This is a genomic window from Paenibacillus sp. sgz302115 (assembly GCF_056120445.1).
Genome location: NZ_JBVYOK010000023.1, coordinates 1 through 57,671, shown reverse-complemented (window position 1 = coordinate 57,671; position 57,671 = coordinate 1). Strand labels below are relative to the sequence as shown.

General features: G+C 48.0%; 64 protein-coding genes and 1 other annotated feature (1 of these 65 running past the window's edge). Of the genes, 61 read left to right on the top strand and 3 right to left on the bottom strand.

Annotated elements, in window-relative coordinates; genetic code table 11:
• The 57 genes from rplA to AC0LWN_RS27470 form a co-directional block, all read left to right on the top strand.
• Window positions 1–300: the final stretch of a 50S ribosomal protein L1 gene (gene rplA, locus AC0LWN_RS27750; protein WP_458967408.1), read on the top strand. It extends 393 nt beyond the left edge of the window; the window shows 300 of its 693 coding nt (coding positions 394–693); its start codon lies off the left edge, out of view; the stop codon is at window positions 298–300.
• A gap of 68 nt (window positions 301–368) precedes the next feature.
• Window positions 369–523: a sequence feature (ribosomal protein L10 leader region), on the top strand.
• A gap of 65 nt (window positions 524–588) precedes the next feature.
• Complete coding sequence (gene rplJ, locus AC0LWN_RS27745) at window positions 589–1,092, top strand: 50S ribosomal protein L10 (RefSeq protein WP_458967407.1); 504 nt, start codon at window positions 589–591, stop codon at window positions 1,090–1,092.
• Window positions 1,093–1,155: 63 nt separating this feature from the next.
• On the top strand, window positions 1,156–1,518 hold the full coding sequence (rplL, locus tag AC0LWN_RS27740) for a 50S ribosomal protein L7/L12 (protein ID WP_458967406.1): 363 nt from the start codon (window positions 1,156–1,158) through the stop codon (window positions 1,516–1,518).
• Window positions 1,519–1,907: 389 nt separating this feature from the next.
• Window positions 1,908–2,504 (top strand): class I SAM-dependent methyltransferase, encoded by a 597-nt coding sequence (locus tag AC0LWN_RS27735; RefSeq protein WP_474671096.1) that lies wholly within the window; start codon window positions 1,908–1,910, stop codon window positions 2,502–2,504.
• A 423-nt stretch (window positions 2,505–2,927) separates the two neighbouring features.
• Window positions 2,928–6,473, top strand: coding sequence for a DNA-directed RNA polymerase subunit beta (rpoB, locus tag AC0LWN_RS27730; RefSeq protein WP_474671094.1), 3,546 nt, complete (start codon window positions 2,928–2,930; stop codon window positions 6,471–6,473).
• Between the two features lie 115 nt (window positions 6,474–6,588).
• Window positions 6,589–10,200: a DNA-directed RNA polymerase subunit beta' gene (rpoC, locus tag AC0LWN_RS27725; RefSeq protein ID WP_458967403.1), complete on the top strand. Its 3,612-nt coding sequence runs from the start codon at window positions 6,589–6,591 to the stop codon at window positions 10,198–10,200.
• Between the two features lie 182 nt (window positions 10,201–10,382).
• Window positions 10,383–10,634 carry a ribosomal L7Ae/L30e/S12e/Gadd45 family protein gene (locus tag AC0LWN_RS27720; protein WP_019908216.1) on the top strand — a complete coding sequence of 84 codons (252 nt, stop codon included), beginning with the start codon at window positions 10,383–10,385 and terminating at the stop codon, window positions 10,632–10,634.
• A 134-nt stretch (window positions 10,635–10,768) separates the two neighbouring features.
• The gene (gene rpsL, locus AC0LWN_RS27715; RefSeq protein WP_474671092.1) at window positions 10,769–11,188 is read left to right on the top strand and encodes a 30S ribosomal protein S12; all 420 of its coding nucleotides are present in this window, start codon (window positions 10,769–10,771) and stop codon (window positions 11,186–11,188) included.
• Window positions 11,189–11,231: 43 nt separating this feature from the next.
• On the top strand, window positions 11,232–11,702 hold the full coding sequence (gene rpsG, locus AC0LWN_RS27710; protein ID WP_019908219.1) for a 30S ribosomal protein S7: 471 nt from the start codon (window positions 11,232–11,234) through the stop codon (window positions 11,700–11,702).
• Window positions 11,703–11,749: 47 nt separating this feature from the next.
• Window positions 11,750–13,828: an elongation factor G gene (gene fusA / locus AC0LWN_RS27705; RefSeq protein WP_458967402.1), complete on the top strand. Its 2,079-nt coding sequence runs from the start codon at window positions 11,750–11,752 to the stop codon at window positions 13,826–13,828.
• Window positions 13,829–13,939: 111 nt separating this feature from the next.
• Complete coding sequence (gene tuf / locus AC0LWN_RS27700) at window positions 13,940–15,130, top strand: elongation factor Tu (RefSeq protein ID WP_458967401.1); 1,191 nt, start codon at window positions 13,940–13,942, stop codon at window positions 15,128–15,130.
• Window positions 15,131–15,480: 350 nt separating this feature from the next.
• Entirely contained in the window at window positions 15,481–16,830 is a 1,350-nt protein-coding gene (locus AC0LWN_RS27695) for a protoglobin domain-containing protein (protein WP_474671090.1), read from the top strand.
• Between the two features lie 214 nt (window positions 16,831–17,044).
• On the top strand, window positions 17,045–17,353 hold the full coding sequence (rpsJ, locus tag AC0LWN_RS27690; protein ID WP_091072734.1) for a 30S ribosomal protein S10: 309 nt from the start codon (window positions 17,045–17,047) through the stop codon (window positions 17,351–17,353).
• Between the two features lie 41 nt (window positions 17,354–17,394).
• Window positions 17,395–18,018 (top strand): 50S ribosomal protein L3, encoded by a 624-nt coding sequence (gene rplC, locus AC0LWN_RS27685; protein WP_074648785.1) that lies wholly within the window; start codon window positions 17,395–17,397, stop codon window positions 18,016–18,018.
• Window positions 18,019–18,043: 25 nt separating this feature from the next.
• Window positions 18,044–18,667, top strand: a complete 624-nt coding sequence (rplD, locus tag AC0LWN_RS27680) for a 50S ribosomal protein L4 (protein WP_474671088.1) — start codon at window positions 18,044–18,046, stop codon at window positions 18,665–18,667.
• Complete coding sequence (rplW, locus tag AC0LWN_RS27675) at window positions 18,667–18,960, top strand: 50S ribosomal protein L23 (protein WP_020427066.1); 294 nt, start codon at window positions 18,667–18,669, stop codon at window positions 18,958–18,960. Before rplD ends, rplW begins: the two co-directional genes overlap by 1 nt.
• A gap of 29 nt (window positions 18,961–18,989) precedes the next feature.
• The gene (gene rplB / locus AC0LWN_RS27670) at window positions 18,990–19,820 is read left to right on the top strand and encodes a 50S ribosomal protein L2 (protein ID WP_458967396.1); all 831 of its coding nucleotides are present in this window, start codon (window positions 18,990–18,992) and stop codon (window positions 19,818–19,820) included.
• Window positions 19,821–19,896: 76 nt separating this feature from the next.
• Window positions 19,897–20,175 (top strand): 30S ribosomal protein S19, encoded by a 279-nt coding sequence (gene rpsS / locus AC0LWN_RS27665; RefSeq protein ID WP_019908227.1) that lies wholly within the window; start codon window positions 19,897–19,899, stop codon window positions 20,173–20,175.
• A 31-nt stretch (window positions 20,176–20,206) separates the two neighbouring features.
• Window positions 20,207–20,539 carry a 50S ribosomal protein L22 gene (rplV, locus tag AC0LWN_RS27660; RefSeq protein WP_019908228.1) on the top strand — a complete coding sequence of 111 codons (333 nt, stop codon included), beginning with the start codon at window positions 20,207–20,209 and terminating at the stop codon, window positions 20,537–20,539.
• Between the two features lie 13 nt (window positions 20,540–20,552).
• On the top strand, window positions 20,553–21,218 hold the full coding sequence (gene rpsC / locus AC0LWN_RS27655; RefSeq protein ID WP_019908229.1) for a 30S ribosomal protein S3: 666 nt from the start codon (window positions 20,553–20,555) through the stop codon (window positions 21,216–21,218).
• A 2-nt stretch (window positions 21,219–21,220) separates the two neighbouring features.
• Complete coding sequence (rplP, locus tag AC0LWN_RS27650) at window positions 21,221–21,655, top strand: 50S ribosomal protein L16 (RefSeq protein ID WP_019908231.1); 435 nt, start codon at window positions 21,221–21,223, stop codon at window positions 21,653–21,655.
• Window positions 21,645–21,842, top strand: coding sequence for a 50S ribosomal protein L29 (rpmC, locus tag AC0LWN_RS27645; protein ID WP_019908232.1), 198 nt, complete (start codon window positions 21,645–21,647; stop codon window positions 21,840–21,842). Before rplP ends, rpmC begins: the two co-directional genes overlap by 11 nt.
• A 43-nt stretch (window positions 21,843–21,885) precedes the next feature.
• Window positions 21,886–22,152, top strand: a complete 267-nt coding sequence (gene rpsQ, locus AC0LWN_RS27640) for a 30S ribosomal protein S17 (RefSeq protein ID WP_020427063.1) — start codon at window positions 21,886–21,888, stop codon at window positions 22,150–22,152.
• 39 nt (window positions 22,153–22,191) lie between these two features.
• The gene (gene rplN, locus AC0LWN_RS27635) at window positions 22,192–22,560 is read left to right on the top strand and encodes a 50S ribosomal protein L14 (protein WP_019908234.1); all 369 of its coding nucleotides are present in this window, start codon (window positions 22,192–22,194) and stop codon (window positions 22,558–22,560) included.
• 47 nt (window positions 22,561–22,607) lie between these two features.
• Window positions 22,608–22,961, top strand: coding sequence for a 50S ribosomal protein L24 (rplX, locus tag AC0LWN_RS27630; RefSeq protein ID WP_019908235.1), 354 nt, complete (start codon window positions 22,608–22,610; stop codon window positions 22,959–22,961).
• 30 nt (window positions 22,962–22,991) lie between these two features.
• On the top strand, window positions 22,992–23,534 hold the full coding sequence (gene rplE / locus AC0LWN_RS27625; protein ID WP_019908238.1) for a 50S ribosomal protein L5: 543 nt from the start codon (window positions 22,992–22,994) through the stop codon (window positions 23,532–23,534).
• A 48-nt stretch (window positions 23,535–23,582) separates the two neighbouring features.
• Window positions 23,583–23,768 (top strand): type Z 30S ribosomal protein S14, encoded by a 186-nt coding sequence (locus AC0LWN_RS27620; protein ID WP_036589425.1) that lies wholly within the window; start codon window positions 23,583–23,585, stop codon window positions 23,766–23,768.
• A 32-nt stretch (window positions 23,769–23,800) separates the two neighbouring features.
• Complete coding sequence (gene rpsH / locus AC0LWN_RS27615; RefSeq protein ID WP_019908239.1) at window positions 23,801–24,199, top strand: 30S ribosomal protein S8; 399 nt, start codon at window positions 23,801–23,803, stop codon at window positions 24,197–24,199.
• Window positions 24,200–24,229: 30 nt separating this feature from the next.
• Window positions 24,230–24,772 (top strand): 50S ribosomal protein L6, encoded by a 543-nt coding sequence (rplF, locus tag AC0LWN_RS27610; RefSeq protein ID WP_458967395.1) that lies wholly within the window; start codon window positions 24,230–24,232, stop codon window positions 24,770–24,772.
• An 84-nt stretch (window positions 24,773–24,856) separates the two neighbouring features.
• Window positions 24,857–25,225, top strand: a complete 369-nt coding sequence (gene rplR, locus AC0LWN_RS27605) for a 50S ribosomal protein L18 (RefSeq protein WP_458967394.1) — start codon at window positions 24,857–24,859, stop codon at window positions 25,223–25,225.
• Between the two features lie 26 nt (window positions 25,226–25,251).
• Complete coding sequence (gene rpsE / locus AC0LWN_RS27600) at window positions 25,252–25,749, top strand: 30S ribosomal protein S5 (RefSeq protein ID WP_019908242.1); 498 nt, start codon at window positions 25,252–25,254, stop codon at window positions 25,747–25,749.
• Between the two features lie 14 nt (window positions 25,750–25,763).
• Window positions 25,764–25,949, top strand: a complete 186-nt coding sequence (rpmD, locus tag AC0LWN_RS27595; protein ID WP_019908243.1) for a 50S ribosomal protein L30 — start codon at window positions 25,764–25,766, stop codon at window positions 25,947–25,949.
• Between the two features lie 40 nt (window positions 25,950–25,989).
• Window positions 25,990–26,430, top strand: a complete 441-nt coding sequence (gene rplO, locus AC0LWN_RS27590) for a 50S ribosomal protein L15 (protein WP_019908244.1) — start codon at window positions 25,990–25,992, stop codon at window positions 26,428–26,430.
• Window positions 26,430–27,728 (top strand): preprotein translocase subunit SecY, encoded by a 1,299-nt coding sequence (secY, locus tag AC0LWN_RS27585; protein WP_458967393.1) that lies wholly within the window; start codon window positions 26,430–26,432, stop codon window positions 27,726–27,728. Before rplO ends, secY begins: the two co-directional genes overlap by 1 nt.
• A 98-nt stretch (window positions 27,729–27,826) precedes the next feature.
• A complete protein-coding gene (locus AC0LWN_RS27580) occupies window positions 27,827–28,471 on the top strand; it encodes an adenylate kinase (protein ID WP_458967392.1) in 645 nt (214 codons plus the stop codon).
• Between the two features lie 4 nt (window positions 28,472–28,475).
• Window positions 28,476–29,228: a type I methionyl aminopeptidase gene (gene map, locus AC0LWN_RS27575; protein WP_458967391.1), complete on the top strand. Its 753-nt coding sequence runs from the start codon at window positions 28,476–28,478 to the stop codon at window positions 29,226–29,228.
• A gap of 11 nt (window positions 29,229–29,239) precedes the next feature.
• A complete protein-coding gene (locus AC0LWN_RS27570) occupies window positions 29,240–29,548 on the top strand; it encodes a hypothetical protein (RefSeq protein WP_458967390.1) in 309 nt (102 codons plus the stop codon).
• A gap of 2 nt (window positions 29,549–29,550) precedes the next feature.
• A complete protein-coding gene (infA, locus tag AC0LWN_RS27565) occupies window positions 29,551–29,766 on the top strand; it encodes a translation initiation factor IF-1 (RefSeq protein ID WP_018753971.1) in 216 nt (71 codons plus the stop codon).
• 53 nt (window positions 29,767–29,819) lie between these two features.
• On the top strand, window positions 29,820–29,933 hold the full coding sequence (rpmJ, locus tag AC0LWN_RS27560; RefSeq protein WP_003322638.1) for a 50S ribosomal protein L36: 114 nt from the start codon (window positions 29,820–29,822) through the stop codon (window positions 29,931–29,933).
• Between the two features lie 19 nt (window positions 29,934–29,952).
• Window positions 29,953–30,321 (top strand): 30S ribosomal protein S13, encoded by a 369-nt coding sequence (gene rpsM / locus AC0LWN_RS27555; protein ID WP_019908250.1) that lies wholly within the window; start codon window positions 29,953–29,955, stop codon window positions 30,319–30,321.
• Window positions 30,322–30,340: 19 nt separating this feature from the next.
• A complete protein-coding gene (gene rpsK, locus AC0LWN_RS27550; RefSeq protein ID WP_020427052.1) occupies window positions 30,341–30,736 on the top strand; it encodes a 30S ribosomal protein S11 in 396 nt (131 codons plus the stop codon).
• A gap of 131 nt (window positions 30,737–30,867) precedes the next feature.
• Window positions 30,868–31,812 (top strand): DNA-directed RNA polymerase subunit alpha, encoded by a 945-nt coding sequence (locus AC0LWN_RS27545; protein WP_019908253.1) that lies wholly within the window; start codon window positions 30,868–30,870, stop codon window positions 31,810–31,812.
• 34 nt (window positions 31,813–31,846) lie between these two features.
• Complete coding sequence (gene rplQ, locus AC0LWN_RS27540; protein WP_019908254.1) at window positions 31,847–32,212, top strand: 50S ribosomal protein L17; 366 nt, start codon at window positions 31,847–31,849, stop codon at window positions 32,210–32,212.
• 223 nt (window positions 32,213–32,435) lie between these two features.
• Window positions 32,436–33,215, top strand: coding sequence for a tRNA pseudouridine(38-40) synthase TruA (truA, locus tag AC0LWN_RS27535; RefSeq protein WP_474671080.1), 780 nt, complete (start codon window positions 32,436–32,438; stop codon window positions 33,213–33,215).
• Between the two features lie 231 nt (window positions 33,216–33,446).
• Entirely contained in the window at window positions 33,447–33,884 is a 438-nt protein-coding gene (gene rplM / locus AC0LWN_RS27530) for a 50S ribosomal protein L13 (protein ID WP_019908257.1), read from the top strand.
• A gap of 20 nt (window positions 33,885–33,904) precedes the next feature.
• Window positions 33,905–34,297: a 30S ribosomal protein S9 gene (gene rpsI, locus AC0LWN_RS27525; RefSeq protein WP_458967388.1), complete on the top strand. Its 393-nt coding sequence runs from the start codon at window positions 33,905–33,907 to the stop codon at window positions 34,295–34,297.
• Between the two features lie 578 nt (window positions 34,298–34,875).
• A complete protein-coding gene (locus AC0LWN_RS27520; protein ID WP_474671077.1) occupies window positions 34,876–36,102 on the top strand; it encodes a response regulator in 1,227 nt (408 codons plus the stop codon).
• Window positions 36,099–39,158, top strand: a complete 3,060-nt coding sequence (locus AC0LWN_RS27515) for an ATP-binding protein (protein ID WP_474671075.1) — start codon at window positions 36,099–36,101, stop codon at window positions 39,156–39,158. Before AC0LWN_RS27520 ends, AC0LWN_RS27515 begins: the two co-directional genes overlap by 4 nt.
• 451 nt (window positions 39,159–39,609) lie before the next feature.
• The gene (locus tag AC0LWN_RS27510) at window positions 39,610–41,430 is read left to right on the top strand and encodes an InlB B-repeat-containing protein (protein ID WP_474671073.1); all 1,821 of its coding nucleotides are present in this window, start codon (window positions 39,610–39,612) and stop codon (window positions 41,428–41,430) included.
• A 52-nt stretch (window positions 41,431–41,482) separates the two neighbouring features.
• The gene (locus AC0LWN_RS27505) at window positions 41,483–44,782 is read left to right on the top strand and encodes an S-layer homology domain-containing protein (protein WP_474671071.1); all 3,300 of its coding nucleotides are present in this window, start codon (window positions 41,483–41,485) and stop codon (window positions 44,780–44,782) included.
• Window positions 44,783–44,851: 69 nt separating this feature from the next.
• Window positions 44,852–46,603, top strand: a complete 1,752-nt coding sequence (locus AC0LWN_RS27500) for a dockerin type I domain-containing protein (RefSeq protein ID WP_474671069.1) — start codon at window positions 44,852–44,854, stop codon at window positions 46,601–46,603.
• A gap of 253 nt (window positions 46,604–46,856) precedes the next feature.
• Window positions 46,857–47,450 (top strand): RNA polymerase sigma factor, encoded by a 594-nt coding sequence (locus AC0LWN_RS27495; protein WP_474671066.1) that lies wholly within the window; start codon window positions 46,857–46,859, stop codon window positions 47,448–47,450.
• Window positions 47,416–48,594, top strand: coding sequence for a DUF4179 domain-containing protein (locus AC0LWN_RS27490; RefSeq protein ID WP_474671064.1), 1,179 nt, complete (start codon window positions 47,416–47,418; stop codon window positions 48,592–48,594). Before AC0LWN_RS27495 ends, AC0LWN_RS27490 begins: the two co-directional genes overlap by 35 nt.
• 355 nt (window positions 48,595–48,949) lie before the next feature.
• Window positions 48,950–49,642 carry a phosphoadenylyl-sulfate reductase gene (locus tag AC0LWN_RS27485; RefSeq protein WP_474671061.1) on the top strand — a complete coding sequence of 231 codons (693 nt, stop codon included), beginning with the start codon at window positions 48,950–48,952 and terminating at the stop codon, window positions 49,640–49,642.
• 36 nt (window positions 49,643–49,678) lie between these two features.
• Window positions 49,679–50,851 carry a sulfate adenylyltransferase gene (sat, locus tag AC0LWN_RS27480; RefSeq protein ID WP_474671059.1) on the top strand — a complete coding sequence of 391 codons (1,173 nt, stop codon included), beginning with the start codon at window positions 49,679–49,681 and terminating at the stop codon, window positions 50,849–50,851.
• 72 nt (window positions 50,852–50,923) lie between these two features.
• Entirely contained in the window at window positions 50,924–51,670 is a 747-nt protein-coding gene (gene cwlD, locus AC0LWN_RS27475) for an N-acetylmuramoyl-L-alanine amidase CwlD (RefSeq protein ID WP_458967380.1), read from the top strand.
• 99 nt (window positions 51,671–51,769) lie between these two features.
• Window positions 51,770–52,876: an Mrp/NBP35 family ATP-binding protein gene (locus AC0LWN_RS27470; RefSeq protein ID WP_474671056.1), complete on the top strand. Its 1,107-nt coding sequence runs from the start codon at window positions 51,770–51,772 to the stop codon at window positions 52,874–52,876.
• 60 nt (window positions 52,877–52,936) lie between these two features.
• Here AC0LWN_RS27470 and gerD read toward each other — a convergent pair whose 3' ends face one another.
• Entirely contained in the window at window positions 52,937–53,635 is a 699-nt protein-coding gene (gene gerD, locus AC0LWN_RS27465; RefSeq protein WP_474671054.1) for a spore germination lipoprotein GerD, read from the bottom strand.
• A gap of 127 nt (window positions 53,636–53,762) precedes the next feature.
• Between gerD and AC0LWN_RS27460 the strand changes: the two genes are divergently transcribed.
• Window positions 53,763–54,353: a KinB-signaling pathway activation protein gene (locus AC0LWN_RS27460; protein ID WP_474671121.1), complete on the top strand. Its 591-nt coding sequence runs from the start codon at window positions 53,763–53,765 to the stop codon at window positions 54,351–54,353.
• 137 nt (window positions 54,354–54,490) lie between these two features.
• Window positions 54,491–55,312 (top strand): PPK2 family polyphosphate kinase, encoded by an 822-nt coding sequence (locus tag AC0LWN_RS27455; protein WP_474671052.1) that lies wholly within the window; start codon window positions 54,491–54,493, stop codon window positions 55,310–55,312.
• Between the two features lie 29 nt (window positions 55,313–55,341).
• On the opposite strand, the gene pdaB is transcribed toward AC0LWN_RS27455, so the two are convergent.
• Entirely contained in the window at window positions 55,342–56,145 is an 804-nt protein-coding gene (gene pdaB / locus AC0LWN_RS27450) for a polysaccharide deacetylase family sporulation protein PdaB (RefSeq protein ID WP_474671049.1), read from the bottom strand.
• Window positions 56,146–56,256: 111 nt separating this feature from the next.
• On the opposite strand from pdaB, the gene AC0LWN_RS27445 reads away from it, so the two are divergent.
• On the top strand, window positions 56,257–56,865 hold the full coding sequence (locus AC0LWN_RS27445; RefSeq protein ID WP_474671047.1) for a stage II sporulation protein M: 609 nt from the start codon (window positions 56,257–56,259) through the stop codon (window positions 56,863–56,865).
• A gap of 242 nt (window positions 56,866–57,107) precedes the next feature.
• Window positions 57,108–57,338, top strand: coding sequence for a hypothetical protein (locus AC0LWN_RS27440; RefSeq protein ID WP_019908273.1), 231 nt, complete (start codon window positions 57,108–57,110; stop codon window positions 57,336–57,338).
• Window positions 57,339–57,390: 52 nt separating this feature from the next.
• On the opposite strand, the gene AC0LWN_RS27435 is transcribed toward AC0LWN_RS27440, so the two are convergent.
• Window positions 57,391–57,671 (bottom strand): hypothetical protein (locus tag AC0LWN_RS27435; protein WP_474671045.1); only part of this gene is annotated, 281 nt, incomplete at its 5' end.

Genomic DNA, 57,671 nt, shown 5'->3' with positions numbered 1-57,671 from the left:
GGTGGTAAAGGTCTCATGCCTAACCCTAAAGCCGGCACAGTTACTTTCGACGTTACCAAGGCTGTTCAAGAAATTAAAGCCGGTAAAATCGAATACCGTCTCGATAAAGCAGGTCAAATTCACGCGCCTATCGGTAAAGTGTCTTTCGATGCTGCACAACTGAACGATAACCTCAAAGCTCTGATCGACGCTCTGAACCGTGCGAAACCGGCTGCTGCCAAAGGTGTATACCTTAAAGGCGTTGCAATTTCGTCCACTATGGGACCTAGCGCTCGTGTGAACACAGCTGCTTTCAGATAAATAAAGGTTGACTCTCGCAGTCATCTTTGATAATCTGTAACAGTTGTAAACTTTAAGGTGATCATTCTTGAACTTGAATATGCTTACCGTAGACAGTAGGTGCCGCAGGGCTTAATTTCCTACCGAGGTGTTGTGATAGAAACAAGAAGTGCCTGGCTTATGCCTGACCCACTTTCGTTTTATCAAGCCTTCGTGAATCTGCGGAGGCTTTTCTAATGCCTGCGTAGGAACGACGCGGATTCTTCGGGAAGAATCGTCGTGACATAATTTTTCAGGAGGTGTATACAATTGGCAAATGCAAAAGTAATCCAAGCTAAACAGGATGCGGTTGATGTTGTTACTGGCAAACTGCAGAACAGTGTTTCCACTGTTGTTGCGGACTACCGCGGATTGAACGTTGCCCAAGTAACCGAACTGCGCAAGCAGCTTCGTGAAGCTGGGGTTGATTTTCAAGTCCTGAAGAATACATTGGTTCGTCGCGCAACAGCTGCGGCTGAACTGACTGAACTCGATGCAGTTCTGACTGGTCCTACAGCGGTCGCTTTCAGCGAAACTGACGCAGTAGTAGCAGCTAAGATTCTGAACGATTTCGCTAAGAAGAACGACGCTCTGAAACTTAAAGGCGGCGTTGTAGAAGGCCGTGTCATCGATGCGGAACAACTGAAAGCACTGGCTGAGCTTCCTTCCCGCGAAGGTTTGCTGTCCATGCTGCTTAGCGTGCTTCAAGCTCCAATGCGCAACTTCGCGCTTGCAGTTAAAGCTGTCGCTGAGAAAGAAGAGCAAAGCGCGTAAGCCTTTGACTCTAGTCTCGTAACAAAACACAAACAAATTTAATTATAAAATGGAGGTTCAACCATGAGTAAAGAAGCAATCTTGGAAGCAATTAAAGGCATGAGCGTATTGGAACTGAACGACCTGGTTAAAGCAATCGAAGAAGAATTCGGCGTAACTGCTGCAGCTCCAGTTGCAGTAGGTGGCGGCGCTGCTGCTGCAGTTGTTGAAGAACAATCCGAATTTGATGTAGTTTTGACTAACGCTGGTGCTTCCAAAATCAACGTTATCAAAATCGTTCGCGAAATCACAGGCCTGGGCTTGAAAGAAGCTAAAGACCTCGTAGACAACGCACCTAAGCCAATCAAAGAAAAAGTAAGCAAAGAAGATGCAGAAGCTGTAAAAGCGAAATTGGAAGAAGCAGGCGCAGCTGTAGAACTGAAGTAATATAAGGTAATTAGGTTTTCTCCCGGAATGCGCGTTGCGCATTCCGGTTCCAGCAACCCCCTTGAACTTGTTCAAGGGGGTTGCTCTATAAGGAAGATACGAGCTTGCTGCATAATCTGAATTAAAGAACTGTAAGAAAGGCATAAGTGATGGAGGAGAAGTTTGGAACTGGAGGAGCGAATGCGTCCGCCTAAGAGCTTTCCGTAGGAAAGCTGGCCGTATGATTAGGCTATGTTTGGATTTCTTCCGCGATCAGCGGTTCGAATCAGAGAAATCCAAACATAACAGCGGCCGGAAGTCCAAACATTCTCCGCAATCACGATCAAAGCCGATTTGGTGAGTCTATTATTCAGTTTATATAGAAAGAGTACAACGAAAGGGAGGATTTTATGTCGCAGCATTATTACTCGCAGCAGCCCGATGCACGTCATGACAGACGTACCATAGATACGGTGCTGAGAGGAAAAAGCCTCCGCTTTACCAGTGACGCCGGTGTTTTTTCCAAAGGAGACATTGATTTCGGCAGCCGTGTTCTGATTGAAGCAATGGATATTCCGGATGGATCGTTTGTGCTTGATGTAGGGTGTGGTTATGGGCCTATTGGGATTAGTGCAGCTTATCTGACACCCAAAGGACATGTGACTATGATTGATATCAACAGCCGTGCAGTGGAGCTTGCCCGTGAGAATGCCCGAAACAACGGAGTGGGCAATGTAACGGTTATGGAGAGTGATGTGCTCTCCGCAGTGAGCGGACAGAAATTTGATGTGATACTGACGAACCCTCCGATCCGTGCCGGCAAGGCGGTAGTGCATCAAATTTTTGAAGAAGCACATGAGCATCTGAATGATGGTGGAACGCTGTGGATTGTGATTCAGAAGAAACAAGGGGCTCCATCGGCTGTGGCTAAGCTTGAGAGCTTGTTCCCGGATGTGGAAGAAGTGGGGAAAGACAAAGGGTATCGAATCATTAAGGCGCAGAAATAAAATATTATAACCTGTTGACAGACGATGTCGATAGTGTTATTATTGTAAAATGTCAGTATTAAGCTAGGCTCCATGTCTTTAGTTTGCTGAAATGTCAAGTAATATATTGTCGCCGGTAAGCGCATGCCGTACGGCAAGTTTTTGCGAATTCAGTTCTCTATGTTCCTGTCACGGCGAAGGTCGCCGGGGCAATAGATAATAGCGCATAAACTGTTGCTTGGTGACGTATAATACTTACGTTTTAGGCAAATCTACTGGATAAGGAGTATTTTGGCCGTGGAAAGATGCGCTCTTTTTTCGAAGATTTCGATAAGGGCTTTTCTTCATTTATGGCTGAATCCTTATGTTATGGTTCCATTATACGGGTCCAAACAAGGGTTCGCAATCAATTTTTAAGTGAGTAGACATGAGGGGTGAGTAAAGTTGGCAGGACATCTTGTTCAGTATGGTCGACGCACTCGGCGGAGCTATGCGAGAATTAAAGAGGTACTCGAGGTCCCTAACCTGATCGAGATCCAACAAAAATCTTATGATTGGTTTTTGGAGGAAGGATTGCGGGAAATGTTTCAGGATATCTCGCCGATCCAGGATTTCACGGGTAATTTGGTACTTGAGTTCATTGATTACAGCCTAGGCGAACCGAAGTATACGGTTGACGACGCTAAAGAGCGGGACGTAACATATGCGGCTCCTCTACGTGTGAAAGTGCGGCTCATTAATAAGGAGACCGGTGAGGTCAAAGAGCAGGAAGTGTTCATGGGAGATTTCCCGCTGATGACGGAGACCGGCACTTTTATTATCAATGGTGCGGAACGGGTTATTGTCAGCCAGTTGGTTCGCTCTCCAAGCGTCTATTTCAGCACGAAAGTAGATAAGAACGGCAAAAAAACCTACACCGCCACAGTAATTCCAAACCGCGGAGCCTGGCTTGAGCTGGAAACCGATGCTAAGGACATCATGTACGTCCGCATCGACCGGACGCGTAAAATTCCGGTTACCGTGCTTCTGCGTGCTCTCGGGTTCGGCAGTGATGCCGAAATTCTGGAACTGCTGGGCAATGATGAATATATTCGCAATACGCTGGATAAAGACAACACGGACTCTACGGAGAAGGCGCTTATCGAAATCTACGAGCGTCTGCGTCCGGGCGAACCGCCGACACTGGATAACGCCAAGAGCCTTTTGGTCGCACGTTTCTTCGATCCAAAACGCTATGACTTGGCCAATGTAGGCCGTTACAAAATCAACAAGAAGCTGCACATTAAGAACCGGCTGTTTAATCAGCGTCTGGCGCAACCACTGGTTGATGAATCTACAGGAGAAATCCTGGCGGAATCCGGACAAATGGTTGACCGCCGACTTCTTGATGAGCTGATTCCTTATTTCGAGAAGGATGTCGCTGCCAAAACCTACCGCGTAACCGGCGGAGTGCTGGACAGTGAAGATATTCCGCTTCAAACGATCGACGTGTTCTCTCCAATTGAGGAAGGCCGGGTTATCAAGCTGATTGCCAACGGCAATATCGACAAATCCGTTAAGCATATTACCCAGGCTGATATTATCTCCTCAATCAGCTACTTTATTAATTTGCTGCACGGTATCGGCAACACGGATGACATTGACCACTTGGGGAACCGTCGTCTGCGTTCCGTTGGTGAATTGCTGCAGAACCAATTCCGTATCGGGCTGTCCCGTATGGAACGCGTAGTGCGTGAGAGAATGTCGATTCAGGATGCGAACGCAATTACACCGCAGGCTCTGATCAATATTCGTCCGGTTATCGCGTCCATTAAAGAGTTCTTCGGCAGCTCCCAGTTGTCACAGTTTATGGACCAGACGAACCCGCTGGCAGAACTTACGCATAAACGTCGTCTGTCTGCACTCGGACCAGGCGGTCTGACTCGTGAACGCGCGGGCTTTGAGGTTCGTGACGTCCATCACAGTCACTACGGCCGGATGTGTCCAATCGAAACTCCGGAAGGTCCGAACATCGGTCTGATCAACTCCTTGTCCACCTTTGCCCGCATCAATGAATACGGCTTTATTGAAGCTCCGTATCGTTGGGTGGACCCGAAGACCGGCAAGGTAACGGAGCATATTGATTATCTGACCGCCGATGAAGAAGACAACTATGTAGTTGCCCAGGCGAATGTACAGATCGATGAAGAAGGAACCTTTAAAGAGGACATGGTTATCGTTCGTTACAACAAGGATTCAGATAACATTACCACTATGGCCAGCAGCCGTGTTGACTACATGGACGTATCGCCAAAACAGGTCGTATCCGTCGCTACGGCGCTCATCCCGTTCCTGGAGAACGATGACTCCAACCGCGCACTGATGGGATCGAACATGCAGCGTCAAGCTGTTCCGTTGTTGATTCCAAAGGCACCGCTGGTAGGTACAGGGATGGAGCATAAATCCGCTAAGGACTCCGGCGTATGTATTGTTTCCAAATATGACGGTATTATCGAACGCTCCTCTGCCAATGAAATTTGGCTGCGCCGTGTTGAAACTGTTGACGGCAAGGAAGTTAAAGGCGATATCGTTAAGTATAAATTGCATAAATTTATGCGTTCGAACCAGGGTACTTGCATCAATCAACGTCCGCTTGCTAAACGGGGCGACATTGTGAAAAAAGGTGATATCCTGGCAGATGGCCCTTCTACAGAAATGGGCGAATTGGCTCTGGGCCGCAACGTAGTCGTTGCGTTCATGACTTGGGAAGGCTACAACTACGAGGATGCGATCCTGCTGAGTGAGAAGCTGGTTAAGGAAGATGTATACACTTCGATCCATATCGAGGAATACGAATCCGAAGCCCGCGATACGAAGCTCGGACCTGAAGAAATTACGCGTGATATTCCGAACGTGGGTGAAGAAGCGCTGCGCAATCTCGACGAGCGCGGGATCATCCGCATCGGTGCGGAAATCAACGCTGGCGATATTCTTGTTGGTAAAGTAACTCCTAAGGGTGTAACTGAGCTGACTGCTGAAGAACGCCTGCTCCATGCTATCTTTGGTGAGAAGGCACGTGAAGTTCGTGATACCTCTTTGCGCGTTCCTCATGGTAGTGATGGTATTATCGTTGACGTAAAAGTATTCACACGCGAGAACGGCGATGAGCTGCCTCCGGGTGTTAATCAACTGGTGCGTGTCTACATCGCTCAGAAACGTAAGATTTCTGAAGGTGACAAGATGGCCGGACGTCATGGTAACAAGGGTGTCGTTGCCCGTATCCTGCCAGAAGAAGATATGCCTTTCCTTCCTGACGGTACGCCGGTACAGGTTGTCCTGAACCCGCTGGGTGTACCTTCGCGTATGAACATCGGGCAGGTGCTGGAAGTCCATCTCGGTATGGCTGCACTTCGTCTCGGTATTCACGTAGCAACGCCGGTATTCGACGGTGCGCGCGAGTATGACGTATTTGATACGATGGAAGAAGCAGGTATGCAGCGTAATGGTAAAACCGTGCTTTATGACGGGCGCACAGGTGAACGCTTCGAGCGTGAAGTTACGGTCGGTGTCATGCACATGATCAAACTGGCGCACATGGTTGATGATAAGATTCATGCCCGCTCCACAGGTCCTTACTCACTCGTTACCCAGCAGCCACTCGGCGGTAAAGCCCAGTTCGGTGGACAGCGTTTCGGGGAAATGGAAGTTTGGGCGCTTGAAGCTTACGGCGCTGCCTATACACTGCAAGAAATCTTGACCGTGAAATCCGATGACGTGGTTGGCCGCGTGAAGACGTATGAGTCCATCGTCAAGGGTGAAAATGTTCCAGAACCGGGTGTTCCGGAATCGTTCAAAGTATTGATCAAGGAACTGCAGTCACTGGGTATGGATGTGAAAATCCTCAGCGGCGACGAGCAGGAAATTGAGATGAAGGAACTGGACGATGAGGACGAGACGTCAGGCGACAAGCTGAGCCTTAATTTGGAAGGCGCAGAGGTCGGAATAGAGTAGTTAGCCAGCAAGACATTAATTTCATCTAAAAATGGACCGCGCCCTCTGTCGACTTCACCGTCAACAGAGGGCTGTGCGGTACTAAATCAGGATATAGGTTAAGGAGGGTTGCTCCTTGTTGGACGTTAACAATTTTGAATTTATGAAAATCGGGCTCGCTTCTCCGGAAAAAATTCGTTCTTGGTCCCGCGGAGAAGTTAAAAAACCGGAAACCATTAACTATCGTACGTTAAAACCGGAGAAAGAAGGTCTTTTCTGCGAACGTATTTTCGGACCGCAAAAGGACTGGGAATGTCATTGCGGTAAATACAAACGCGTCCGTTACAAAGGCGTTGTGTGCGATCGCTGCGGCGTTGAAGTAACCCGCGCTAAAGTTCGCCGCGAACGTATGGGCCACATTGAGCTGGCAGCTCCGGTTTCTCATATCTGGTATTTCAAAGGGATTCCGAGCCGTATGGGTCTGGCGCTTGACATGTCCCCAAGATCGCTTGAAGAGATCATCTACTTCGCATCGTATGTTGTAACTGATCCAGGTGAAACTCCTCTTGAGAAAAAGCAACTATTGTCCGAAAAAGAATACCGTAGCTACCGTGAAAAATATGGCTACGGATTCCAAGCCGGCATGGGTGCTGAGGCTGTCAAAAAACTGCTTCAGGATATCGACATTGATAAAGAACTGGAATTCCTCAAAGAAGAGCTGCGTACGGCCCAAGGCCAGCGGCGCAACCGGGCGATTAAGCGTCTGGAAGTTATCGAGGCTTTCCGCAACTCCGGCAACAAGCCTGATTGGATGATCATGGATGTGCTTCCGGTTATCCCTCCAGAGCTTCGTCCAATGGTTCAGCTCGATGGCGGACGTTTTGCTACGTCTGACTTGAATGATCTGTACCGTCGTGTAATTAACCGGAACAACCGTCTCAAGAGACTGCTGGATCTCGGCGCTCCTGACATTATTGTGCAGAATGAAAAGCGCATGCTTCAGGAAGCTGTCGATGCATTGATCGACAACGGCCGCCGTGGCCGCCCGGTAACAGGTCCTGGTAACCGTCCGCTCAAATCTCTCAGCCATATGCTGAAAGGTAAACAAGGACGTTTCCGCCAGAACTTGCTCGGTAAACGCGTTGACTATTCCGGTCGTTCCGTTATCGTCGTAGGACCTTACCTAAAGATGTACCAATGCGGACTTCCGAAAAAAATGGCGCTTGAATTGTTCAAGCCGTTCGTCATGAAAGAACTTGTTAACAAAGGACTTGCCCATAATATCAAGAGCGCAAAGCGTAAGGTTGAGCGCGTAAGCCCTGAGGTATGGGATGTGCTTGAGGAAGTAATCAGAGAGCATCCGGTTCTGCTGAACCGTGCCCCTACGCTTCACAGACTTGGTATTCAAGCTTTTGAACCGATTCTGGTGGAAGGTCATGCAATCCGTCTTCACCCGCTCGTATGTACGGCTTATAACGCCGACTTTGACGGCGACCAGATGGCGGTGCACGTACCTTTGTCAGCAGAAGCTCAAGCAGAAGCACGTATTCTCATGCTGGCATCCGGTAACATCCTGAACCCTAAGGATGGTAAACCGGTAGTTACCCCTTCCCAGGATATGGTCCTTGGTACATTCTACCTGACAATGGACAACAAGGAAGAAAAGGGAACAGGCATGATTTTGCGTACCGTGAACGAGGCTGTTTCAGCTTATCAGCGCGGAACCGCAGGCTTGCATGCCCGTGTGGCTATTCCTGCTAAAGCGCTCGGCAAGACCAGCTTCACTGAGGCGCAGCAAGGAGCAATGCTGATCACAACAATCGGTAAGATTATCTTCAACGAAATCTATCCGAGCAGTTTCCCATATATCAACGAAGCGACCAAAGCAAATCTGCTGCAAGGCACACCGGAAAAGTATTTCATCTATGAAAAAGGTGCGGATATCCGCGAACTGATCATGGCTGCTCCGGATGCAAGTGCGGTGGGTAAGGAATATCTGGGGCTCATTATTGCCCGCTGCTTCGAAACCTATCACACAACCAAAACCTCTATGATTCTGGATAGAATCAAACAGCTCGGCTTTACTTATTCCACACGCTCCGGTGTTACGGTTGCCGTTTCCGACGTTGTTGTGCCTGAAGAAAAAGCCACCATTCTTAAAGAGTCCGAGGCCAAGGTTGATGTGGTTGCCAATCAATACCGCCGCGGTCTGATTACTAACGATGAACGGTATGACCGTGTTATCGAGATTTGGTCCAAGACGAAGGATGACTTGACCAATATCCTGCTGAAGTCGATGGACCGCTTCAACTCCATCATGCTCATGGTCGACTCCAAGGCGCGCGGTAACAAATCGCAGATCACCCAGCTTGGTGGTATGCGCGGTCTGATGGCTACACCTTCAGGACGAATCTTTGAATTGCCAATCAAGGCGAACTTCCGTGAAGGCCTGACAGTCCTCGAGTACTTTATCTCTACTCACGGCGCGCGTAAAGGTCTGGCCGATACAGCGCTGCGTACAGCGGATTCAGGTTACCTGACCCGCCGTCTCGTTGACGTGGCACAGGACGTTATCGTCCGTGAAGAGGATTGCGGAACCGATAAAGGGTTCACGGTTAGCCGTATCCAGGATGGTAAGGAAGTTATCGAGGACCTGTACGACCGTATTGAAGGCCGCTACTCCTTTGAAACTGTCCGTCATCCGGAAACGAAGGAAATTATCGTTCACCGGAATGATCTGATTGACTCCGACAAGGCAGAGGAAATCGTCAATGCCGGTGTTACCAAGCTGCAGATCCGCTCTGTACTGAGCTGCCGTGCCCGTCACGGAGTCTGCAAGAAGTGCTACGGACGCAACCTGGCAACAGGCAAGTTCGTGGAAATCGGGGAAGCAGTCGGCATTATCGCCGCTCAATCCATCGGTGAACCGGGAACACAGCTTACCATGCGTACGTTCCATACCGGGGGGGTTGCCGGTGATGACATCACGCAAGGTTTGCCGCGTATCCAAGAGCTGTTTGAAGCCCGTAACCCTAAAGGTCAGGCTACAATCAGTGAAATTGACGGGGTAATCAAGGAAATCCGCGAAACTAAGGACCGCCGTGAAATCGAGGTTCAAGGTGAAGCTGAATCCAAGACTTATTCCATCACTTATGGTTCGCGTCTGCGTGTCAGTGAAGGCCAGGAGATTGAAGCCGGCGATGAGCTGACAGACGGTTCGATTGACCCTAAAGAAATGCTGCGTATCAAAGGGATCCGCGGGGTACAGAACTACATTCTGCAAGAAGTGCAGCGTGTATACCGTAACCAGGGCGTTGAAATCAATGATAAGCACATTGAAGTTATGATCAAGCAGATGCTGCGCAAGATCCGTATTATCGACGCTGGAGATACTAACCTCCTGCCGGGCGCATTTGCGGATATTTACGAATATGAAACAGCCAACAAGGAAGCAATCCTTTCCGGTAATGAGCCGGCTGTCGCCAAACCGGTACTGCTCGGTATTACCAAAGCTTCCCTTGAGACGGATTCATTCCTGTCTGCTGCATCTTTCCAGGAAACAACACGTGTCCTGACAGATGCTGCAATTAAGGGTAAAGTGGATAAGCTGCTCGGTCTTAAAGAAAATGTTATCATTGGTAAGCTGATTCCTGCCGGTACTGGTATGAATCGTTACCGCAATGTCAAGCTGACAGATCCGAATGAAGAGAGCGTGGAAGAAGCTCTAGAAACGGTTCCGGCTGAATAATTGAATAATCACAGTTGGCAGATTCCGCGTCACGGTTCCCAATAAATCGTGGCGCGGCTGACTGCTGTGAATATTAATAAATTTATTGCCGATTTTCTTGACATCAACTTATGATAATGCTAATATGTCTAAGGTGCGTGAGTAGCCTTGTTATTCTTAATCATTGGAGGTAAGCTTTTATTATGACTGATGATATGGGACTGCAGGATGCTCAGGTCAAGATCGGTTCCAAACAAACCGTCAAGGCGGTAGAGTTGGGCCAAGCTGCAGAAGTCTATGTGGCGGAGGACGGAGATCAACGGCTTACTTCCAGAATTGTATTGCTTTGCAACAAACAAGGCGTGAAGGTCACTTATGTGGATACCATGCTGAACTTGGGCAAAGCCTGCGGTATAGAAGTTGGTGCTGCTATGGCAGCCGTCTTAAAACAATAGCAAGAGAAACGTTTTTGTACCGGGGGTACACTTCGGTAGCAAGAACTTTTCATTTGTCTTTTTATGAACCACCTGGGTCTGTGGACTTAACGTTCATAAATAGATTACTACTTCAGGAAGGGGGTGGCACAACAATGCCAACTATTAACCAATTGGTTCGTAAAGGCCGTCAAGCCAAAGTCGACAAATCCAAATCTCCTGCTCTTCAAAAAGGGTTCAACGCCCTGAAGCGTGAGGCTACGAATTTGAGCGCTCCGCAAAAACGCGGTGTATGCACTCGTGTAGGCACAATGACTCCACGTAAACCAAACTCTGCGCTTCGTAAGTATGCCCGTGTTCGTTTGACGAACCGTCTTGAGGTGACTGCTTACATCCCGGGGATCGGACATAACCTTCAAGAGCACAGTGTTGTATTGCTGCGCGGAGGTAAAGTAAAAGACCTTGCAGGAGTTCGTTACCACATCGTACGTGGGGCTCTGGATACAGCAGGTGTAGCTAACCGGATGCAAGCTCGTTCCAAATATGGCGCGAAACGTCCTAAAGCTAAGAAATAAGATCAGAATCCGAATAATAACCACTTAAGAAAGGGGGATATCCATGCCACGCAAAGGTCCAGTTACTAAGAGAGACGTACTGCCGGATCCATTGTATAATAGCAAGTTGGTTACTCGTTTGATCAACCGCATTATGCTGGATGGTAAGAGAGGTGTCGCTCAAAGCATTCTGTACAATTCGTTCAAGCTGATTCAAGAACGTACAGGTAAAGAACCGATGGAAGTTTTCGAAGCTGCCATCAAGAATATCATGCCGGTTTTGGAAGTCAAAGCTCGTCGTGTCGGTGGTGCTAACTATCAAGTACCTATCGAGGTTAAACCTGAAAGACGTACTGCTTTGGGATTACGTTGGCTCGTGAACTACTCTCGCAACCGCGGTGAGAAAACTATGGAAGAGCGTTTGGCGGCTGAGATTATCGATGCTTCCAACAACACAGGCGCTTCCGTTAAGAAACGCGAAGACACGCACAAAATGGCTGAAGCGAACAAAGCGTTTGCTCACTACCGCTGGTAGGATTAAGGTCATTCAACTAATCTATATTTTGAAGGGAGACCCAATTCATGGCAAGAGAGTTCTCCTTAAAAAATACACGTAATATCGGGATCATGGCACATATTGATGCTGGTAAAACTACTACCACAGAGCGGATTCTTTTCTACACAGGCCGTACGCACAAAATCGGTGAAGTTCACGAAGGTGCTGCTACAATGGACTGGATGGAACAAGAACAAGAGCGCGGGATCACTATTACTTCCGCTGCTACAACCGCTGCGTGGAAAGGTCACCGCATCAATATCATTGATACCCCAGGACACGTTGACTTCACTGTTGAAGTTGAACGTTCCCTGCGTGTATTGGATGGGGCAGTAGGTGTTTTCAGTGCGAAAGAGGGCGTAGAGCCTCAGTCTGAAACCGTATGGAGACAGGCTGACCGGTATGGCGTTCCCCGTATCGCTTATGTTAACAAGATGGATATCATCGGCGCGGACTTCCTTAACGTTGTTAAGGACATGCGTGATCGTCTGCAAGCGAACGCAGTTGCAATCCAACTGCCAATCGGTGCAGAAAATGATTTCGTTGGTATCATTGACCTGGTTGAGCAAAAAGCTCATATGTTCAAAGACGATCTGGGTCAAAACATCGAAGTTACAGATATTCCGGCGGAATTTCTGGAACAAGTTGAGGAACTGCGTCTCGAGCTGATCGAGAAGGTTGCAGAACTCGACGAAGATCTGACTATGAAGTACCTTGAAGGTGAAGAAATTACAGTCGAAGAGATCAAAGGCGCGCTGCGCAAAGGCGTATGCGAAGTTAAGATCTTCCCTGTAATCGTTGGATCCTCCTACCGCAACAAAGGGGTTCAGCTTATGCTGGACGCTGTTGTTGATTACTTGCCATCCCCGCTGGATGTACCTGCTATTCAAGGTCATCTGGACGACGGTTCTGAAGCGGTTCGCCATTCTTCGGATGAAGAGCCATTCTCCGCACTGGCATTTAAAATCATGACAGACCCTTATGTTGGTAAACTTACGTTCTTCCGCGTGTATTCCGGTATCCTGGAATCCGGTTCTTACGTAGTGAACGCTACTAAGAACAAACGCGAGCGTATCGGCCGTATTCTGCAGATGCATGCTAACAGCCGTCAAGAAATCTCCATCGTTTACGCTGGTGATATCGCAGCAGCAGTTGGTCTGAAAGACACAAGTACAGGCGATACTCTTTGCGACGAGAAACATCCGGTCATCCTGGAGTCGATGAACTTCCCTGATCCGGTTATCGAAATCGCAGTTGAACCAAAAACCAAAGCCGACCAAGATAAATTGGGCGTTGCTCTCGGTAAGCTGACTGAAGAAGATCCAACTCTTCGTGCGCATACTGATGAAGAAACTGGCCAAACCATCCTGGCAGGTATGGGTGAGCTTCACCTTGACATTATCATCGACCGTATGCGCCGTGAATTCAAAGTAGAAACCAACGTGGGTAAACCACAGGTTGCTTACCGCGAAACATTCAAGGCACCAGCACGCGTCGAAGGTAAATTCGTTCGCCAATCCGGCGGTCGCGGTCAGTACGGTCACGTATGGGTTGAATTTGAACCTCTCGAGCCAGGTACTGGCAGCCAATTCGAAAGTAAAGTTGTCGGTGGTTCCGTTCCTAGAGAATACATCGCTCCTGCACTTGCCGGTATTGAAGAGCAAATGAAAAACGGCGTACTTGCAGGCTTCCCGCTTGTAGACGTTAAGGCAACCATCGTTGATGGTTCTTATCATGATGTTGACTCCAACGAAATGGCGTTCAAAATCGCCGGCTCGATGGCGCTCAAAGCAGCTAAAGACAAGTGTAAGCCTGTCCTGCTTGAGCCAATCATGAAAGTGGAAGTAACTGTTCCTGAGGAATACATGGGCGATGTTATGGGTATGCTGAACTCCCGTCGCGGTAGAATCGAAGGTATGGATTCCCGTGGTGGTGCGCAAATTATCCGTGCTAAGGTACCTCTTTCCGAAATGTTCGGATACTCCACAACACTCCGTTCCGGTACCCAAGGACGCGGCGTATTCTCGATGGAACTTTCCCACTACGAAGAAGTGCCTAAGACTATCGCAGAAGAAATCGTCTCCAAGAACAAAGGCGCAGAGTAATCAAACTGTTTTAACTTGCCACCCGGGCCTCTAACACTCAGTCACCCTAGAATTTAAGTACCGGTGTGGCTCTAAAATAAAGGAACCCCATTATAAGGAGGAACTGTTCAAATGGCAAAGGCAAAGTTTGAACGTACTAAACCGCATGTTAACATCGGTACAATCGGTCACGTTGACCATGGTAAAACAACCCTGACTGCTGCAATCACAACTGTACTGTCCAAGAAATACGGCGGCGCTGCTGTAGCATTCGACCAAATCGACAAAGCTCCAGAAGAACGCGAACGTGGTATCACCATCTCCACAGCTCACGTTGAATATGAAACTCCTAACCGTCACTACGCACACGTAGACTGCCCTGGACACGCCGACTATGTTAAAAACATGATCACTGGCGCAGCGCAAATGGACGGAGCTATCCTGGTTGTATCCGCAGCTGACGGCCCAATGCCACAGACTCGCGAACACATCCTGTTGTCCCGTCAGGTAGGCGTTCCTTACATCGTTGTATTCCTGAACAAATGCGACATGGTTGAAGACGAAGAGTTGCTTGAACTGGTTGAAATGGAAGTACGCGATCTGCTGAACGAATACGAATTCCCAGGCGATGACACTCCAATCGTTCGTGGTTCCGCTCGTGAAGCTCTGCAGAACCCTGATGGCGACTGGGCTGCTAAGATCGTTGAAATGTTCGAAACTATCGACACTTACATCCCACTGCCAGAACGCGACACTGACAAGCCTTTCTTGATGCCAGTCGAAGACGTATTCTCCATCACTGGCCGCGGTACCGTGGCAACTGGCCGTGTAGAACGCGGAACAGTTAAAGTTGGGGAAGAAGTTGAAATCGTTGGTATTCACGAAGACAAGAAAAAATCCGTTGTTACGGGCGTTGAAATGTTCCGTAAATTGCTGGATTCCGCTCAAGCGGGCGACAACATCGGCGCACTCTTGCGTGGTGTTGACCGTAACATGATCGAGCGCGGCCAAGTATTGGCTAAACCGAACTCCGTTAACCCACACACTGAGTTCACTGCTCAGATCTACGTTCTGACTAAAGAAGAAGGCGGACGTCACAAACCTTTCTTCACTGGTTACCGTCCACAGTTCTACTTCCGTACAACTGACGTAACTGGTATCATCAACCTGCCAGAAGGTACTGAAATGGTTATGCCTGGTGACAACATCACTGTAACCGTACAACTGATCTCCCCTATCGCTATTGAAGAAGGTACTAAATTCTCCATCCGCGAAGGTGGCCGTACAGTTGGCGCCGGTACTGTAGCATCTATCCAAAAATAATTTGGCTCTATCCGTTAGGATAGATCTGAACTATAAAAGCAGGGACTCTTCATTCGAAGAATCCCTGCTTTTTTTGCGACAATCAGCATGATAACCGTACAGTAGAAATTAAAGATATGGAAGCACTCCTCCATTTAGCGGAAGTCGATATTATGGAAATCCATATATTTTGTAGAAACTACTGTCTGTCAGTATTATTCGACATATAACGACATATTTATATATAAAACCTCTATTTTTCAACAATATTCTACAAAAAACTACTTAAAATTCTTTGCATTTATCACATTCTTAAAGTAGAATATTTCTATACACTGATGTTAATTATTAGGAATTTAAGGGAGGTTAGCATGGGGAAGCGTCCTTTTTCTTTTTTACATGGTTTGACTTCGCGTAATGCAAGCAAGGAGGCTCCTGCCAATCACTCGATAGACCGTCACGATTATAACCACACGGTTGAAGCTTCATATCATACCCTAGAGGGCCATGATGAGTTGAACGAACAGATGCGGATGATAGACTTGTCTGAAGAAGACTTGAGTTTATTACGCCAAATGAAGCCCATTGTAGAGAAGAAAATCGACTACATAACCGATCAGTTCTATAATACTGTACTCGGTGTGAGCAAATTAGAAGCAATCATTCTGGAGCACAGCAGTATAGAACGCCTCAAAAAGACTCTTCGGGAACATATTATCGAGATTTTTAACGGGAACTTGAATGAAGAATATATCGCCAAACGCCTGGCTATTGCCAAAATCCATAAACGGGTAGGCTTGGAGCCCAAGTGGTACTTGTCTGCTTTTCAAAACCTGCAAAACGTGTTTATTACAGTCATATATAATGAAACGAACGAGGACAGCGAGCGGTTAAAGGTTGTTCAGACAGTGACGAAGCTGCTGAATCTGGAGCAACAGCTGGTGCTCGAGGCTTATGAGAAAGAGAATATTCGTGAGAAAGAAGAACAATATTTAGCTGTTAAAAATGAACTGAAGCAAAAAATTGCTGAGTTCAGCGGTGAGCTTGTAGATCTGAGCATTGATACTAATGCAGCAGTAGAGCAGCTGGTGGCGAGCAGTAATGAAGTGAACAATACATTTAGGAGAACTGCCGCGTCTGCTCTGGAGTCGCAGGGAATGGCCACAGAGGGGCATGGACATCTCGATAGTCTTACTGACCAAATCAACCTCATCTATGAAAGTACGCACGCAATGGAACGCTCGGTGAATGAATTGAGCAGTTCCTCCAAGCAAATTCAGAAAATTGTTGCCGCCGTGCAGGATATAGCTGATCAGACAAAAATATTATCACTCAATGCTACTATAGAAGCTGCAAGGGCTGGAGTACACGGCAAAGGGTTCAGTGTAGTTGCCGGGGAGGTCAGCCGCCTGGCGGAGGACACCAAGAATACGGTTGTGCGGATAGGAGAGCTGACTCATCAATCGGGGAGTCTCACTTTACAGGTTGTAGAAGAAATCCGAAAGGTTCAGGAGTTGACGAAGAGCGGCAAAGTTCAATCCATTGAGACCAGCCAGCTGTTCAGTGATATAGTGAATTCCATGCAGTCCAGCACACAGGAGATCGTGGCCGTCGAAGAAGAGATAAAAGTATTGATTCAGACCATTGAAGGAATAGGAACAACAACAGCGCAGACTGCAGCTTCTGCAGAGTATTTTAAGTCGGCGACGGAAAATCTTTGAGCGGGAAACAGCGTATGAAAAAATCATGCGCTGTTTTTGCATTTTTGCTTGCAATGTTCCTGCCTATTATATATAATAATAAATGTTGTTCTGAGACGTTGCGATGATGTGAGAGGTTACTGACACACCCGGCCCCTTTGCCATGAGGTCGACGTCAGAAAATTTTCACGGAGTATGTCCGATAATAAATTGGGCGATAGAAGGAGGGACTAAAATGGCAAAGCAAAAAATTCGTATCCGCTTGAAAGCATACGACCACAGAATTCTTGATCAATCCGCAGAGAAAATCGTTGAAACAGCAAAACGTTCGGGTGCTGGTGTATCCGGGCCGATTCCGTTGCCAACTGAGAAACAAGTTGTTACTATTCTCCGTGCGGTACACAAGTACAAGGATTCCCGTGAACAGTTTGAAATGCGTACTCACAAACGTCTGATCGACATTGTGAATCCAACACCACAAACTGTGGATGCCTTGATGCGCTTGGATCTACCGTCCGGTGTAGATATCGAAATCAAATTGTAATACTACTATTAAGCAACTAGGAAAAGAAAAGAGGTGTCAACATGAAAGGTATCTTGGGAAAAAAACTCGGTATGACTCAAGTGTTTACTCCAGAAGGTAATGTAATTGCCGTTTCGGTTATCGAAGCTGGACCTTGTGTGGTACTGCAAAAGAAAGACCTGAATATCGACGGATATGAAGCAGTGCAGTTGGGCTTTTCCGATAAGAAAGAAAGCCGCTCCAACAAGCCTGAACAGGGTCACGCCAAAAAGGCAAATGCAACACCTAAGCGCTACGTTCGCGAAATTCGCGGTGTTGACCTCGGGGCACTCGAGGTTGGACAAGAGCTGAAGGCTGATATCTTCACTGAAGGCGAATTTGTTGACGTGACTGGTACAACTAAAGGTAAAGGTTTCCAAGGCGTTATCAAACGTTGGGGCCAAAGCCGCGGACCAATGGCACACGGATCGCGCTACCACAGAAGACCGGGTTCCATGGGTTCCATTCAAGCTAACCGCGTTCCTAAGGGCAAACGCCTGCCAGGACATATGGGTCATACAACTGTAACGGTTCAAAAGCTTGAAATCATCAAAGTTGACGTAGAACGCAATGTGTTGCTGGTTAAGGGCGCAATTCCAGGTCCTAAGAACAGCTTCGTGAAAGTTAAAGAAACCGTAAAGAAATAATTATTGAAGAAAGGAGGAACATGAAATGCCAAAAGTAACACTTTTTAATATCAGTGGTAACGAAGTTGGCGAAGTTGAACTGAGCGATACAGTATTCGGGATTGAACCAAACGTGCATGTCCTGCATGAAGCTGTACTTATGCAAAGAGCTTCCCTTCGTCGCGGAACACACAAAGTAAAAGGACGTTCTGAAGTGCGTGGCGGTGGACGTAAGCCTTGGAAACAAAAAGGTACAGGTCGTGCTCGTCAAGGCTCCATTCGTTCTCCGCAATGGAAAGGCGGCGGCGTTGTCTTCGGACCAACTCCACGCAGCTATTCCTGGAAACTGCCTAAGAAGGTTCGCCGTCTGGCCATCAAATCCGCGTTGTCCTCGAAGGTTGTCGGAAATGACATCATCGTATTGGATAGCCTGACAATGAATGCTCCGAAGACAAAAGAATTCGCAGCAATCTTGAACAACCTGAAAGTGGGCAGCAAAGCTCTGATTGTAGCTCCTAGCTATGACGATAATGTGGCTCTTTCCGCTCGTAACATCCCTGGGGTGAAATTCCTGGTGGCTGACGGCATCAATGTTCTTGACGTACTGACGTACGACAAACTGATTATCACTAAAGAAGCAGTTCAGAAGGTAGAGGAGGTGTTCGCGTAATGAAAGATCCTCGTGATATTATCAAACGTCCGGTGATTACGGAACGCACATCCGAATACATGAGCGAATTGAAGTACGCTTTTGAAGTGGATATCCGTGCTAACAAGACCGAAATCAAAAAAGCTGTCGAGGCTATTTTTAAAGTAAAAGTAGTTAGTGTGAACACAATGCGCGTACCTGGTAAACTGAAACGCTATGGCAAATATTCTGGTTATACTCCAGAGTGGAAGAAAGCCATCGTTAAGCTTAGCCAGGACAGCAAACCGCTCGAATTCTTTGAAGCGGTAGAATAATAACTCTGTGAAGTAAGGAGGGAACTATAGTGCCAATCAAAAAGTACAAACCGACCTCTCCGGCAAGACGCAGCATGTCCGTGTCTACGTTTGAAGAAATTACAACAAACCAGCCTGAGAAATCGTTGCTTGCGCCGCTGAGCAAAAAAGCGGGACGTAACAACCAAGGTAAAATTACGGTTCGTCACCAAGGCGGCGGACACAAACGTAAATACCGTATCATCGACTTTAAGCGGACTAAAGACGGCATACCAGGTAGCGTTGCTACGATTGAGTATGACCCGAACCGTACATCCAACATTGCTTTGATCCACTATGCTGATGGAGAGAAACGTTACATTATCGCTCCTAAAGGCCTCAAAGTTGGGGATAAGATCGAGTCCGGCCCTACAGCCGACATCAAAATTGGTAACAGCCTTCCTCTGGAAAACATTCCAGTAGGTACAGTTATCCACAACATTGAGTTGAAACCAGGTAAAGGCGGACAGCTCGTTCGCGCTGCTGGTACAGAAGCTCAATTGCTTGGTAAGGAAGAAAAATACGTATCCGTTCGTCTGAACTCCGGTGAAGTACGCAGAATTCTTAGCGTATGCCGTGCGACAATCGGTTCCGTAGGTAACGAAGATCATGAGTTGATCAAAATCGGTAAAGCCGGACGCAGTCGCTGGCTTGGCCAACGTCCTGAAGTGCGCGGGGTTGTTATGAACCCTAACGATCACCCACACGGTGGTGGTGAAGGCCGCGCTCCAATCGGACGGAAATCGCCTATGTCTCCTTGGGGCAAACCAACCCTCGGCTACAAAACGCGTAAGAAAAACAAGGCATCTGATAAATATATCGTTCGCCGCCGCACAAAATAAGACGCTTCTGGCAAGTTAGATTAGCGCGAAGCGTCGATTCGCGGTTTGAAGAACCGGATGAAGGGAGGATTCATACATGGGTCGCAGTTTAAAGAAGGGGCCGTTTATCGATGGCTACCTGCTGAAAAAAGTTGAGGAATTGAACGCGGCAGATAAGAAGGTCGTTGTTAAGACTTGGTCCCGTCGCTCAACTATTTTCCCTCAGTTTATCGGACATACGTTTGGTGTATATGATGGCCGCAAACACGTGCCTGTATACGTTACGGAAGATATGGTAGGTCACAAGTTGGGCGAGTTCGCGCCAACACGTACTTACAAAGGCCACGCGGGTGACGATAAGAAAACTAGAAGATAATTAAGTTCTTCGTTTGAGAGGAGGGAAAACAATGGAAGCAAAAGCACATGCAAGATCGGTGCGGATTTCTGCTCGCAAAGCGAAACTGGTTGTTGACTTGATTCGCGGCAAGCAAGTGGGGGAAGCAATTGCAATTCTTCGCCACACTCCAAAATCCGCTTCTCCTGTAGTTGAGAAATTGCTTAACTCGGCGATTGCCAATGCTGAGCACAACTACTCCATGGACGTGAACAGCTTGTTCGTTAGCGAAGTATTCGTTAACCAGGGTCCTACAATGAAACGTTTCCGTCCGCGCGCAATGGGCCGCGCAAGCCGGATCAATAAACGTACCAGCCACATTACTTTGGTGGTATCTGAGAAATAAGGAGGGATAACACGTGGGTCAAAAGGTAAATCCAGTCGGACTCCGAATCGGTATTATTCGCGATTGGGAATCTAAATGGTATGCAGGCAAAGATTTCGGTACTCTTTTAATGGAAGACGTCAAAATCCGGGAATACCTTAAAGGTAAATTGAAGGATTCCTCTGTTTCCCGCATTGAGATTGAAAGAGCGGCAAGCCGCGTGAACGTAACAATTCACACTGCTAAACCAGGTATGGTAATTGGTAAAGGCGGAGCGGAAGTAGAAGTACTTCGCAGCGCAGTTACAACTATCGCTGGCGGCAAAAAAGTGCACATCAACATCAATGAAATCAAACACCCTGAACTGGATGCAATTCTGGTTGCTGAAAGCATTGCACAACAATTGGAACGTCGCGTATCGTTCCGTCGTGCTCTGAAACAAGCGATTCAAAGAACTATGCGTTCCGGCGCAAAGGGAATCAAAACACAAGTTGGCGGACGTCTTGGCGGCGCTGAGATTGCCCGTTCAGAAGGTTATAGCGAAGGAACAGTTCCACTTCATACGCTTCGTGCCGATATCGACTACGGAACGGCTGAAGCACATACAACTTACGGCCGTATCGGCGTAAAAGTATGGATCTACCGTGGAGAAGTTCTTCCCCCAGCTAAGAAACAAGCTGCTCAGGAAGGAGGCAACTAATCATGTTGGTACCAAAACGCGTTAAACACCGCAAGCAACAACGCGGTCACATGAAGGGTATGGCAAAAGGCGGTACTGAGCTGAACTTCGGCCAATATGGTCTGCAAGCTTTGGAACCATCTTGGGTTACTAACCGTCAGATCGAAGCTGCCCGTATTGCAATGACACGTTATATCAAACGTGGCGGTCAAGTTTGGATTAAGATTTTCCCAGATAAGCCAATTACTCAAAAGCCTCTTGAGGTTCGTATGGGTAGTGGTAAAGGTAACGTTGAGAAATGGGTAGCGGTGGTAAAACCGGGCAAGATTATGTTCGAACTCGGAGGCGTGTCGGAAGAAATCGCTCGTGAAGCGATGCGTCTTGCCGCTCACAAGCTGCCTGTAAAGACTAAGTTTGTGAAACGTGAAGAATTGGGTGGTGAAGCAAATGAAAGCTAATGAACTTCGCAACTTAACCACTGCAGAGATTGAACAGAAGATCGCTGGATTCAAAGAAGAACTCTTCAATCTCCGTTTTCAATTGGCAACTGGCCAACTGGACAACCCGACTCGGATTCGTGATGTGCGTAAGGAAATAGCTCGTGCTAAAACCGTTATCCATCAAAGAGTACTTGGCATCAGTTAAGTGACGGCGGATGTATCATCCGTAATCAGGAAGGAGGCTAACTATGAGCGAAGAACGTAATGCACGTAAGGTGCTGATCGGTAAAGTAGTCAGCGACAAAATGGATAAAACCATCGTAATTGCTGTTGAAACCTATAAAAAGCACAACCTGTATCACAAACGCATCAAGTCTACGAAGAAATTCAAAGCACATGATGAAGAAAATGTTGCTAAGATCGGTGATATTGTCAAAGTCATGGAAACTCGTCCATTGTCCAAGGACAAACGCTGGAGACTTGTTGAAGTGGTAGAAGCAGCGGTTATCATCTAAGACGACCTATGAAGCTTGATCGGAAGGAGGAAATTAATAATGATTCAACCATTTACACGTTTGCATGTGGCTGACAACTCTGGTGCGAAGGAACTGATGTGTATCCGCGTACTGGGTGGTACTGGACGCCGTACAGCAGCAATCGGTGATCTGATCGTTTGTTCCGTTAAACAAGCAACACCAGGCGGCGTTGTCAAAAAAGGTGATGTTGTTAAAGCGGTAGTTGTACGTACGAAACGTTCCGTTCGCCGTAAAGATGGATCTTACATCGCATTCGACGAAAACGCAGCTGTTGTTGTTAAAGACGACAGAAGCCCACGCGGAACACGTATCTTCGGACCAGTTGCTCGCGAGCTTCGCGATAAAGACTACATGAAGATCGTTTCCTTGGCACCGGAAGTAATCTAAATAAAGATTTGATCATGCCCCAAAAAGTGTCATAGGAGGTGTAATAAATGCCTAGAGTGAAAAAAGTTCTGGAATCCCATAACAATAAACTGCATGTGAAAAAAGATGATGTGGTGCTTGTGATCAGCGGGAAAGACAAAGGTAAAAAAGGCCGTGTCATCGCTGCTTATCCTCGCGAAAACCGCGTTCTGGTAGAAGGCGTGAACATGGTGAAAAAACACCAAAAGCCGAACCAGCTCAATCCACAAGGTGGAATCATCGAGCAAGAAGCTTCGATTCATGTGTCTAACGTAATGCACATTGATCCGAAGAGTGGTAAAGTTACTCGTATTGGTTACAAAGTGCTCGATAACGGTAAGAAGGTTCGGGTAGCGAAGAGATCCGGAGAGATTATCGACTAATACAGTCCTAAAGAAAGGAGGTAAATCTTCATGGCAGCAAGAATGAAAGAACGTTTTCTGAATGAAATCACACCTGCTTTGATGCAGAAGTTCAACTATACAACTGTTATGCAAGTACCTAAGATCGAGAAGATCGTTATCAACATGGGTGTAGGTGACGCTGTTCAAAACTCCAAAGTACTTGATTCCGCAGTTAACGATATGCAACTGATCGCTGGTCAAAAGCCGGTAATCACCAAAGCAAAGAAATCCATCGCCGGCTTCAAGCTGCGCGAAAACATGCCAATCGGGGTTAAAGTAACACTGCGCGGAGATCGCATGTATTACTTCCTGGATAAGTTGCTTAATGTAACACTTCCACGCGTACGTGACTTCCGTGGGGTTTCAACTAAATCATTTGACGGTCGCGGTAACTACACACTTGGTCTTAAGGATCAGTTGATCTTCCCCGAAATCGAATATGATAAAGTTGACAAAGCACGCGGTATGGACATCGTTATTGTAACGACTGCTAGAACGGACGAGGAATCCCGTGAGCTGCTCGCTCAACTGGGAATGCCTTTCACGAAATAAGGACGGTTCATCCATTTCTCCGAAAATGTTTAGGAGGTGTCAGGCTAAGTGGCAAAAACTTCAATGAAAGTTAAACAACAACGCGAACCTAAGTTCAAAGTGCGTGCATACACACGTTGCGAGCGTTGCGGTCGTCCACATTCGGTACTGCAAAAGTTCAAAATTTGCAGAATTTGTTTCCGTGAGTTAGCTTATAAAGGCCAGATTCCTGGCGTGAAAAAAGCAAGTTGGTAAGAAGTTTATAAACGGGAAGGAGGTTTACACACATGACTATGTCTGATCCTATTGCAGATATGCTTACTCGTATTCGTAACGCCAACACTGTGCGTCACGAGACAGTAGAAATGCCTGCTTCTACTATGAAAAAACAAATCGCGGACATCTTGAAGCGTGAAGGTTTCATCCGTGACGCGGAATTCGTTGAAGACAGCAAACAAGGGATTATCCGTATCTTCTTGAAATACGGCCCTAACCAAGAGCGCGTTATCTCTGGTCTGAAAAGAATCAGTAAACCAGGTCTTCGCGTTTACACGAAGAGCAATGAAGTGCCTCGTGTACTCGGCGGCCTTGGAATCGCGATTATCTCCACATCTAAGGGAGTTATGACCGATAAAGAAGCTCGTCAATCAAAATCGGGCGGAGAAGTTGTCTGCTACATTTGGTAATAAACGTCACAAGATAAGGAGGTGCAACACATGTCTCGTATTGGTCGCAAACCAATCGCAGTACCTAGCGGTGTGAATGTCACTTTGGACAACGCCGTTATTACAGTAAAGGGTCCTAAAGGCACTTTAACTCGTGAGCTTCATAAAGACATGAAGGTTACAGTTGAAAACAACGAAATCACTGTTGTTCGCCCATCGGATAACAAATTACATCGTTCACTTCACGGCACAACCCGCTCCGTTGTCAACAACATGGTTAGCGGTGTGACTGAAGGTTTCTCGAAATCTCTGGAACTGGTTGGGGTCGGATATCGTGCAAACAAATCCGGAGATAAACTCGTTTTGAACGTTGGTTACTCCCACCCGGTTGAAATTACACCGGAAGCGGGCATCGAGTTCGAGGTTCCTGCGAACACGAAAATCATCGTTAAAGGTATCGACAAAGAACGCGTTGGCGCATATGCTGCCAAAATTCGTTCCGTACGTGAACCTGAGCCATACAAAGGTAAAGGTATCAAATATGAAGGCGAGCGTATCATCCGTAAGGAAGGTAAAGCCGGTAAGAAGAAATAATCGGCTTGCTTTTCTTCGTAAGATACCCCGTGCATCTTAAAGTGAAGCTGTTTACGGCAAACTGAAGGGAGTGAAAGGGAAGTCATGATTACAAAAGAAGATAAAAACAAGGCTCGTCTCAAAAGACACCTGCGTGTTCGTAAGAAAATTCAGGGTACTACTGAGCGTCCACGTTTGAATGTGTTCCGTTCTTCGAAACACATCTATGCTCAATTGATCGATGACGTGACAGGCGTTACTATCGTAGCTGCCTCCACACTGGACAAAGATCTGAGCGCTACAATCGGAAATGGCGGCAGCGTTGAAGCTGCTAGCAAAGTGGGTCAATTGATCGCTGAGCGCGCTAAAGCAAAAGGACATACTGTGGTTGTATTTGACCGCGGTGGATACTTGTACCATGGACGGATTCAAGCTCTGGCTACTGCAGCTCGCGAAGCTGGTCTTGAATTCTAGAATATTTCTAAAAGGAGGTTAACGACTTGCGTATAGATCCGAACAGTTTAGAGCTGACAGAAAGAGTTGTACACATTAACCGTGTTGCAAAAGTTGTAAAAGGCGGACGCCGTTTCAGCTTTAGTGCACTTGTTGTTGTGGGCGACGGCAACGGCTATGTCGGTGCAGGTATCGGTAAAGCCGGTGAAGTTCCGGATGCCATCCGTAAAGGCATTGAAGACGCCAAGAAAAACCTGATTCACATTCCAATCGTAGGAACTTCGATTCCCCATCTCGTTACTGGACATTTCGGCGCAGGACGCGTGCTGCTGAAACCAGCATCGGAAGGTACTGGCGTTATTGCTGGCGGTCCTGTTCGTGCGGTATTGGAATTGGCAGGCGTTGGCGACATCTTGACAAAATCTTTGGGTTCTTCGAATTCCATGAACATGGTCAATGCAACTTTGGAGGGTCTTTCCCGTCTGAAACGCATTGAAGAGGTCGCGAAGCTTCGTGGCAAATCTGTCGAAGAATTACGCGGTTAAGGAGGGGAACGTCAATGGCAAAATTGCAAATCACCCTCGTACGTAGCGTGATTGGACGTCCAGAAACACAACGTGTTACTGTTAAGACGCTCGGCCTGCGTAAAACCAACTCGTCCGTGGTTCACAATGACACTCCTGCAATTCGCGGGATGATCAACAAAGTGAGCCATCTGTTGTCTGTTACTGAAATTGAAGGCTAATCGCCTCGCATAAATTAACAAATATAAGGAGGTGCAAACGATGAAGTTACATGAACTTGCTCCAGCTCCTGGATCACGTAAAGAACGCAACCGCGTTGGTCGTGGTCCTAGTAGCGGGAACGGTAAAACTTCCGGCCGCGGTCATAAAGGGCAAAACTCCCGTTCCGGCGGCGGTGTTCGTCCAGGCTTCGAGGGTGGACAGAACCCACTCTATCGTCGTCTGCCTAAACGTGGTTTCATCAATCCTACCCGTAAAGAGTATGCGATTGTGAACCTGGAAGATCTGAACAGCTTTGCTGAAGGAACTGAAGTGACTCCACAGTTGTTGCTCGAAACTGGTGTTGTCAAGAATTCCAAAAGCGGCATCAAGATTCTCGGTAATGGTGAACTGGCTGTTAAGTTGACTGTACAAGCAAATAAGTTCTCTCAATCTGCGGTAGAGAAAATCGAGGCTGCCGGCGGTAAAACCGAGGTGATCTAATGTTCAAGACGCTTAAGAATATATGGCATGTTGAAGATTTGCGCAAAAAGATCCTGTTTACCCTGTTCGTTCTGATCATTTACCGCATCGGTTCGTTTGTACCGGTTCCCGGTGTGAACAAAGCAGTACTGGAATCAACAAATCAAAGCGGAGACGCTTTGATGGGTCTTTTGAACACCTTCTCGGGCGGAGCGCTCAAAAACTTCTCAATATTTGCGATTAGTATTTACCCGTACATTACAGCATCCATCATTGTGCAATTGCTCTCGATGGATGTTATCCCCAAGTTTGCCGAATGGGCCAAACAAGGGGAGCACGGGAAAAAGCAACTGGCGCAAATCACCCGGTACGGCACGGTCGTGCTCGGTCTGATTCAAGCGTTTGCCACTTCAATCGGGTTTAACCGGATTTATGGCACTGAGATGATTCCAAATGCAACCTTTGCGGATTACCTGCTGATTGCGATCATACTGACTGCAGGTACATCGTTCTTGATGTGGCTTGGTGAGCAGATCACAGAAAAGGGAATAGGAAACGGGATTTCGATCCTGATTTTTGCGGGAATCGTCGCCGCCATCCCGGGATATATCACGACTACGGCGCAATCAAGCTTTATTCAGCCGGATCAGGTGTTCCTGAATATTCTTAAAGTCGTTATTGTACTGATCGTGATTGTAGCGATTATTACAGGGGTTATCTTCGTACAACAAGGTATTCGTAAAATTCCTGTACAATACGCTAAGCGAGTGGTCGGTAACAAAATGTACGGTGGACAGAATACGCACATTCCGCTTAAAATCAATGCGGCAGGTGTAATTCCGGTTATCTTCGCCGTATCACTGCTTCAATTTCCAATTGTAATCTCCAGCTTCTGGGCAAGTCATGAATGGGCTAAATGGGTCACTGCCAATCTTTACTATGATAAGCCGCTCGGTATGGTCCTCTACGTGATCATGATCATCGGATTTACGTTCTTCTATACGTTCGTCCAGATGAATCCGCAGCAAATGGCTGACAATATGAAGAAGAACGGCGGCTACATTCCAGGCATTCGCCCAGGTAAAGCGACAGAGAAATACTTGACTCGGGTAATGTCCCGTCTGACTATGTCAGGTGCGATCTTCCTGGCTCTGATTTCTGTCCTGCCGGTATTCTTTGGTAACTTATCCGGTCTGCCCCGTTCCGTGAAGATTGGTGGTACCTCACTGCTGATCGTCATCGGTGTAGCACTGGATACGATGAAGCAGATCGAGAGCCAATTGATCAAACGCCATTACAAAGGCTTCATCAATAAATAGGCGATAGGTTCCGGCGAAGCATAAGACTCACAGACTTCCCGGCACCTATTGTGCTGTTTCTTGCTTGGTGGCGAACTTTTGGGGGGAGAAGAGAAATCGTGAACATTTTATTCATGGGCCCTCCTGGGGCAGGCAAGGGGACACAAGCAGCGGTAGTTGTGAAAGAACTGGATATTCCTCATATTTCGACTGGTGATGCCTTCCGCTTGGCAATCAAGCAAGGTACGCCGGTTGGACTTAAGGCCAAATCTTATATCGACCAAGGCTTGCTTGTACCTGATGATGTGACCATTGGAATCGTTGAAGAACGGCTGCAGCAGTCCGATTGCGAAAAAGGTTTCTTATTGGATGGTTTTCCAAGAACCCTTTCGCAAGCGGAAGCGCTGGAAGATATTCTTAGCCGTCTGAATCGTTCCTTGGATCATGTAATCAACTTGAATGTGGACCGTGGACTGCTGATGGCGCGTCTTACCGGACGCCGGATCTGCAAAGTTTGCGGTGCATCCTACCATTTGATTTTCAACCCGCCGAAGCAAGAAGGCATTTGCGATATTGATGGCGGTGAATTGTATCAACGTCCGGATGACAACGAAGAAAGTGTAGGCAAGCGTCTGGATGAGTATGACAACAAGACAGCGCCGTTGCTTGCGTTTTATGACAATAAAGGTCTTTTGCGTCAGGTGAACGGGGAAAACGAAATCAATGTCGTTTCTTCCGAAATCGTATCTATGCTGCGAGGTTAATGTAATGATCATTTGTAAATCCGAACAGGAACTTGCCTTTATGAGGGAAGCTGGTCGAATAGTTGCCGAGAGTCACCGTCTGATTGCTGAGGCTATCCAGCCTGGCATTACGACGGGGGAGCTCGACAGAATTGCCGATCAATACATTCGCAGTCAAGGTGCTGTGCCGTCTTTCAAAGGTTACAACGGTTTTCCTGCCAGCATTTGCGCTTCAGTCAACGAACAATTGGTGCATGGATTTCCGGGTAAGCGAAAACTGGTTGAAGGCGATATTGTTACGCTGGACATCGGTGCAGAGTACCGCGGTTATCACGGTGATTCCGCCTGGACCTACGGGGTGGGCAGCATTTCCGAAGAGGCTCAGCGTTTGCTGGACGTCACGGAAGGCTCCTTGTACGCAGGACTGGCGTTAGTCAAGCCGGATGTGCGCTTGTTTACAATCTCCCATGCAATTCAACAGTATATCGAGGATGCCGGATTCTCCGTCGTGCGCGAGTATGTTGGTCATGGCATTGGGGCAGAACTGCATGAAGAACCGCAAATTCCGAATTATGGCATAGCGGACCGCGGACCACGTCTGAAACCGGGTATGGTACTCGCGATTGAGCCGATGGTGAACGCAGGGGACAGATATGTCAGAACGCTGGAAGATAACTGGACGGTCGTCACGGTAGACGGTTCACTGTGCGCTCATTTTGAGCATACAGTAGCTGTAACGCCGGAGGGCATGGAAATTTTCACAAAACTGAATGCGTAGGTGATCTTCACGTGAATACTGGGAGCAGCCCGCAGATTGGTCAATTAGTGAGAATTCTCAAAGGCAAAGATGCCGGAGAGGCTGCCGTTGTTATCGCAGTTGTTGATAGCAGATTTGTATATATTGCTGATGGAGACAAACGTAAGTTTGATGGGCCTAAGAAGAAGAATATCGGACATCTGGAGCTCATACCATTCATCAGTAGTGAGATTGTGGACAGTTTGGAAGAAACCGGCCGGGTAACGAACGGAAAGCTGCGGTTTGCAGTCATGAAGTACGGTGCGGCAGCCGGAAAAAGTGCGAATGAGAAAGGAGACTAACTGTGGCTAAAGAAGATGTCATTGAAGTGGAAGGTACGGTCATTGAGCCGTTGCCGAATGCAACATTTAAGGTTGAGCTTGAGAACGGTCATCAAATACTTGCCCATGTGTCCGGGAAATTGCGGATGCACTTTATCCGTATCCTAACCGGAGACAAAGTGGTCGTGCAGTTATCGCCTTATGATTTATCTAAAGGTCGTATAACTTACCGTAAATAGATGGGAACTACAACAAAAGTTTTGCTTCGCAAAACTTTGAGGAGGTAATTAACATGAAGGTAAGACCTTCTGTAAAGCCCATTTGCGAGAAATGCAAAGTCATCCGCCGCAAAGGGACTGTTATGGTAATTTGCGAAAATCCGAAACACAAACAAAAACAAGGTTAAGAAGGGGGTGTAGCGTAAAATGGCTCGTATAGCTGGAGTGGATTTGCCACGTGATAAACGCGTTGAGATCGCCTTGACTTATATTTTCGGAATCGGTAAAACGACTTCCCAGAAAATTCTTAATGAAACAGGCATTAACGTTAACACACGTGTCCGTGATTTGACGGAAGATGAAGTCAGCAAACTGCGTGAAATGATCGACAAGTCAGTTAAGGTTGAAGGTGACCTGCGTCGTGAAATTTCCTTGAATATTAAACGTCTAACTGAGATCGGCTGCTACCGCGGTGTTCGTCACCGTCGTGGATTGCCTGTTCGCGGTCAACGTACTAAAACGAATGCCCGTACCCGGAAAGGCCCGCGTCGTACGGTAGCAAACAAAAAGAAATAAGAAGGGGTGAAAAGAGACAATGGCTAAACCGAAAAAAGTCGTACGTACCAAACGTCGCGACCGTAAAAATATCGAGAGTGGCGTGGCACATATCCGTTCCACGTTCAACAACACTATCGTTACGATCACGGATCCTCACGGAAATGCAATTTCCTGGGCAAGCTCCGGCGGTCAAGGATTTAAAGGTTCCCGTAAATCGACTCCATTTGCAGCGCAGATGGCAGCCGAAACTGCAGCTAAAGCAGCTATGGAACACGGCATGAAGTCCGTTGAAGTTATGGTTAAAGGACCGGGCGCGGGCCGCGAAGCAGCCATCCGTTCCCTTCAGGCCGCAGGCCTTGAAGTAAACCTCATTAAAGACGTAACTCCGGTTCCTCACAATGGATGCCGTCCGCCGAAACGTCGCCGCGTATAGTGAAATCAGAATTGTGATTGTGGTATAATTCTGACGCATCTGCTAATAATAGGTGTTTAGGCATACTACATGATACACCTGATGGGGTGACAGTTTCATTTAGGAGCGACGTTTGAAGGAGGGGTACACTCGTGATAGAAATCGAAAAGCCGAAGATTGAGACCGTAGAAGCCAATGATGAAGGAACCTATGGGAAATTCGTAGTTGAACCGCTGGAACGTGGATATGGCACGACTCTGGGGAACTCGCTTCGCCGGATACTGCTTTCCTCCCTTCCGGGAGCCGCAGTGACTTCGGTCCAAATTGACGGCGTTCTGCATGAGTTCTCGACCGTTCCTGGCGTAATGGAAGATGTGACGGAGATCATTCTGAACCTCAAAGCTCTTTCCCTGAAGATTCATTCAGACGAAGAGAAAGTGTTCGAGATTGATGCTGAAGGTGAAGGCATCGTTACCGCAGGTGATATCCGTGCGGATAGCGATGTTGAGATCCTGAACCCGGATCTTCATATTGCAACGCTGGGACCTGGCGCGAGACTTCACATGCGTATTTTTGCAGGCCGTGGCCGCGGTTATGTCCAAGCGGACCGCAACAAACGCGAGGATCAGCCCATCGGCGTTATTCCGGTGGATTCCATCTATACGCCTATCTCCCGTGTGAATTACGGCATCGACAACACTCGTGTAGGTCAAGTGACCAACTACGACAAGCTGACGATGGAAATTTGGACGGATGGCAGTATCAGACCGGAAGAGGCTGTTAGCCTCGGAGCCAAAATTTTGAACGAGCACCTCGTTTTGTTTGTAGGACTTACGGATGAAGCGAAAGACGCCGAAATTATGGTGGAAAAAGAAGAAGACAAAAAAGAAAAAGTGCTTGAGATGACAATCGAAGAGCTTGATCTTTCTGTACGTTCTTACAATTGCCTCAAACGTGCCGGTATTAATACCGTACAAGAGCTGACTACAAAAACTGAAGAAGATATGATGAAGGTTCGTAACCTGGGCCGCAAATCTTTGGAAGAAGTACAAGAAAAGCTCGAGGAACTTGGTTTAGGACTCCGCACAGAAGAATAGCTGACAGATTGCTTGAGTAAAGGAGGGAAAACAAATGGCATACCAAAAATTGGGCCGTGATTCCAGTGCGCGCAAAGCGTTGTTTCGCGACATGGTAACGGATCTGTTTCTTTATGAGCGTATCCAGACAACGGAAGCTAAAGCGAAGGAAGTTCGTTCCATCGCTGAAAAGCTGATTACTAAAGCAAAAAAAGGCGATCTTCATGCTCGTCGTCAAGTAGCAGCATTTGTCCGCCGTGAGACTGTAGACGGTGAACAAGACGCTATCCAAAAATTGTTCTCTGATATTGCTCCTCGTTACACAGAGCGTCCAGGCGGATACACTCGTATCCTGAAGCTGGGACCTCGCCGTGGCGACGCTGCGCCTATGGTTTATCTTGAACTGGTAGACCGCGCGTAGTATCACAAGCCATGATTTCCGGATGTACCCTTTACGCATATGCTGTAAGCAGTATGTGCAGAGATGTATGAACGTTATTGTGCTGCAGGGGCATTTAAGCCCTGCCGTACAATTACCGCGGGAATCACCTTGTATAGAGTAGAAGGAGCTCCCGCCGGGGCTCTTTTTTTTTTGAGGACCTCTGGACTGTGCAGGTTGGAATTCGAGTGAAAGGAAGAACGTAATGCGCAATCTATTGATGAAAGTCAATTATGACGGCACCGATTATGATGGCTTTCAGACCCAACCTCAGGGCAATACGATTCAGGACCATTTGGAGCGAGCCATTCTGCATCTTACCGGTGAGGGGATCAAGATTACAGCCTCGGGCCGTACAGATGCAGGTGTTCATGCTTATGGTCAACCTTTTAACTTCGTGACTTCCTCGCAAATTCCAACGGAACGCTGGTGTCTGGCCCTGAATGCCCGGCTGCCGCAGGATATCGTGGTTACTGAGGCAACTGAGGTTCCTCTTTCCTTCCATTCCCGCAGAGGAGCGAAGCGTAAGACCTACAGGTATACAATCAACGGTAATCGGTTTCCGGACCCGTTCCAGCGGCGCTGGCAGCATCATCATCCGGTGAAGCTCGACATTGCAGCTATGGAGCAGGGGCTGACACATATTGTGGGGACTTATGACTTCACATCGTTTGCATCCAGGAAGTCCACGAAGGCTTCTCATGTCCGGACGATTTTTGAGGCACATATGGAGATTGACCGCAGTATGTGCCGCAGCGGGTCTGCAGACCAGGGAGTTATTCATACCTATATTACAGGCAGCGGCTTTCTGCAGCACATGGTCCGCATAATCATGGGCACGCTGATTCATGTGGGCGAAGGCAAGATTCCCGCGGAAGCAGTTGCAGGTATACTGGCAGCATGCGACCGTGCGGCAGCGGGACCCACTGCGGTGGCAAAAGGGTTAGCGCTGTGGAGCGTAGAGTATGACAAGGCGGAAAGCTAATCGCTGTGCATCTTTATTATCAAAAAAATATGCACTGAATATTAGAAATCACTTGCGCTAGCCGCGATTATGCTGTAATATAAAAGTTGTGTTTTCTTGATGGCTATCCCACAGCCCCGATCAAGAAAATGCCAACAAATAAGCTTTTTTTAACTCACATAATCGTAATTCAATGAGAAATTAGATATACGAAACATATGATTTTCGTACGAGAACAAGGAGGAAACTTTCATGCGTACCACCTATATGGCGAAGCCGAACGAAGTTGAACGCAATTGGCATATTATTGATGCCGAAGGCAAAACACTTGGTCGTTTGGCGAGCGAAGCCGCTGCTTTGATCCGTGGCAAACACAAACCGCAATTCACTCCACACGTTGATACTGGAGATTTCGTAATTGTTATCAACGCAGAGAAGATTCATTTGACAGGTAAGAAATTGCAAAACAAGAAATACTACCGTCACTCGATGCACCCAGGCGGCTTGAAAGTTACTGTTGCTGAGGATCTGCTGAAAACTAAACCTGAACGTGTCATTGAATCCGCCGTACACGGCATGATTCCTAAGACTCGCCAAGGAAATCAAATGAAGCTGAGACTCAAAGTATATGCAGGCGCCGAGCATCCACATGCAGCACAAAAACCTGAAGTTTACGAACTTCGCGGATAAGAATAGAGGAGGACAGTTTCATGGCACAAGTACAATACTATGGGACAGGTCGTCGTAAACATTCGGTAGCACGTGTTCGCCTTGTACCGGGTGAAGGACGCATTGTCATTAACAAACGCGAGATGGACGAATATTTCGGTCTGGAAACACTTAAGCTGATCGTTAAACAACCTTTGACATTGACTGAAACTCTTGGCAACTATGATGTGCTCGTTATCGCACACGGTGGCGGGATTTCTGGTCAAGCCGGAGCAATCCGTCACGGGATCTCCCGTGCACTTCTGAAAGTTGATCCTGAGTACCGTGGACCGCTGAAGAAAGCCGGATTCCTGACTCGTGACCCACGTATGAAAGAGCGTAAGAAATACGGCCTCAAAGCCGCTCGTCGCGCTCCACAGTTCTCGAAACGTTAATATCCCTTGCAGTGCAAGGAAATCAAGCCTCTGGCCTTCATGGTCAGGGGCTTTAATTTTGCCCTAAGAATTGTCCGTGACCATATTTGAGCCGGTGATCGCTGGATCGGATTCCATACAAGCCATAGCAGTAGACAAGACGCAGCGTGATCGAGTGATGATCATGAGCTGTGTCTTTTTTTATGAAAATGGACGGTCGCCCTATTCTCTTACCGGGTGGTGAACCGAAGATTCAGGGCGGTTTTGACCATGGAACGGCTTGTTAGCGGATGGCCGCTTAAGGACAAGCAGTAAAAGGGTTTAAACATCCCCAAGCATGAGGTTGAGTAGTGCTCAACGGGCTTAGGCTGCGGTATTTGTGCTTGGGTTGGTATGGACGTGAAAAGCCAGGCAGGTTACACTCGTTCATATGGACCCCGAACTGGTCAAATGAATACTGAAAATGATCTCTACCATGATAATGATAACAAGGTATGATGAAGCATGATAAACGACATGAAACAATGTAAAAAAACTACAATACATACCCCACCTCTTGACTACTGTGTATTACTATAGCTGCTAAGGAGAACACCCTGATGATTCGTGTGATGCTGATTGATGATGAAGAAGATGCGCTTGATTTGCTTGAGATTTTGCTGGGACAGCTTGGGGATGTGCAGGTGATCGGACGGTATATAAATCCGGTCGAGGCCATTCAGGTGATTCAGGCGCTTCAGGATGGAGGCCAATGCTCTGTCGATGCAGTGTTCCTGGATCATCAGATGCAGGGCATGAATGGGATGGAGGCAGCGCGAGCAATCAGGCAGATGAGTCCGCAGATGCCCATCGTCTTCACAACAGCCCATGCTGAATATGCAGTTGAAGCGTTTGAGATTCAGTCCATCGACTATCTGCTGAAGCCCTTTACGCCGGACCGGTTGCATAATGCGGTCGCACGCGTTCAGCATTTCCTGTCGAGCGTTCCATCCAATGCCCCGTCCGATTCCGTGCTCCGGGCTGAACATAGCGGGAATTCGTCTGCCGCCATTCAATGTCTAGGCGGATTCCAGATCAAGCTGCCGGGCAGCAAGAGCAGAGTGTTGTCCTGGAAGACGAAGAAGGAAAAGGAACTGTGTGCTCTGCTGATCCATTTTGCAGGCAAATCCTTAAGCACCGCTTCGATTCTTGAAGCCATCTGGCCGGGATATGATCTGAATAAGGCGAAGACATATTTGTACACATGCCTGTCTTATTTGCGCAGAAGCCTAGCTGAAAATGATATTCCGATCCGTATACACAAGGCTGATCAGGGTTTTGTGGCTGAATGTGACGGGATGGCGGTCGATGTAGCCGAATTTGAGCAATTGTTGAGCAAGATGCCAAGCAGCCTGTCAGGTTACCTGCCTGGCAGCACGCTGTCTGCTGAAGAGATAGATCTACGGCTGTATGACCACATGAAACTGATGTATAAAGGCGATTATATGGACGCCTGTGATTTCAGATGGGCGGAAGCCAGACAGATGGAGATTAGAGGAGCCTATATTCGCTCGCTTCGTACATGGTATGCGTATTTCCGCACTCAGGGCAATACCGCCTTTGCTGTGGACAGCATGCAGCGCATATTGATGGTTTTACCTGATTCCGAACAGGATGGACGTGAGCTGATTGGACTTCATCTGGAGATGGGCAATCGGCATGAGGCGTACCGTGTCGGCTCTCAACTGGAACAGACGGTGTGTCATCAGTTGGGAGCTGAACTGGAGGAAGAGACCTTGCAGCTGATTCAGCGAACGCAGGAAAAGACTGAGTGGAAAAACCGATGAGAAAAAAAGCTGCTGCTGCACTTATAACGATACTTGTGCTGATTACTGCCTACGGGGTTTTACTGACTTATTTCTCTATGCAAAAAAAGCAGATGCCCATCGCGGCGAGCGGAGTACTGGATCTGACCTCATGGAAGTTCGCAGAGGACGGAGTCATCCCGCTGGATGGTGAGTGGGAGCTGTATCCGGACAAGCTGTTAACTCAGCAGGACTTTGTCTCTGCTGCTGCCGAGGGGGAATTAACGTCAGCAATGATTCGGGTGCCGGGATCATGGTCGAAGCTGATGCATACGAGTGGCATGGCAACCTACAGATTACGGTTTGAGATCGGCGACGTGACTGCTGGTATGGTGTATGGGCTCAAAACAGCATCTATTCAGGTATCGAATCGACTGATGGTGAATGGCCAGGTTGTCGGTTTCAGTGGGAATCCGGCCGAACAGCAGAATTATGTAGCCTTGAACAAGCCATATGTCAGCTACTTCACGTTGCAGCCTGGCTGGAATGAGATTCTGCTACAGGTAGCCAACTATGATTTTCGCGCAAGCAGCGGAATCAATGAGTCGGTCTTTCTGGGTACAGCTGCGCAAATTTCCCGCCTGCATGATCGGGCAATAGTTTATGATTGGATTTCAATAACGGCATTTCTCGTTATGGGCTTACACTTTCTCGGCTTATTCTCTCGACGCAGAAAAGACTTTTCCATTGTCATATTTGGCATTGTTTGCGTGTGTATCGCCTTGTTCACAAGTGTAAGCGGTGAAAGAGTGCTGTTCGGAGCGGTCGGCCCGCTGCCATTCTGGCTATATTACCGTATTCAGATGGTGTCTGCTGTAGGTGTAGGTCTTGGATTTTTCTATTATGTCTATACAGCCTTCCGGCCTTATTGCTTCAAATGGTTCATTCGCGGTGCGCTGAGCTTCGGATGGATATTGCTTGCGTTGCATGTTCTGTTTGGAGCCCAGCTTTCGATGTGGCCATATCGCGAAATGTCAACGTTTTACGCCAGCTTTTCGTTGCTGTACGCAACATATGTATTCATATTGGCGGCTCTTCATAGATTCCCGGGCAGCCTGTATTTGGCTGTAGCGGCCATGGCCTCGAATGCACTAGCGCTGAAGCAGAATATGAATATTTACTTTGGGATGAAAATTTTTGAGCTGGCGCCCATCGAACCCTTCCTGATGCTGCTGATGCTGGCCATGCTGATGTCGGTCCACTTCTCGAATGCTTTCCGTAAAATCGAGGAGCTGTCGGAGCAGCTGCTGCAAGCGGACAAGATGAAGGATGATTTCCTGGCCCGGACCTCGCATGAATTCAAGACACCGCTGCATGTTGTCATGAATATTTCACGGTCCATGCTGAATGATGCCGCGCATCCGCCAACGGTTGAGCAGCAGGAAAAGCTGCAACTGATGACGGACATGACGAAGAGGCTGTCACAGCTGGTGTACGATATTCTGGACCTGTCCAAGCTGAGACAGGGTGAACTCATGATTGCTCTGACGCCGATTGACATTCGCGCCGTGGCTGAGATGCAAGTGCGCATCTATTCCTATCTGGCTACCGAGCGGCAGGTTCAACTGGTGAACCAAGTCCCGGCGCATTTGCCTTTTGCAATGGCAGATGAGGGTCGCCTGAGCCAAGTGATCGGTAATTTGCTGGACAATGCGATCAAGCACACCGAGCACGGAAGTATTGTGGTGACGGGGATGATGCGCGGCGGCAAGCTTGAGATTACTGTTCAGGATTCAGGAAGGGGCATTGAGCCGCAGGACCTCGCGCTGATCTTCGAACCGTTCAAATCGCTTCATGGAGCACAGCGAGGGGGCTTCGGATTAGGACTCTCGATCGCGAGGCAATTGGTGGAGCTGCAAAACGGCACGCTTACGGTCTCTTCCACCCTTGGAGTTGGCTCGATATTCACGATTACGCTTCCTGTTGCGGATCAAGGCAGTCAGGCTGTTATACCCCCATCAAGCACCCAGGTTGTTCCCAAGCAAAGCGAGTATTCCTTCGCTACGCCATATTATTCGAAATGGGAGGGCAAGCACACGGTACTCATCGCTGACGACCAGTATGAGAACCTGAAGGTGTTAATCGACGCGCTTCAAGCACTAGACTATCGGGTGATTGCAGTGAAGAACGGGTACGAGGCGCTGGAGCAGCTCCAGCAAGCGGGCAAGATTGATCTGGTCATTCTGGATCTGATGATGCCGGGCATATCGGGCTATGAGGTGTGCCAGGAGATTCGCGAGCGATACTCGCTGCTGGAGCTTCCTGTGCTGATGGTGACGGCGGCTATACAACCGCAGGACAAGGTAGCGGCCTTCCAGGCAGGCGCGAACGATTATTTGCCCAAGCCTTTTGATATGGAGGAGCTCAAGGCCAGAATCGGCAGCCTGCTCGCCATGAAGGAATCGCTCGGCCGGGCAGTTCATCTGGAGGTGGCGTTCCTGCAATCGCAGATCAAGCCGCATTTTCTGTTCAACGTGCTCAATAGCATTGTGGCATCAAGCTACACGGATATAGAACGGGCGCGGGGGATGATTGTCAACCTGGCTGATTACTTGCGCGGCAGCTTCCGGTTCAGCAATACGGAAAAGAGAGTTGCCTTCGAAGAGGAATTCAAGCTCATTCGCACGTATGTCGATATTGAGCAAGCTCGCTTTCGGGATCGTATCCGCTTTGAATCATACATTGCAACGGATGCGCTGGGCTTGCGTATTCCACCGCTGCTGTTGCAGCCGTTAGTAGAGAATGCCATTCGGCACGGTATTGGCGATCGCTTTGAAGGGGGCCTGGTCACTTTAACAGCGGATGAGTCAGATGGATATTGGCGATTTGTTGTAGCTGACGACGGTGTTGGCATACCGCCGGAACGATTACAGACGCTGCTTGACCGTGTCGAGGCCGATGAGTCACAAGGGGTTGGCTTGCTGAATATCAACAAGCGGCTGACCTATGAATACGGTATATCGCTACAACTGGAGAGCAAGCCGGGCCACGGAACGAAAATAACTGTGCGTATCCCTGCTTCGTCGCTGGCGGTGTAATTCTGTGGGCTGATTAGCGTCGGCTCCCATAAGCTGGCTCTCACAGCAGGTCCCATCCATGGATGATGGGGCCTGTTTTTTTGAAAATATAAGAATTTATATGTTTCACGCTATAAATTATCCTTCTATTTCTCGCTGAAACGGATACCGTCCTTTTAAGGACGGCGTAGCCGTTTTCACTTGTTTTTCAGGAAAAAGTTCTGCTGATCAAGGTCATTGTTCATGTAATGATTCGTGTAACTGGGTATATATGCGTTTTTGTGAAGGTGAAGTGTTGTAGGATTATGTCGTTTTTTAAGGTTTTTTTAAGGTGTGATTTTTTATACTGGGCTAGAAGAAATGGAACAAAAGTATTAAAAGTTGTGGGGTGGCAGATTCGGATGCCGGGAGGGATAAACAAGGCTTATTGACTCCATGCATCAACTAGAGGAAGAGAGGAGTGAACAGAACAATGAACAGAAGCATCCTGACGGCGAACAGGAACTTCATGACGGCAAGAAAGGTAGTTTTAATGCTATTCGTGTGTATGCTGACGGTTGGGTATATCCCTGAATTCCAGACATGGAAGGTGGACCGCGCCTATGCAGCGCCCGGGAAATGGACGACGGTAGGCAGCGCAGGCTTTTCGGACGGATATATGGATTACCTCAGACTGGCGGTGGAGAATGGTACGCCCTATGTGACTTTTCAGGATACAACCAACAGTGGCAGATTGAGTGTCATGACATACACGGGTACGGGTGGCTGGAAGACACTTGCCAACACAGGGCTCACACAACAGACTGTGTACACTACCCCGATTGTGGCTCGTAATGGGGTTCCCTATATTCTCTATCCTGATTCAGCGCACGATGGCAGGGCAACTGTCATGAAATATAGCGAGGGAAACGGCTGGACACCTGTCGGGAATCCGGATTCACTGCCGCCAATGGGCTATAATGCTGCGCTGGAAATAGACCAGGCTGGAACGCCTTATATCGCTTTTACTAATAATTTCAAGGTATTTGTCATGAAGCTTGATCCGGCTGATGGCAATTGGGAGTTCGTGGGCAGCACCATCTACTCGTCAACCAGCCCTTCGGATATAGAGCTGAAGATGGATAATGGCGTCCTCTTTCTCGCCTACCAGTATAACTTTAATGGTTACAAAACAGCCGTCATGAGATATACGGAATCAACCAACTGGCAGAAGTTGGGGGATGGGAATTTTAACAACAACGGAAATTATCTTTCTTCTTTTGCAGTCTATAATGGTCAGCCTTACCTCGCATTCGGAGATAAAACCCAAAGCTATAAGGCAACAGTTGTCACCTATAGTGAGCTGAACGGTTGGAAACCTGTAGGTAAGGAAGGCTTCTCGCCTGCTGGTGCCTTTTTTACAAGTCTGGCTTTTGATGGGGAGGGCACACCATTTATCGCTTTCCGCGATGGTGCTTCTGCAAAAGCTACTGTGATGAAATACGGCAATGACGGGGTATGGCAATTCGTGGGCAATGCGGGCTTTTCCGAAGGGTTGATCAACAAAACCTCGCTTGCGATAGACCATGGTACTCCTTACATTGCTTATCAGGATAGTGTATATGGTCAAAAAATGACTGTCATGAAGCTTTCTGAAGCATATACGGTGTCCTACGACGGCAATGGCGCATCCTCTGGCAGTGTGCCTGTGGACAGCAATTTGTATGATGATCAGGCCAGTGTAACGGTGGCGGGCAATACAGGGAATCTGGAGAAGCCTGGTTATGCTTTTGCCGGCTGGAACACTTCAGCGGATGGCAGCGGTACGGATTACAAGGAGGGAGACAGCTTCACCATCAGTAATTCCAAAGTCACCTTGTATGCGAAGTGGACATCACTGAATGTGACAGTGAACTATGCGCCAGGGGAGCACGGAACGATCAGTGCAGCGAGCGAGAGTGTCGCAAGTGGCGGTCATCCGGCGGCGGTGCCAAGCGTCACTCCCAACAGCGGCTATCGGTTCATAGGCTGGAGCAGTGATGGCGGTGTGACTAAGCTAAGCAGCGACGAGTTGAAGGCAACTGTCGTTACCGGGGTGATCACCTACACAGCGTACTACGCCCAGATTGTCAAGGGTGATGCCAATGGCGACGGGATCCTGACAGCGGCTGACGCGCTGCTGTTGACGAAGTACCTGAAGGGCAGCATTCAATTGTCGCCTGAGGAGCTGGAAGCAGCGGATGTCAATGGTGATGGAGTTGTGGATGAGAAGGATGTCAAGGCGATTCTTGCTATGCTTACAGGAAAGGGTTGAGCAAATGAATATTAATGTAATGAAAAAGCAAATAGCTGGATGGAGAAGATGGTTGTCGATATTGCTTGTGATCTGTCTGGTGCTCTCCATCAGTCCGACGATTCAAGCTGAATCTTCCCAGCCTGCGGTTGAACTGCCCGCAGTTGAGCTGACGAGCGCGGAGGGCAATCCAGGAGATACGGTAAGTATGCCGGTGTACGCTGAGCCCCAGGATCTTATTTATAAATTTGAAATCTCGCTCCAATACGACGCCAGTTCACTTGAATTGGTATCAGCAAATGACGAGCTTCATGTAACCGATACGGAGAACTACACCATAGATACAAGTACGGCAGGAACCGTCAATCTCAATGCGGTTCTTACGAATACAGTTTTCTTTAGCAAGACTAAGATCGCTACACTGAATTTCAAGATTAAGGAAGGTGTGCTGCCTGGCGATGTGACGGTAAGCGTCACCAAGCATGTAATATATGAAGGTGACGATCCGTCAGATCCGTCCTATGCCTCAAGCGGCAAGATCACTGTCAAAGCAGCGCAATATACAGTGGCCTTCGACTCGCAAGGCGGAAGCGCGGTAGAGAGCATCACAGGTGTAAGCGGTGGAGCGACCATCAGCGAGCCGCCGGCTCCAACCAGAGCAGGCTACAGCTTTGCGGGCTGGTTTACCGATTCGGCTGGGACATCTGCATGGGAGTTCTCCTCAGCAGCGGTTATGGCAAATACGACACTCTATGCCAAATGGCTGCGTCATGCTGCAACAATTGGCATTGGTAGCGTAACAGGGGCACCGGGAGCAACGGTTGAGGTCCCGGTAACGGCAGTCAGTACGATATCTGGCATCGGCTCCTATGAGCTGCGGATCGACTTTGATGCCACTGCGCTGGAGGTGACGGGAATTGAAGGTGAAGCGGGCGACTACTTCGACTCCAACTATGTTAATTCGGCTGGCTGGCTCAAGGCAGCCTGGGCAGACAGTGACGGCGGAGATACGCCGATTGCTGCCGGAGACAAGCTGTTCACCGTAACCTTCCGTATCAAGAGCGAGGCGACAACTGGGGACAAGGATTTGACAGTGCAGACGTCAGACTTGAATCAGTTTACTATCACAGATGCTTCTGCGGTTGAAATGGAGAAGACACTGAAGGCTGGAAAAATTACAGTCAGCGCTGCCGGGGCCGTCAACAGTGTGAGCGTCAGTCCGGCCAATATTGGCGTGCAGCTTGGGGGCAGTCAGCAGTTCAATGCTGCAGTCGCTGCGTCAGGAGGTGCGGCTACGACTGTAACCTGGACCATTAGCGGCACTAACGACAAAGTAACCATTGAGAATACAGGCAAGGTTGCCGTTGCGGCAAATGCTGTCTTGGGAACGTATACTGTCACAGCTACTTCAACAGCAGATTCGAGCAAACAAGGTACAGCGACGTTAACAGTCTTGCCGAATATTCCGACGCCAGACATCCCTGCTGCTCCGCAAGGTCTTGCAGCAGCTGGAGGAGACCGGCAGGTTAACCTGAGCTGGAATACGGTAACAGGAGCGACATACTATAACATTTATATGACCACAGAGTCGCAGGCGTATGGTGAGCAGGAGATTGCAAGCGTAACTTCAGCTACCTACACTGTTGAGAATCTGAGCAATGGTCAAGCCTATTACTTTACGGTGAAAGCAGGCAATGCTCAGGGGATGAGCGGTGCCTCGAATGAGGCGAACGCAACTCCAAGTGCTGGAGGCTCTTCGGAACCTAGCACTCCGCCTGCAACCGTTCCGACAGTTCCAACGAACGTGACCGCATTGGCGGGCGATAGACAAGCAACGGTCCGCTTCACAGCACCGGCAAGCGACGGCGGCAGCCCGATTACTGGCTACGTGGTGACTGCTGAGCCGGGGGGAGTGGTTGTGACAGGAACAGCAAGCCCGATCGTCGTGACTGGCTTGAGCAACGAAACAAGCTATACGTTCACGGTTAAGGCCCTGAATAAGATTGGTGCGAGCACAGCTTCTGCTGCATCCAATGCAGTGGTGCCAAGAGGTTCTTCCAGCAGCAGTGGTACAGATGGCAGCGGTGCGGCTTCAACGCCAACGGCATCCCAGGCTGCCAGCGGCGTAGAGATTTTAGTCAATGGCAAGGCTGAGCAAGCGGGTACGCTTGTCACAGGCGAGCGCAATGGTCAGAAGGTAACGACGATTCAGGTCGATCCGCAGAAGCTGGAACAGCGGCTTGCAGCAGAAGGCCAAGGAGCGGTCATTACCATTCTTGTCAGATCAGGGGCAGATGTGATTGTTGGTGAATTGAACGGGCAAATGGTCAAGAACATGGAAAGCAAGCAAGCGCTGATCGAGCTCAAGACGGCGCAGGCGACGTATACGCTCCCTGCACGTCAAATCCAGATCGACGCCATTGCGGACAAGGTGGGCAAGTCAGTCGCACTGGAGGATATCAAGGTGCGCGTTGAGATCGCTGCGCCGACAGCGGATAACTTTAAGGTGGTGGCGGACGCAGCTGCGAAAGGCTCGTTCACGCTTGTCGTGCCGCCGCTTGATTTTACAGTAAAAGCTGTGTATGAGAATTCTACTGTCGAATTGTCGAAGTTCAATGCTTATGTTCAGCGGAACATCGTGATACCGGGGGGAATAGATCCGAACAAGATCACGACAGGTGTCGTGGTAGCTTCAGACGGAAGCGTGCGGCACGTACCGACCAAGGTCGTGAATAACGGTGGAACCTATTATGTACAGATCAACAGTCTGACCAACAGTATCTACTTGGTGGTATGGCAGCCGGTGGAGTTTGGCGATGTGGCGTCTCATTGGTCGAAGGCTGCTGTGAATGATATGGGCTCACGAATGATTATCGAGGGAACCGGCAATGGACAGTTCAGTCCGAATCGTGATATTACCCGTGCGGAATTTGCAGCTATCCTGGTACGGGGACTGGGACTCGCTTCCGAGCAAGGAGACGCGGCGTTCTCGGATGTGAAGCAGGCGGACTGGTTCAACAAGGCAGTCAGCACAGCGCAAGCATACGGGCTGATTGGCGGATATGAGGATGGCACATTCCGTCCGAACGACAAGATTACACGTGAGCAGGCAATGGTAATGCTTGCGAAAGCGATGAAGCTGACTGGACTGAAGGACAAGCAGTCTGCATCGACATCCGCAGCCGCCGCGCTCGGTTCATTCAAGGATGCAGCGGCCGTATCGACTTGGGCGCAAGACAGTGTGGCCGCCAGCGTGCAGGCGGGCATTGTATCCGGTAGAGGCGCTGAAGGGCTGGCACCGAAGCAGTATATGACCCGCGCCGAGGTAGCGACGATTATTCAAAGACTTTTGCAGCAATCCGGTCTGATTTGATCAGCTAGGGGGCGTTATTCGCCCCCTGTGTTCGTGTACTTCATATTTTCGAGAGGGGAAAGAAAACCTATGCTCAAAAAAGCGGGAAAAATTGCTTCATGTCTGGCACTGATCTCTATCTTGCTCAGCAGCTTTGTGCTTCCGAAGGATGAGGTGCAAGCGGATAATTCGACGGCGGCGCCGTATAAATACAAGCTGCTCAAGGATAATATGGGCACTGGGATGAAACTCTACTACAATGATGGAGTTTTTTACTATAAGTCTCAGTTGAATGGCGGCCTAAACATTGCAAGCCAATCCACGGATCTGAAAACATGGACCAGACTCATTGACGCGAACACCTTTGGTTCAGGCAAAAGTTTTTCTTTGCAGTCCCTCTCCTTCATTGATGGCAGAGTCTATGCGACAGGATATACTATGTCCATGTCTGCGTTCCTGGATTATACTACTACTTCATTTTTGGGCTATATGAATGATATATCCAATACCAGCTCCAGTTGGACGCAATCCTCATTCCCACCAGGATTCTTGTTGCTTGGCCCCATTGTTACCGATGGAAGCAATTATGTAATGGGAGCTGGCAATGACAATGTTATTTACCGGCAAGCTTCATCTTCCGGGGGAATACAGGAGAAGGCATGGACTACAAGCAAGAACATGACCAGCGGCTCTCGTTATGAAAATGCTGTATATGATGAGGTTAACAATAGATTGATATTAGCAGATGATGCGAATAATATTGTCTACTCCAAAGATGGTGGAATTAATTGGAATAAAATCGTGATGGCTGCTTCTTCTTCTTCGGTATCCATAACTGACCTTGTTCAGACTGGAGGGACAACTTATATTTCCGGGAGGGACGGTGTATGGAAGCTGGTAGGGACTACAGCAAGCAGGCTATTGCCCTCTGGCAGCAATTACTCCGCTGTAGCTGTTGATGAACACAATAATGTATATGTCTTACGAACTGATGGGACAGTGCTCATGTCATCCGATGGCGGGGCAACCTGGTCACCAATCGTTGTCAAAGACAGCGGTGATATTTCAACTTATTTTGGTGCGATGGAGTATGGTGACGGGAAGCTGCTTGTCGGCTCGAATAAAGGCCTGTACCAAGTAGCAGCTGACTCGAATATTACTAAGCAGCCGCAAGATGCGCAAGTAAATGTTGATGCGTCTGCTACCTTTTCTATAAATGCCAGCGGCAATGGCCTTGCCTATCAATGGCAGATTGATAAGACTGGTACAGGCAACAGCTTCACGAATATAGCTGGCGCAACAAGCACCAGTCTGACTCTTCATGCGGTGTCAAAGGACATGGATGGCTACCTGTATCGCGTCATCATTACCAATGCCTCCGGGGAACAATTGATTTCCGAAAAAGCTACCCTTTCCGTCAATATTCCTAAGGTGAAGGTGAGCTACCTGTCTGGCGACCACGGGACTATCAGCGCAGCGAGCGAGGATGTCGAGGCCGGAACTAAGCCGACAGCTGTACCGATCGTTACACCGGATAACGGCTACCGCTTCATGGGCTGGAGCAGAGATGGTGGTAAAACGAGGCTGAGCAGCGACCAGTTGAAAGCGAAGGTTGTTACAGGACCGATCACGTATACAGCATATTATGTCCAGCTTATTAAAGGGGACCTTGATGGCACTGGCAGCGTATCGTCTGCGGACGCCCAGTTGCTGGTGAAGTATCTCAAGGGCACAATCACATTAGGGCCGGATCAACTGAAGGCAGCGGACTTTAATAATGATGGGGTTGTGGATGAGGCGGATGTCAAGGCGATTCTGGCCTTTGTGACAGGAAAAGGCTGAGGTGTAAGTAGTTGGCGGCAAATATATATAATGAACTCAGGCAGGACCATATTTGTATCTGTACTAATCGTAACTAAAAACGAAAAACTTCCTATTTCAAGCCTCTGCCCATTATGGTCAGGGGCTTTTCTTTTGCCTTAAAAAACCGCGACCTCATTGAAAGTATCCCTACCCATTATTACGCATTGTGAGATGTCACAAAACCATACTTAGGGGTTGTTATATAAGTGTAACAAAGAATGGAGGTGAAATATTGCAGCCAACCATCCCTGGGGACAAAGAAGAAAGAACGAAAACTATCGAAATGGCCGTCGAATCAGTCAAAGCAGGGGATAAACAGGCTTACGAAATCATCATTAAGCAGTTTCAGCGGCAAATGTATACGTACTGCTTCTATATCCTGAAAAATCATACAGAGACAGAAGATGCCGTGCAGGAAATCTTTATCCGTGCTTATGAGAATCTTCATCTTTATAGCTCCAATATCTCCTTTTCGGCCTGGCTTTACAAGATGGCTTACCGCCATTTAATTAACATGAAGAAGAAGCAGAGTCGTTGGATCAAGCTTATTGAGCATTGTAAGGAAAATAAATCTGAGGATATTAGTCCTCTTCATGATTCGGTCATCTATGAGAGTATCGCGTATCTCACTGCGGAAGAACGTCATATCTTGCTTCTGAAAGCGGTAGAACAATACACCTTCCAAGAGATAAGCGAAATTATGGATCTCAACCCTGCCACGACAAGAAAAAAATATGAACGGCTGCGCCGGAAACTGATGGACCGCATCAGCCAAGAAGGAGAGAGAGGACATGGGAAGATTGTCGGAACAAACGGAGTACACTGAAATGAATAATATTGAACAGATGATTCGTGAATCCTCTTTTTCAAAACAAGATATGAGCAGGCAAATTATGAACAGGATTGGGGAGAATGAAATGAGCAGAACATCTTTGAGATCCAAACGAAGTGTTTTTAAAAAGACTGCAGTTGCTGCATCCGTTGCGGCTTTGCTTGGGGCGGGCACAATTGGTGCCGGATTTGTATCGCCAGCTATGGCAGACGCGCTAAAGAACATTCCCGGACTCGGAATCATTTATGAGGGAACAAGTGATAAAGGCATTGAGACGGCTACGGAGAAGGGGATTATATCCGAGCCTAAGCAAGCTGTGACTCATGATGGCGTTACTTTGAAGCTGGCTAATCTGCTCTATGATGGAACACGATTATCCTTCGTATTAGAACGTGAAGGGGTAGATCTGGAGAGTGTAGCTTCCCCTTATGTTTCGGAAAAGGCGAATATTCCCAAAGAAAAGCAGGAAAAAGGCTATATTAAATACCCTACGTTATTTGCAAACGGGAAAGAGATTAAGTTCAATTCAGGTGGATTTGGAGATAACGCACACCAAAAGAATGCTTATCTTGTTGAGCTGACGCATGGTTTGAATTTGCCTGACCAGTTCGAGCTTACAATTCAGACAAATGTAACCAAGGTAGATGAACCTTTTGAATTTAAGGTGCCTGTGCAAATTGAAAATAACGCGCTTGTGCTCAAGCCTGACACTTCCATATCGGATGGCCAGTTTAGTTATACTGTCAAAGAGCTGTATATATCACCGGTCTCCACTCGTCTAATCATGGACAGCAAGGGGCTGCCTCCAGAATCTCCGAAGCAATCTGGGGACTTCAGTGCCAGTAAGGTTTACTATGAAATAGTGGATGACCAAGGAAATGTGTTGAACCAACACCAGTTTGGGTTTTTTAATAAAAACCCGGAAACAGCGTATCATGTAGATGAGTTGTATACACCTTTTACCGTTAAGCCTACAAAGATTACAATCAAACCCTTTACCCTAACAGTGAAGAATGATGATTTTAGTATTGTAGGGCAAAAGAAAGATGCTAAAGGAAATATTTTTCCAGGGAAAGAGAACCTGGGAGAGCGGACATATCTGAAAAATCTGGAATTGACCATCCCGATCCAACCTTAAATCACTGGAGATGATCTTTCCGGTACAAATCATCAGTAGGGTTCGTGCAGTTACTTAACTTAGAGGAATTGATGCCGATGGCATCAATTCCTCTTTTTGTAGTTCGCCAATGACAGGCGAGTGTTGTTGAGGATTTTTCCCCGAGTATCATCAGACGTTTTGTAGCACTCCTCACATATTTGACCTGTAAATCGCTTATCCTCAACCCTTCAGAAATACTTTCTTCCAAAATGGATAAAACCCATTGACTTCGGCCCTGAAAGCCGTATACTATTCCATATAAGATTAGTTGGAATTAACGGATTTTTAAATGGTTTATTAGATTTATGAGATACCAGGATGGAGGAAGAAGAAGATGAATCTGCTTGAAAAAGAGGATTTGATCAAAGTTAAAGCTGAGGAATTGGAGAATGCATCACCTGAGGAGATTATCCGTTGGGCTGTAGAGACCTTCCCTAATATCACCTTTGCTTGCAGCTTTGGCGCCGAAGATGTAGTGCTTGTCGATATGCTTCAGAAAGTCAGTCCTTCCACTGACGTTTTCTATCTGGATACTGATTTCCATTTCAAGGAAACCTATGAGACGAGAGATGCGATGGCTGATAAATACGGTATGGAATTTGTTCGCGTATCACCGCAGATTACCCCGGAGGAACAGGCGGTTCAGTACGGTGAGGCACTGTGGAGCACCGATCCCAATCAGTGCTGTGCGATCCGCAAGGTAGAGCCGCTTACCCGCATTCTATCGCAATATGAAGCCTGGATTACAGGAATCCGCCGCGATCAGGCGCCAACACGCGCCAATGCCAAAAAAGTCGAATATGATAATAAGTTCGGTCTTGTAAAATTTAATCCGATTGCCGGTTGGACCTCCGAGGATGTATGGAACTATATTCGCGAGAATGATGTAGTGTACAACCCGCTGCATGACCGCAATTTCCCAAGCATCGGCTGTGAGCAATGCACTCGGGCAGTTATGCCAGGCGAAGATCCGCGTGCGGGCAGATGGTCCGGTTCGGACAAGACAGAGTGTGGATTGCATAAATAAGACATAATCCGTCAAGCACAGAAGGAGAGAGCATAGATGACTTCAATACTTCCTCACGGAGGAACACTGGTTCAGCGCGTAGCAGAGGGTGCAGAGAGAGAACAGCTCCTGCAGCAGGCTTCTGGCTATAAATCAATTGCTGTGAATACATGGACATTATCGGATCTGGATCTGATCGGGGTGGGGGCGTTTTCTCCGCTTTCCGGCTTTATGAATGAAGAAGATTACCACTCTGTAGTCAAAAGCATGCGTCTCTCGAATGGCACTGTTTGGAGCATCCCCGTTACATTGGCCGTGAAAGACGAAGTAGCTTCGGGTCTTGCTGTAGGTGACAGAGTATCGCTGATCGGTGAGGAAAATGGAGTTATTTATGGGCTGCTTGATATTGAGAGCATTTATAGTGTCGATCAACAGCTTGAAGCGCAAAATGTCTTTAAAACGACTGATCCTGCACACCCTGGGGTGAGCAAATTGCTGGCCCGGCCGGCAACCTATGTCGGAGGACCAATTACGGTACTGAATCGCCCGCAGCCGGAGAAATTCGGAGAGTTTTACTTTGATCCGGCGGAGACACGGCGAATTTTCGCTGATAAAGGCTGGAGAACCGTCGTAGGCTTTCAGACACGCAATCCGGTCCATCGTGCGCATGAGTATATTCAGAAATGTGCTATGGAGATTGTGGACGCGCTGTTCCTCAATCCCTTGGTCGGTGAGACCAAATCCGATGATGTTCCGGCCAATGTGCGGATGAAGAGCTATTTGGCGCTGCTGGAGAACTATTATCCGGCAAATCGTACGTTTCTGGGTGTATTCCCGGCGGCAATGCGTTACGCTGGCCCGAGAGAAGCGATATTCCATGCAATGGTGCGGAAGAATTACGGCTGCACACACTTTATAGTCGGCCGTGATCACGCCGGAGTGGGTGATTATTACGGAACTTACGAGGCTCAGGAGATATTCTCGAATTTTACAGCCGAGGAACTCGGAATTACTCCATTATTTTTTGAACACAGCTTTTTCTGCGTAAAATGCGGGAATATGGCTTCCAGCAAAACCTGTCCGCATCCGGGCGATCAGCATTTGACATTGTCCGGCACAAAGGTGCGTGCGCTGCTGCGCGACGGCAAGTGTCCGCCTCCTGAATTTACGCGCCCTGAGGTAGCGGAGATTCTTATCGAAGGTATGTCTGCGGAAGTCACCGCCCAATAAAGAGCCAGTACTATTCGGCCCTCTTGTCCCATATAGATGAGTAGAATCTATCGGGACGAGGGGGTCTTTATTATGTCTGGCCGAAAGCAGGGTAAAGTCTCGGTCTGGATCTCGTGGGGCAGCATCAAAAAAAGCATGCTTGGCGCCATTCTGCTGGCGGTGATGATCGGCATTATCGCCTATGATATGCCAACCGCCAAAACATTGAATTATTGGAGTCTGCCGCTGTCCGGCAAAGTTATTGCCATTGATGCCGGTCATGGAGGTCCTGACGGGGGGGCGGTCAGCCGGGGCGGCCTGATCGAGAAGGACATTAACCTGTCGGTTTCTTTATATCTGCGGGATTACTTGCAGCAAGCAGGCGCGATTGTAGTTATGACCCGTGAAGGGGATTATGACCTGGCCCAGCGGGATACGAAAAGCTATTCCAAACGCAAGACGGAGGATTTGAAGATGAGGGTGAGAAGCATTGAAGAGAAGCGGGCGGACTTGTTCATAAGCATTCATATGAATAGTGTGCCTTCAAGACGCTGGAGCGGAGCGCAGACCTTCTATTACCCGAATAACGAGGGGAATAAAGCGTTAGCAGGTTTTGTGCAGGAGGAGCTAAAGGCCACACTTGAGAACACCGACCGCGTTGCCAAAACCGTGAATACCGTTTATTTGCTAAAAGCACTGAAAATCCCTGCTGCGCTTGTGGAGGTTGGTTTCTTGTCCCATCCTCAGGAAGCGGCCCTGCTCGGAGATGATGTCTATCAGCGGAAAGTGGCCACCAGCATATACCGTGGAATTCTGCGGTACGCCTCGGAGCAGCCTTGAGTAAGGATAACCCATTCGCGGAAGGTAACCTGTAATGCTATAATAGACAAAAAAATACCAGGACCTTACCCGTCCGGAGAAGATAAAGAGGTGTTTTCCATGCTGACCAGGGAACAAATTCAGGAACTTTTACAGCCGCTCACAGACCCGGAATCCGGAAAAAGCCTTATTGATTTGCAGTTAATTCGCGATATCATGGTCAAGGAAAACAAGGTTTCGCTTTCCATCGTATGTCTGGATCAAGAAGAGAAAAGCCGCATGGAGCTAGAGCAGAAGGTGCGCACCCTGCTGAATGAAGGAGGAGTGGACGATATCCACATCCGGCTGCGGGATGCTACCGACTATGAACGCGCTATCCTTCGCGGAGAGAGCACGGAGGACAAGCCGCAGGCAGATCAAGGGGAGAAGCTAAAAGGGCACGCAGCGGGCCTTGAGGGGCACGAGCTGATCAGTGAGAACTCGGGTATAAACTTCATCGCGATTGCCAGCGGCAAAGGCGGTGTGGGCAAATCAACAGTAACAGTGAATTTGGCAGTAGCACTGGCAAGGAAAGGCAAAAAAGTCGGGCTTATTGATGCCGACATCTATGGCTTCAGCATCCCGGATATGATGGGAATCGAAGAAGGTCCTATTGTTGAAGAGGGAACCATTATTCCTGTAGAACGGTTCGGAGTGAAAGTCATGTCTATGGGCTTCTTTATCCGTGAGAATAGCCCTGTGATCTGGAGAGGGCCGATGCTTGGCAAAATGCTGCGCCAATTCTTCAGCGATGTCGGCTGGGGAGAGCTGGATTACATGCTGCTTGATCTGCCGCCGGGAACAGGTGATGTGGCGCTGGACGTGCACCAAATGCTGCCGCACAGCAAAGAGATCATAGTTACTACCCCGCATGCAACAGCAGCCTTTGTGGCGGCAAGAGCTGGCTCGATGGCGCTGCAAACGGATCATGAGATTCTGGGGGTTATCGAGAATATGGCTTATTATGAATGCTCCTCATGCGGCAAAAAGGACTACATCTTCGGCCGCGGCGGCGGAGCAAGATTGGCGGAGACGCTGCATACCGAGCTGCTGGCCCAAGTCCCTCTGGGTGCTCCAGACAACCATATTTCCGAGCCGGATTTCTCACCATCGGTATATAAGGCTGAGACTGGAACCGCGAAGCTGTTCGCCGAAATTGCTGACAAGCTGATCGCTAAATATGAGTAAAAGCTCCAAAGAGGCCTTCCTTCACCGGGACCGGCCTCTTTTTTTGGTATTTTCAGCTAATTAGGAGCTTGAGTCATCGCCGCTTTGCTTCTGGCTGCCGCCTCCGCCACCCTTACTACCGCCTTCTTTTCCTCCCCCTTTTTTCTGAACCTTTGGCTGAAGCTCATCTTGCACCACGGTCTTCAGGAGATCGAGCACCTCCATACGAAATAAAGGGTTTTGCATCGCTTCCTGCATAATCGTCATTGATTGCTTGCGGTAATCAGATGTTTTGGTAAGATCAAGGAACATTTTCATCATTTCCGGTGATTTCATAATTTCTTCAACAGACTTCTGATATGCAGGGTCCTTGATCAGTTGAAGATGCAGCTCTTTGCTCTGCGAATTGATGGCCTTTGCGAAGTCTCCGGCGAATTGCGGGTCGGTCATGATTTTTTCGATTTCTTTCTGGTACTCCGGTGAAGTGATGGTATTCTTTACAGCGACGCGGATTTGCTCTGCGGTTTGCATTGGCATCATTTTCATGCTAATTCCGCTTGCACTGCTTCCTCCAGAGCCAGAGCCCGAACTGGGGGATTGCAAAGCCTCCTCAACCGCCTTTTTTCCTTCGTCACTCTTTAATATATCTACAACCATGGTCTTCATTTCCTTATAGCTGACTTGTCCGGAAGAGGAGCTGCTCTGTTCGCCTCCGCAGGCTGTTAAGGCCGTAATCATGCAGAGCACCAGGATTCCAGTCCACAAAGTCCTCCATTTCATTGGCGCTGCCCTCCTTTATAGGATTCCTGAATGTAGTATGCCGCGCGGGAAGGCATTTATGTTGCAGTACAATGGTTTTTTAACGGTAAGCTTGGTAAAATAAATATGACACGGGGAGGTGAAATGGCTGAATTTAAGAAAATGGTTTTATTTATTCTGGACCACGCTTTTGATCGGGGCGGGAGGGGCCGTGATTGCCGGCCTGGCGCTGCAGACAGTTAATGGGCAGATTGATTTCAAAAGCACAGCCGATCTCTTGCTCTACCCGCTGATTCTTTTTGGCTACGGTATGCTTGTGAGTGTGTACGCTCAGCTTGGATTTTTCGCTTACCTAATTCTGAATTACATGGGAACGGGTGTTTTTCAGCGGAAGATCTGGAAATACATTCAACTGGTGCTTTCCGTACTCGCCTTGCTTGAACTTATTTTCCTGCGTACCTTTGTAGGGAGCGGTAGAAACGTAATTTCCGATTTGCTTCTGGGCATTGGAATTTTGCTTACCGCCATTATCGTAGCTTACTTCAAAGTGCGCAGCACGAACGCCTCAGCCTGGATTCCGACATTCTTCTTTATGACAGCCATCACCATAGCAGAAATTATAGGCGTCCTCCGAATTGGTGTGGACAGTGCCACCGTATTTATTGTTATTCCGCTTATTGCTTGCAATGCATTCCAAATTCTGATGCTGCACCGTATCCTGAAGCCTGCATCATCTTGACAACGAAAAACCCCGCTCCTCTGGTGGAACAGAAGACGGGGTTTTGCCTCAATTTTACGATTAAAACCAGAAGCAGCGGGTTAATCTTTAAGAACAGCCTACATAATCCGGAAGCAATCCGAACAGGAGGGGAATATATGAACATCAAGCGTTATATGATAAAAGACACAAGCGAAACTGTCCTGAAAAAGCTCGACCCCGATGATAGCGGCGACTTTGAATCCAAGGAAGAAGCCGAAGCCAAAATGGTCAAACTTAAGGAACGGCTTGCCGAACTGCAGGATATTCTTTTCGCCCAGAAGAAGCACTCCCTGCTGGTTATTCTTCAAGGCATGGACTCCAGCGGAAAGGATGGCACGGTAAAACATATTTTTTCCGGGATTAATCCTCAGGGATTTATGGTGACCAGCTTCAAGAAGCCTTCCCTGGAGGAAGAAGCTCATGATTTCCTGTGGAGAGTTCACATGAAAACACCGCCGAAGGGCTATATTGCCGCTTTTAACCGTTCGCATTATGAGGATGTCCTGGTGCCTCGTGTGCATGGCAGCTTGAAGAAAGAAGAGCTGAAGCGCCGCTTCCGCTATATCCGCGAATTTGAGGAAATGCTGGCGGAAGAAGGAACTACGATCGTCAAGCTGTTTTTGCATATCTCCAAGAAAAAGCAGCTTGAAAAGATACAGGAACGGTTGCAGGACCCGACGAAGCACTGGAAATTTGATGCGAGCGATTTGCAGGAACGGGAATACTGGGATGACTATCAGGCGGCGTATGAAGATGTTTTTCAAGAGACCAGCATTGAGAACGCGCCATGGTACTGGATTCCGGCCAATCATCGTTGGTACCGCAATTACCTGGCCTTAGCTATCGTTGTAAAGACGCTTGAGGGTCTTGATCTCAGCTATCCGAAGCTGGACACCCCTACACCTGACATTTCTAAGCTTATCTCACCACGCTATTAAATGTTCCTTTTGCGGCTTGGAGAGAGTTGTTACATTCCTGCAGCATCCTCCAGGCTTTCATTCAGGGAAGCGGAATCCCGGACCTCTTTGCCTTCAGCGCTGCTTTGGCTGATCAGCTCGGATACAGTGACGAATTCGTAGCCCTGACTACGCAATTTATCAATAATAATCGGAAGTGCCTCATGAGTCTGCTTACAGGAATCGCTGGCATGCAAAAGTACAATATCACCGGGATGCGCTTTGCTTGTCACGCGGTTTACGATGTTATCCACACCAATATTCTTCCAATCCAGCGAGTCGGTATCCCATTGGATCACCTTATAGCCGAGATCAGTTGCGACCTGCAGCACTCTTTTGTCAAAATCGCCATTAGGCATGCGGATCAATTTCGGCTCTTTGCCGGTTAACTCGGTCAGCACGGTATGTGCAGTTGAGATCTGGTTGCGGATTTCCTCATTGCTGAGCGTACTGTAGTTCACATGCTTATGCCCATGACTGCCGATTTCGTACCCTGCGTCTTTAATGCTCGTAACGATTTCCGGATGCGTTTTGCTCCAGGGAGAAGACAGGAAAAATGTTGCCTTATCGACTTTTTTGTCTTCGAGCACCTTCAGAATCGGTTCGGGCCTTTTTTCTCCCCAGCTAATATCAAACGTTAAAGCGATGAGCTTCTTCTCCGTCGGCACACTGTAAATGGCGGAAGGGGCCGTTTGGGAAAAAACGGTAATGTTGCCCCTCTCGACATAGATGACACCGGCGGCAAGAAGCGCGGCGGCAAAGATATAGATGAACCGTTTTATCTTTTTGCCGCTGAATACATAAAAAGAATTCATAATGACAGCGCTCCTCTCCCATGCGAAATGCTTGTTTGTTCTAAATGTATGCTGGGACAGGGCGCTTATGACCTTATATATGTCCAACCCTATTTTTAGGAGGTTTTTATCTTGTCGCTTTTCGCTTTCGCCAAAGATTTAACCACGATACGCAAAGCATTACTGCTCGCTCTCATATTATTTGTGGCGGGAGGGGTGATCGGCTGGATTGGCACCGGCAGTCTGCAAAAGCTGTTGTCCGGGCAGCTCGAGGGATTAAGTAAAATCAGCGGCAGCCTCAGAGAATCTGCACATCCGCAGTGGAGCTTTTTTCAATTTATATTTTTGAACAACAGTATTAAAGGCGTCCTAATTATTTTTCTTGGCGCTTTATTTGGCGTATTGCCTGCGTTATTCCTGTTGATTAATGGTGCAGTGATCGGCTATCTGATTCATGTGTCGTCACTGCAGGGACTGGATTTATTTGACCTTATCGTGAAGGGGCTGCTGCCGCATGGAATTATTGAAATCCCGGCAATCATCATCGCCTGCGCATTTGGTCTGCAGTTTGGTATGAAGGTCCTCAAAGATCTCTTCAGCTCCGCTGCAACAAGAGAGCAAAGAGTCGGCGAATGGCCGGCCTTCATGCGTCAGACATTGAGAGCATCCATCTGGACAGTTATTCTTCTGCTCATAGCAGCGATCATCGAAAGCACAATTACATTTTCTCTTTTATCATAAAAAAACAAAGAATTGAGCATAACAGTAAAGCCGTCAGTTTCAGGGATTGTGAGGCAAGTTTGCGTATGATTTCGGGCGAGGCCATAAAGAGTTTTTTATAATTATGGTTACAGATACTGTGCTCCGGTTAATCTAGTGTAAGTGGATATGCACACAGCTTTCCCCATCAAATGGACTATCTTCTATTGCGGCGGCATTTGAGGATCTTGTTTATTTTCAATTTAATGAAGGAGGCCAAGCATATGTTGGGAATGTTGTTCAACGAGAAGGAGTGCAAGGAGCTGGACTATGTTTTGCGTAAAGAGCTTGATGAAATGCTCCTTGATTTAAGTGATCAACGCTTGGACCAAAATATCAGGCATGCCATCGCCAACCGATATAAAACGGTATTCCGTATGTACGCGCGTTTCGCACCTCAGAAGGAGCTTTCCAAGTATGCGTGGGGAGGACGTTATTCGCAGTTCAAACACTGAGCAATTTGTTTTTAATTAAATAGGTTGACTAAAAGGGAGTCGCTGTGATACATTATATCTCGCGCTCCTTTTCAATGTTTTGAAGAGTTGCTGAAGGCAAGAAGAAATGAAAAAAACTTTTTTCAAAAAAACTCTTGCCAAATGCACCGGCGCTATGATATATTATAAAGGTCGCCGCTGACAAGCGACGACGAAGAAAAACGAGAACTTGATCTTTGAAAACTGAACAACGAGTGAGTGGGATTTCACGAAAGTGAAGTCCAAAAATGAGAATGCAAATTCTCGTCAGATGTTTCAAAATGAGCGAATCGCTCTTTTCAATAACCTTATTGG

Coding starts and splice junctions, on each gene's coding strand:
- rplL (WP_458967406.1), top strand. CDS start 1,156: ATGAGTAAAGAAGCAATCTTGGAAGCAATTAAAGGCATGAGCGTATTG.
- AC0LWN_RS27735 (WP_474671096.1), top strand. CDS start 1,908: ATGTCGCAGCATTATTACTCGCAGCAGCCCGATGCACGTCATGACAGA.
- AC0LWN_RS27720 (WP_019908216.1), top strand. CDS start 10,383: ATGACTGATGATATGGGACTGCAGGATGCTCAGGTCAAGATCGGTTCC.
- rpsL (WP_474671092.1), top strand. CDS start 10,769: ATGCCAACTATTAACCAATTGGTTCGTAAAGGCCGTCAAGCCAAAGTC.
- rpsG (WP_019908219.1), top strand. CDS start 11,232: ATGCCACGCAAAGGTCCAGTTACTAAGAGAGACGTACTGCCGGATCCA.
- fusA (WP_458967402.1), top strand. CDS start 11,750: ATGGCAAGAGAGTTCTCCTTAAAAAATACACGTAATATCGGGATCATG.
- tuf (WP_458967401.1), top strand. CDS start 13,940: ATGGCAAAGGCAAAGTTTGAACGTACTAAACCGCATGTTAACATCGGT.
- AC0LWN_RS27695 (WP_474671090.1), top strand. CDS start 15,481: ATGGGGAAGCGTCCTTTTTCTTTTTTACATGGTTTGACTTCGCGTAAT.
- rpsJ (WP_091072734.1), top strand. CDS start 17,045: ATGGCAAAGCAAAAAATTCGTATCCGCTTGAAAGCATACGACCACAGA.
- rplC (WP_074648785.1), top strand. CDS start 17,395: ATGAAAGGTATCTTGGGAAAAAAACTCGGTATGACTCAAGTGTTTACT.
- rplD (WP_474671088.1), top strand. CDS start 18,044: ATGCCAAAAGTAACACTTTTTAATATCAGTGGTAACGAAGTTGGCGAA.
- rplW (WP_020427066.1), top strand. CDS start 18,667: ATGAAAGATCCTCGTGATATTATCAAACGTCCGGTGATTACGGAACGC.
- rpsS (WP_019908227.1), top strand. CDS start 19,897: ATGGGTCGCAGTTTAAAGAAGGGGCCGTTTATCGATGGCTACCTGCTG.
- rplV (WP_019908228.1), top strand. CDS start 20,207: ATGGAAGCAAAAGCACATGCAAGATCGGTGCGGATTTCTGCTCGCAAA.
- rplP (WP_019908231.1), top strand. CDS start 21,221: ATGTTGGTACCAAAACGCGTTAAACACCGCAAGCAACAACGCGGTCAC.
- rpmC (WP_019908232.1), top strand. CDS start 21,645: ATGAAAGCTAATGAACTTCGCAACTTAACCACTGCAGAGATTGAACAG.
- rpsQ (WP_020427063.1), top strand. CDS start 21,886: ATGAGCGAAGAACGTAATGCACGTAAGGTGCTGATCGGTAAAGTAGTC.
- rplN (WP_019908234.1), top strand. CDS start 22,192: ATGATTCAACCATTTACACGTTTGCATGTGGCTGACAACTCTGGTGCG.
- rplX (WP_019908235.1), top strand. CDS start 22,608: ATGCCTAGAGTGAAAAAAGTTCTGGAATCCCATAACAATAAACTGCAT.
- rplE (WP_019908238.1), top strand. CDS start 22,992: ATGGCAGCAAGAATGAAAGAACGTTTTCTGAATGAAATCACACCTGCT.
- rpsH (WP_019908239.1), top strand. CDS start 23,801: ATGACTATGTCTGATCCTATTGCAGATATGCTTACTCGTATTCGTAAC.
- rplF (WP_458967395.1), top strand. CDS start 24,230: ATGTCTCGTATTGGTCGCAAACCAATCGCAGTACCTAGCGGTGTGAAT.
- rplR (WP_458967394.1), top strand. CDS start 24,857: ATGATTACAAAAGAAGATAAAAACAAGGCTCGTCTCAAAAGACACCTG.
- rpmD (WP_019908243.1), top strand. CDS start 25,764: ATGGCAAAATTGCAAATCACCCTCGTACGTAGCGTGATTGGACGTCCA.
- rplO (WP_019908244.1), top strand. CDS start 25,990: ATGAAGTTACATGAACTTGCTCCAGCTCCTGGATCACGTAAAGAACGC.
- secY (WP_458967393.1), top strand. CDS start 26,430: ATGTTCAAGACGCTTAAGAATATATGGCATGTTGAAGATTTGCGCAAA.
- map (WP_458967391.1), top strand. CDS start 28,476: ATGATCATTTGTAAATCCGAACAGGAACTTGCCTTTATGAGGGAAGCT.
- rpmJ (WP_003322638.1), top strand. CDS start 29,820: ATGAAGGTAAGACCTTCTGTAAAGCCCATTTGCGAGAAATGCAAAGTC.
- rpsM (WP_019908250.1), top strand. CDS start 29,953: ATGGCTCGTATAGCTGGAGTGGATTTGCCACGTGATAAACGCGTTGAG.
- rpsK (WP_020427052.1), top strand. CDS start 30,341: ATGGCTAAACCGAAAAAAGTCGTACGTACCAAACGTCGCGACCGTAAA.
- rplQ (WP_019908254.1), top strand. CDS start 31,847: ATGGCATACCAAAAATTGGGCCGTGATTCCAGTGCGCGCAAAGCGTTG.
- truA (WP_474671080.1), top strand. CDS start 32,436: ATGCGCAATCTATTGATGAAAGTCAATTATGACGGCACCGATTATGAT.
- rplM (WP_019908257.1), top strand. CDS start 33,447: ATGCGTACCACCTATATGGCGAAGCCGAACGAAGTTGAACGCAATTGG.
- rpsI (WP_458967388.1), top strand. CDS start 33,905: ATGGCACAAGTACAATACTATGGGACAGGTCGTCGTAAACATTCGGTA.
- AC0LWN_RS27520 (WP_474671077.1), top strand. CDS start 34,876: ATGATTCGTGTGATGCTGATTGATGATGAAGAAGATGCGCTTGATTTG.
- AC0LWN_RS27515 (WP_474671075.1), top strand. CDS start 36,099: ATGAGAAAAAAAGCTGCTGCTGCACTTATAACGATACTTGTGCTGATT.
- AC0LWN_RS27510 (WP_474671073.1), top strand. CDS start 39,610: ATGAACAGAAGCATCCTGACGGCGAACAGGAACTTCATGACGGCAAGA.
- AC0LWN_RS27500 (WP_474671069.1), top strand. CDS start 44,852: ATGCTCAAAAAAGCGGGAAAAATTGCTTCATGTCTGGCACTGATCTCT.
- AC0LWN_RS27490 (WP_474671064.1), top strand. CDS start 47,416: ATGGGAAGATTGTCGGAACAAACGGAGTACACTGAAATGAATAATATT.
- AC0LWN_RS27485 (WP_474671061.1), top strand. CDS start 48,950: ATGAATCTGCTTGAAAAAGAGGATTTGATCAAAGTTAAAGCTGAGGAA.
- sat (WP_474671059.1), top strand. CDS start 49,679: ATGACTTCAATACTTCCTCACGGAGGAACACTGGTTCAGCGCGTAGCA.
- cwlD (WP_458967380.1), top strand. CDS start 50,924: ATGTCTGGCCGAAAGCAGGGTAAAGTCTCGGTCTGGATCTCGTGGGGC.
- AC0LWN_RS27470 (WP_474671056.1), top strand. CDS start 51,770: ATGCTGACCAGGGAACAAATTCAGGAACTTTTACAGCCGCTCACAGAC.
- gerD (WP_474671054.1), bottom strand. CDS start 53,635: ATGAAATGGAGGACTTTGTGGACTGGAATCCTGGTGCTCTGCATGATT.
- AC0LWN_RS27455 (WP_474671052.1), top strand. CDS start 54,491: ATGAACATCAAGCGTTATATGATAAAAGACACAAGCGAAACTGTCCTG.
- pdaB (WP_474671049.1), bottom strand. CDS start 56,145: ATGAATTCTTTTTATGTATTCAGCGGCAAAAAGATAAAACGGTTCATC.
- AC0LWN_RS27440 (WP_019908273.1), top strand. CDS start 57,108: ATGTTGGGAATGTTGTTCAACGAGAAGGAGTGCAAGGAGCTGGACTAT.